Source organism: Streptomyces sp. NPDC058576, assembly GCF_042718715.1.
Lineage (GTDB): Bacteria > Actinomycetota > Actinomycetes > Streptomycetales > Streptomycetaceae > Streptomyces.
The window spans coordinates 38,162-95,511 of record NZ_JBHXPF010000008.1 but is presented as its reverse complement, the minus strand read 5'-3'; the positions used below and the strand labels follow the sequence as shown (position 1 = coordinate 95,511).

The 57,350-nt window shown below is 72.4% G+C and carries 46 protein-coding genes and 1 pseudogene; 31 read left to right on the top strand and 16 right to left on the bottom strand.

Annotation, left to right across the window (positions count from 1 at the left end):
* The first annotated feature begins 89 nt into the window (after nt 1-89).
* From ACFWRV_RS09255 to ACFWRV_RS09240, 4 genes are all read left to right on the top strand, one after another.
* Nucleotides 90-380 (top strand): hypothetical protein, encoded by a 291-nt coding sequence (locus tag ACFWRV_RS09255; protein ID WP_384330862.1) that lies wholly within the window; start codon nt 90-92, stop codon nt 378-380.
* A gap of 70 nt (nt 381-450) precedes the next feature.
* Nucleotides 451-861, top strand: coding sequence for a rodlin (locus tag ACFWRV_RS09250; RefSeq protein WP_384330577.1), 411 nt, complete (start codon nt 451-453; stop codon nt 859-861).
* A gap of 188 nt (nt 862-1,049) precedes the next feature.
* Entirely contained in the window at nt 1,050-1,268 is a 219-nt protein-coding gene (locus ACFWRV_RS09245; RefSeq protein ID WP_384330575.1) for a hypothetical protein, read from the top strand.
* Between the two features lie 118 nt (nt 1,269-1,386).
* Nucleotides 1,387-1,794 (top strand): rodlin, encoded by a 408-nt coding sequence (locus ACFWRV_RS09240; protein ID WP_097887184.1) that lies wholly within the window; start codon nt 1,387-1,389, stop codon nt 1,792-1,794.
* 150 nt (nt 1,795-1,944) lie between these two features.
* Here ACFWRV_RS09240 and ACFWRV_RS09235 read toward each other — a convergent pair whose 3' ends face one another.
* Nucleotides 1,945-2,445: a DUF5949 family protein gene (locus ACFWRV_RS09235; protein ID WP_384330571.1), complete on the bottom strand. Its 501-nt coding sequence runs from the start codon at nt 2,443-2,445 to the stop codon at nt 1,945-1,947.
* 402 nt (nt 2,446-2,847) lie between these two features.
* Here ACFWRV_RS09235 and rsgA point away from each other — a divergent pair, with 402 nt between their 5' ends.
* Both rsgA and ACFWRV_RS09225 read left to right on the top strand, forming a co-directional pair.
* Nucleotides 2,848-4,014, top strand: coding sequence for a ribosome small subunit-dependent GTPase A (rsgA, locus tag ACFWRV_RS09230; protein WP_384330569.1), 1,167 nt, complete (start codon nt 2,848-2,850; stop codon nt 4,012-4,014).
* Nucleotides 4,015-4,086: 72 nt separating this feature from the next.
* On the top strand, nt 4,087-5,454 hold the full coding sequence (locus ACFWRV_RS09225; protein WP_384330859.1) for a DNA-3-methyladenine glycosylase 2 family protein: 1,368 nt from the start codon (nt 4,087-4,089) through the stop codon (nt 5,452-5,454).
* A gap of 44 nt (nt 5,455-5,498) precedes the next feature.
* Here ACFWRV_RS09225 and ACFWRV_RS09220 read toward each other — a convergent pair whose 3' ends face one another.
* Nucleotides 5,499-5,981 (bottom strand): DUF456 domain-containing protein, encoded by a 483-nt coding sequence (locus ACFWRV_RS09220; protein WP_384330566.1) that lies wholly within the window; start codon nt 5,979-5,981, stop codon nt 5,499-5,501.
* Nucleotides 5,982-6,075: 94 nt separating this feature from the next.
* Entirely contained in the window at nt 6,076-7,089 is a 1,014-nt protein-coding gene (locus ACFWRV_RS09215) for a helix-turn-helix domain-containing protein (protein ID WP_384330563.1), read from the bottom strand.
* A gap of 209 nt (nt 7,090-7,298) precedes the next feature.
* On the opposite strand from ACFWRV_RS09215, the gene ACFWRV_RS09210 reads away from it, so the two are divergent.
* From ACFWRV_RS09210 to ACFWRV_RS09200, 3 genes are all read left to right on the top strand, one after another.
* Entirely contained in the window at nt 7,299-11,069 is a 3,771-nt protein-coding gene (locus tag ACFWRV_RS09210) for a S8 family serine peptidase (RefSeq protein ID WP_384330560.1), read from the top strand.
* A gap of 197 nt (nt 11,070-11,266) precedes the next feature.
* The gene (locus ACFWRV_RS09205) at nt 11,267-13,087 is read left to right on the top strand and encodes a protein phosphatase 2C domain-containing protein (protein ID WP_384330557.1); all 1,821 of its coding nucleotides are present in this window, start codon (nt 11,267-11,269) and stop codon (nt 13,085-13,087) included.
* A 112-nt stretch (nt 13,088-13,199) separates the two neighbouring features.
* Nucleotides 13,200-14,942, top strand: coding sequence for a pyruvate dehydrogenase (locus ACFWRV_RS09200; protein ID WP_384330555.1), 1,743 nt, complete (start codon nt 13,200-13,202; stop codon nt 14,940-14,942).
* Between the two features lie 26 nt (nt 14,943-14,968).
* On the opposite strand, the gene ACFWRV_RS09195 is transcribed toward ACFWRV_RS09200, so the two are convergent.
* Nucleotides 14,969-18,085, bottom strand: a complete 3,117-nt coding sequence (locus ACFWRV_RS09195; RefSeq protein WP_384330552.1) for an alpha-mannosidase — start codon at nt 18,083-18,085, stop codon at nt 14,969-14,971.
* 106 nt (nt 18,086-18,191) lie between these two features.
* Nucleotides 18,192-18,626, bottom strand: coding sequence for a ribonuclease domain-containing protein (locus ACFWRV_RS09190; RefSeq protein ID WP_384330548.1), 435 nt, complete (start codon nt 18,624-18,626; stop codon nt 18,192-18,194).
* 356 nt (nt 18,627-18,982) lie between these two features.
* Between ACFWRV_RS09190 and ACFWRV_RS09185 the strand changes: the two genes are divergently transcribed.
* Entirely contained in the window at nt 18,983-19,348 is a 366-nt protein-coding gene (locus tag ACFWRV_RS09185; protein WP_384330856.1) for an ATP-binding protein, read from the top strand.
* A gap of 21 nt (nt 19,349-19,369) precedes the next feature.
* Here ACFWRV_RS09185 and ACFWRV_RS09180 read toward each other — a convergent pair whose 3' ends face one another.
* Both ACFWRV_RS09180 and ACFWRV_RS09175 read right to left on the bottom strand, forming a co-directional pair.
* A complete protein-coding gene (locus ACFWRV_RS09180) occupies nt 19,370-20,473 on the bottom strand; it encodes a DUF2637 domain-containing protein (RefSeq protein ID WP_384330545.1) in 1,104 nt (367 codons plus the stop codon).
* 192 nt (nt 20,474-20,665) lie between these two features.
* Nucleotides 20,666-21,514: a (2Fe-2S)-binding protein gene (locus ACFWRV_RS09175; RefSeq protein ID WP_384330542.1), complete on the bottom strand. Its 849-nt coding sequence runs from the start codon at nt 21,512-21,514 to the stop codon at nt 20,666-20,668.
* A 146-nt stretch (nt 21,515-21,660) separates the two neighbouring features.
* On the opposite strand from ACFWRV_RS09175, the gene ACFWRV_RS09170 reads away from it, so the two are divergent.
* Nucleotides 21,661-22,419: a GntR family transcriptional regulator gene (locus tag ACFWRV_RS09170; RefSeq protein ID WP_384330539.1), complete on the top strand. Its 759-nt coding sequence runs from the start codon at nt 21,661-21,663 to the stop codon at nt 22,417-22,419.
* A gap of 48 nt (nt 22,420-22,467) precedes the next feature.
* Here ACFWRV_RS09170 and ACFWRV_RS09165 read toward each other — a convergent pair whose 3' ends face one another.
* Entirely contained in the window at nt 22,468-23,250 is a 783-nt protein-coding gene (locus ACFWRV_RS09165) for a hypothetical protein (protein WP_384330536.1), read from the bottom strand.
* Between the two features lie 172 nt (nt 23,251-23,422).
* Entirely contained in the window at nt 23,423-25,165 is a 1,743-nt protein-coding gene (locus ACFWRV_RS09160) for a PucR family transcriptional regulator (RefSeq protein WP_384330853.1), read from the bottom strand.
* Between the two features lie 346 nt (nt 25,166-25,511).
* On the opposite strand from ACFWRV_RS09160, the gene ACFWRV_RS09155 reads away from it, so the two are divergent.
* From ACFWRV_RS09155 to ACFWRV_RS09130, 6 genes and pseudogenes are all read left to right on the top strand, one after another.
* Entirely contained in the window at nt 25,512-26,402 is an 891-nt protein-coding gene (locus tag ACFWRV_RS09155) for an FAD binding domain-containing protein (protein WP_384330533.1), read from the top strand.
* Nucleotides 26,403-26,404: 2 nt separating this feature from the next.
* On the top strand, nt 26,405-27,004 hold the full coding sequence (locus tag ACFWRV_RS09150) for a (2Fe-2S)-binding protein (protein WP_384330531.1): 600 nt from the start codon (nt 26,405-26,407) through the stop codon (nt 27,002-27,004).
* On the top strand, nt 27,001-29,418 hold the full coding sequence (locus ACFWRV_RS09145) for a xanthine dehydrogenase family protein molybdopterin-binding subunit (protein WP_384330528.1): 2,418 nt from the start codon (nt 27,001-27,003) through the stop codon (nt 29,416-29,418). The genes ACFWRV_RS09150 and ACFWRV_RS09145 overlap by 4 nt, the downstream gene beginning before the upstream one ends.
* 328 nt (nt 29,419-29,746) lie before the next feature.
* A complete protein-coding gene (locus tag ACFWRV_RS09140; RefSeq protein ID WP_384330525.1) occupies nt 29,747-31,204 on the top strand; it encodes an NCS2 family permease in 1,458 nt (485 codons plus the stop codon).
* 35 nt (nt 31,205-31,239) lie between these two features.
* On the top strand, nt 31,240-32,382 hold the full coding sequence (locus ACFWRV_RS09135; protein ID WP_384330522.1) for an XdhC family protein: 1,143 nt from the start codon (nt 31,240-31,242) through the stop codon (nt 32,380-32,382).
* 204 nt (nt 32,383-32,586) lie between these two features.
* A pseudogene (locus tag ACFWRV_RS09130) lies at nt 32,587-36,251 on the top strand (S8 family serine peptidase).
* A 51-nt stretch (nt 36,252-36,302) separates the two neighbouring features.
* Here the strand turns inward: ACFWRV_RS09130 and ACFWRV_RS09125 are convergent.
* Entirely contained in the window at nt 36,303-37,169 is an 867-nt protein-coding gene (locus ACFWRV_RS09125; protein ID WP_384330519.1) for a DUF3626 domain-containing protein, read from the bottom strand.
* Between the two features lie 73 nt (nt 37,170-37,242).
* Between ACFWRV_RS09125 and ACFWRV_RS09120 the strand changes: the two genes are divergently transcribed.
* Nucleotides 37,243-37,914: a hypothetical protein gene (locus tag ACFWRV_RS09120; RefSeq protein ID WP_384330516.1), complete on the top strand. Its 672-nt coding sequence runs from the start codon at nt 37,243-37,245 to the stop codon at nt 37,912-37,914.
* Nucleotides 37,915-37,956: 42 nt separating this feature from the next.
* Here ACFWRV_RS09120 and ACFWRV_RS09115 read toward each other — a convergent pair whose 3' ends face one another.
* From ACFWRV_RS09115 to ACFWRV_RS09105, 3 genes are all read right to left on the bottom strand, one after another.
* Nucleotides 37,957-38,331, bottom strand: coding sequence for a hypothetical protein (locus tag ACFWRV_RS09115; RefSeq protein WP_384330513.1), 375 nt, complete (start codon nt 38,329-38,331; stop codon nt 37,957-37,959).
* Nucleotides 38,332-38,423: 92 nt separating this feature from the next.
* Nucleotides 38,424-39,977 (bottom strand): N-acetylmuramoyl-L-alanine amidase, encoded by a 1,554-nt coding sequence (locus ACFWRV_RS09110; protein WP_384330510.1) that lies wholly within the window; start codon nt 39,975-39,977, stop codon nt 38,424-38,426.
* A gap of 233 nt (nt 39,978-40,210) precedes the next feature.
* Nucleotides 40,211-40,942: a nitroreductase family protein gene (locus ACFWRV_RS09105; RefSeq protein ID WP_384330507.1), complete on the bottom strand. Its 732-nt coding sequence runs from the start codon at nt 40,940-40,942 to the stop codon at nt 40,211-40,213.
* Nucleotides 40,943-41,089: 147 nt separating this feature from the next.
* Between ACFWRV_RS09105 and ACFWRV_RS09100 the strand changes: the two genes are divergently transcribed.
* Nucleotides 41,090-41,692 (top strand): TetR/AcrR family transcriptional regulator, encoded by a 603-nt coding sequence (locus ACFWRV_RS09100; RefSeq protein WP_384330504.1) that lies wholly within the window; start codon nt 41,090-41,092, stop codon nt 41,690-41,692.
* Nucleotides 41,689-42,246 (top strand): hypothetical protein, encoded by a 558-nt coding sequence (locus ACFWRV_RS09095; protein ID WP_384330501.1) that lies wholly within the window; start codon nt 41,689-41,691, stop codon nt 42,244-42,246. The genes ACFWRV_RS09100 and ACFWRV_RS09095 overlap by 4 nt, the downstream gene beginning before the upstream one ends.
* A gap of 30 nt (nt 42,247-42,276) precedes the next feature.
* Here ACFWRV_RS09095 and ACFWRV_RS09090 read toward each other — a convergent pair whose 3' ends face one another.
* Nucleotides 42,277-42,723 (bottom strand): nitroreductase family deazaflavin-dependent oxidoreductase, encoded by a 447-nt coding sequence (locus tag ACFWRV_RS09090; RefSeq protein ID WP_384330498.1) that lies wholly within the window; start codon nt 42,721-42,723, stop codon nt 42,277-42,279.
* Nucleotides 42,724-42,973: 250 nt separating this feature from the next.
* On the opposite strand from ACFWRV_RS09090, the gene ACFWRV_RS09085 reads away from it, so the two are divergent.
* From ACFWRV_RS09085 to ACFWRV_RS09075, 3 genes are read left to right on the top strand one after another with little or no spacing between them, the layout of a single operon-like run.
* The gene (locus ACFWRV_RS09085; RefSeq protein WP_384330496.1) at nt 42,974-43,207 is read left to right on the top strand and encodes an acyl carrier protein; all 234 of its coding nucleotides are present in this window, start codon (nt 42,974-42,976) and stop codon (nt 43,205-43,207) included.
* A complete protein-coding gene (locus tag ACFWRV_RS09080; RefSeq protein WP_384330492.1) occupies nt 43,204-44,469 on the top strand; it encodes a beta-ketoacyl-[acyl-carrier-protein] synthase family protein in 1,266 nt (421 codons plus the stop codon). The genes ACFWRV_RS09085 and ACFWRV_RS09080 overlap by 4 nt, the downstream gene beginning before the upstream one ends.
* Before the next feature lie 22 nt (nt 44,470-44,491).
* Nucleotides 44,492-45,418 (top strand): alpha/beta fold hydrolase, encoded by a 927-nt coding sequence (locus ACFWRV_RS09075; RefSeq protein WP_384330489.1) that lies wholly within the window; start codon nt 44,492-44,494, stop codon nt 45,416-45,418.
* Between the two features lie 52 nt (nt 45,419-45,470).
* On the opposite strand, the gene ACFWRV_RS09070 is transcribed toward ACFWRV_RS09075, so the two are convergent.
* Nucleotides 45,471-47,882, bottom strand: coding sequence for an endonuclease/exonuclease/phosphatase family protein (locus ACFWRV_RS09070; RefSeq protein ID WP_384330486.1), 2,412 nt, complete (start codon nt 47,880-47,882; stop codon nt 45,471-45,473).
* 531 nt (nt 47,883-48,413) lie between these two features.
* Between ACFWRV_RS09070 and ACFWRV_RS09065 the strand changes: the two genes are divergently transcribed.
* The 8 genes from ACFWRV_RS09065 to ACFWRV_RS09030 all read left to right on the top strand — a co-directional run bounded on the left by ACFWRV_RS09065 (nt 48,414) and on the right by ACFWRV_RS09030 (nt 56,013).
* On the top strand, nt 48,414-49,718 hold the full coding sequence (locus ACFWRV_RS09065; RefSeq protein ID WP_384330484.1) for an ROK family protein: 1,305 nt from the start codon (nt 48,414-48,416) through the stop codon (nt 49,716-49,718).
* Nucleotides 49,719-50,098: 380 nt separating this feature from the next.
* Nucleotides 50,099-50,599: a flavin reductase family protein gene (locus ACFWRV_RS09060; protein ID WP_384330481.1), complete on the top strand. Its 501-nt coding sequence runs from the start codon at nt 50,099-50,101 to the stop codon at nt 50,597-50,599.
* An 18-nt stretch (nt 50,600-50,617) separates the two neighbouring features.
* Entirely contained in the window at nt 50,618-51,700 is a 1,083-nt protein-coding gene (locus ACFWRV_RS09055) for an ABC transporter substrate-binding protein (RefSeq protein WP_384330478.1), read from the top strand.
* Nucleotides 51,697-52,587: an ABC transporter permease gene (locus ACFWRV_RS09050; protein ID WP_384330475.1), complete on the top strand. Its 891-nt coding sequence runs from the start codon at nt 51,697-51,699 to the stop codon at nt 52,585-52,587. The genes ACFWRV_RS09055 and ACFWRV_RS09050 overlap by 4 nt, the downstream gene beginning before the upstream one ends.
* Entirely contained in the window at nt 52,563-53,312 is a 750-nt protein-coding gene (locus ACFWRV_RS09045; RefSeq protein WP_384330472.1) for an ABC transporter ATP-binding protein, read from the top strand. Before ACFWRV_RS09050 ends, ACFWRV_RS09045 begins: the two co-directional genes overlap by 25 nt.
* Nucleotides 53,313-53,423: 111 nt before the next feature.
* Nucleotides 53,424-54,815 carry an LLM class flavin-dependent oxidoreductase gene (locus ACFWRV_RS09040; RefSeq protein ID WP_384330469.1) on the top strand — a complete coding sequence of 464 codons (1,392 nt, stop codon included), beginning with the start codon at nt 53,424-53,426 and terminating at the stop codon, nt 54,813-54,815.
* Nucleotides 54,812-54,982 carry a hypothetical protein gene (locus ACFWRV_RS09035; RefSeq protein ID WP_384330466.1) on the top strand — a complete coding sequence of 57 codons (171 nt, stop codon included), beginning with the start codon at nt 54,812-54,814 and terminating at the stop codon, nt 54,980-54,982. Before ACFWRV_RS09040 ends, ACFWRV_RS09035 begins: the two co-directional genes overlap by 4 nt.
* Nucleotides 54,979-56,013, top strand: a complete 1,035-nt coding sequence (locus ACFWRV_RS09030; protein WP_384330463.1) for an aldo/keto reductase — start codon at nt 54,979-54,981, stop codon at nt 56,011-56,013. Before ACFWRV_RS09035 ends, ACFWRV_RS09030 begins: the two co-directional genes overlap by 4 nt.
* A gap of 21 nt (nt 56,014-56,034) precedes the next feature.
* Here the strand turns inward: ACFWRV_RS09030 and ACFWRV_RS09025 are convergent, their stop codons facing one another.
* Nucleotides 56,035-57,114 carry a glycoside hydrolase family 5 protein gene (locus ACFWRV_RS09025; protein WP_384330460.1) on the bottom strand — a complete coding sequence of 360 codons (1,080 nt, stop codon included), beginning with the start codon at nt 57,112-57,114 and terminating at the stop codon, nt 56,035-56,037.
* Nucleotides 57,115-57,350 lie beyond the last annotated feature (236 nt).

Below are 57,350 nucleotides of genomic sequence, written 5' to 3'. Positions count from 1 at the left end.
GAAAGCGGCAGAAGTCACAGGTAAAGAAAGCTTGTGTGCGGCACGGAGACGTGACCGAAGCAGACGCCGCGCAGAAGGGAACCAGAAAAGTGAAGTACGCGAAGACCGCCGCCCTCGTTGTCGGTTCCGTGGCTGCCCTCGGAACGGCCGCACCCGCCTTCGCCGCTACTACGCCCACGGCCCCCAACTTCAGCCTCGACAGCGGCCTCAACCAGGTGGTGGCCAGCGCCCCGCAGGTCGTGGAGCCGGTGGTGGACACGGCCGCCGAGACCACCGAGACGCTCGCGGAGGACGGCACGGTCGGCAAGCTGGCGGGCCAGGCGACCGGCGCGGTCGAGGGCGCCGCTCCGCTGCTCGGCGGCGTTCCCCTCGGCGGCTGACCGCCGCATCACGACCTTTCCCCCCGGGCTTCTCCGCCTGAACAGCACCACTTTCCAGAAGGGCTCTCCCATGTTCAAGAAGATCATGTCCTCGGCGGCCGTCGCCGTCTCCATCGTCGGCGTCTCCGCCGCGGCCGCCCCGTCCGCCATGGCCATCGCCAACGACGGCGGCACGACCTCGGTCAACGGCAACGGCGCCTCCCAGGCGTACGGCAACTCCGAGACCCACGGCGACTGGAGCCCGCAGTTCGCGCTCATCCAGGGCTCGCTGAACAAGCCCTGCATCGCCCTCCCGGCCAAGGCGAACGTCGGCTCGCTGCTCGGTGTCGTGCCGATCTCCGTCCAGGACATCAACGTCCTGTCCTCCCCGCAGAACCAGCAGTGCACCGAGAACTCCACCCAGGCCAAGGGTGACGAGGCCCTGTCGCACCTGCTGAACGACATCCCGATCCTCTCCGGCAACGGCGCCGGCAACAACTGAGCCCGAGCGGCTCCGGTCCGCTCCCTTTGACCCACCGGGGGCCAGTTCACCGGTACGGCGACCGCTCCTCGCCGGACCGGACGGACTGGCCCCTCGTCATGTGCCGCTGTCTCCGGTCGGGTCAACCGGTTGGGCCGGATGCCGTAACCCCGGCTGACAGTCCCTGCCGGGCCGGGTAAGGCCTCGGCATGGATCCGTACGACAGTCAGACCCCGCACAGCGCCGAGCGGTGGCCCGCGCCGGGCGGCACGCCGATCTTCGACCGGCTCCTCGCCGAGTGGCAGGCGGCCGGAGGCGAGCACCCCCTCGCGGAACCGCACCAGGGCCCGCCCTCCCGCCGCGGTGGCTTCGTCCCGGCAGCGCGCACCTCGGAACAGGTTCCCGGGCCCGAGACGCCCAGGAATTGACGAGAAGCGTCGACCTTGCGCCGGAACGAACCCATTTGAGTGGTACTGCGCAACCGATCAGGGACAGCGGCAGTTGATCAGTACGTTCCACAACGGGACGCTCCGAAAGGTGAAGTTGATGAAGAAGATGATGGCCGGCGCTGCAGTGGCCGTGTCCCTGCTCGGTCTGTCCGCAGTCGCGGCTCCCACGGCCATGGCGATCGGCAACGACGGCGGCACCACCACGGTCAACGGCAATGGTGCCGAGTCGGAGATCGGCAACGCCGAGACCGAGGGCGACTGGAGCCCGCAGAACCAGCTCGTTCAGGGCACCCTGAACAAGCTGTGCGTCGGCCTGCCCCTCAAGGCCAACGTCGGCTCGCTCGTCGGCATCGTGCCGATCGCGGTCCAGGACGTCAACGTCCTGTCCAACCCGCAGAACCAGCAGTGCGCCGACAACTCCACCCAGGCCAAGGGCGACGAGCCGCTGTCGCACATCCTGGACGACATCCCGGTCCTCTCGGGCAACGGCGTCGGCAACAACTGACGTACCCCAGCCTGACGGTGTGAGCGCGGGCGGTCCGAGGGTCACTCCTCGGGCCGCCCGCCCTCGTTGGCACGGCACCGGGCGCATGACGAGGCCCACCACTCCACGGGGGGTGGTGGGCCTCGTCATGCGCCGGGGCGGCGGAGCGCCTCAGCCCAGGGAACGGACCGGGAGCAGGCAGTGGGCGGCGGTGCGGACGACCTCCTCGTCGGCGGCGAAGGCCCGCAACTGGTCCTCGCTGACCGGCTGCCCGGGAACGGCCTCCGGCCACGGGCTCGTGGCGAACATCCCGTACACCTGGCCCTGCGCCTGGGCGGCGGCCAGCCACTCGGCGGGGGCGGGGTACTGCGCGCTGAGGTGAGGCAGGGTCAGGACGGCCCGGCCCGCCTGGACGAGGAGCTTCGCCTGGATGTTCGGACTCTCGGCGGCGTCCTGGATGGAGCCGCCGACGTGGAGGCCCGCGCGCTCCAGGGCGGCACGCATGGCCTCGCGGCCGACCAGCGGCCCGTCCTGCCCGTCGCCCAACGAGTAGGCGAGGAGGAAGGCGGTGTCCTGGTCCGCGTCGGGCTGGCGGCCGCTCCAGCCGATCAGGATCTGGGTGCCCAACTGGGCCGGGGTGAACATGCCGGTGGAGGCCTGGGGTGTGGTCATGCTCGGCACCCTAACGGCCATGAACCGGGCTCCATGCATGCGTATCACCCGATCGAGGGAGATTAAGGGTATCTCTCGCGAATGCGCCCGCTCGAACGTCCCCCGACCGTGGGCCGGGATAAATCGGTTGACGGTGCTCCCGGGGGCCGGGCTAGGGTGATCACCGTTCCGCCGGAGAGCCGGAGAGCCGGAGAGCCGGAGAAGTCCGAGGGACCGGAAGAACCGAAGCACCCAGAAGAACCAGAGGAATCAGGAGGTGAGGACATTGATGGCTGTCGTCGCGATGGGCACTGCCCACAACCGGAAGAGCATCGTTCTCATCTCCGTGGCCACCGGCTGACTTCACCTCTCTCCTTCCCGCGCCGAGCGCGCCCGCCGGGGCCACCCTGTGAAGGGTTTCCCTTGTCTTTCTCGTTTTCTTCCTCCTCTTCCTCCGCTGTCTCCTCCTCGTACCCGCTGACTCCGTACGGCTGGGACGAGGACTGGGCGGCAGCCTTCTCCCCGTACGCCGAGCAGGGGCTCGTGCCGGGACGGGTCGTGCGGGTGGACCGCGGTCAGTGCGACGTGATCACCGCCGACGGCACGGTCCGCGCCGACACCGCGTTCGTGGTGCCCCGTGACCCGATGCGGATCGTCTGCACCGGCGACTGGGTGGCGCTCGACGCGGCGGGCGGCGACCCGCGCTTCGTCCGTACGCTGCTGCCGCGCCGCACCGCCTTCGTCCGCTCGACCTCGTCGCAGCGGTCCGACGGCCAAGTGCTCGCCACCAACGTCGACCACATCGCCATCTGCGTCTCGCTCGCCGTCGAGCTGGACCTCGGGCGGGTCGAGCGGTTCCTCGCGCTCGCCCTGTCCAGCTCCGAGGGCGCCGCACTGCTGGGCGACGGTTCCGGCGGGGAGCACCGGCCCCAGCCGATCGTGGTCCTGACCAAGGCCGACCTGGTGCCCGACGCGGTCACCCTGTCCCACCTCGTCCAGGACATCGAGGCCATCGCGCCCGGCGTCCAGGTGCTGCCCGTCAGCTCCACCACCGGCGAAGGGCTCGACGTCTTCGGCGCCGTCGTCTCCGGCGGCACGAGCGTGCTGCTCGGCATCTCCGGCGCGGGCAAGTCCACCCTCGCCAACACCCTGCTCGGCAGGGAAGCGATGGAGGTCCAGGCCGCCCGCGACGTGGACGGCAAGGGCCGGCACACCACCACGACCCGCAATCTCCTGCTCCTGCCGCACGGGGGCGTCCTCATCGACACCCCCGGGCTCCGCGGGGTCGGCCTGTTCGACGCCGGGACCGGGGTCGGCGAGGTCTTCTCCGAGATCGAGGAGCTGGCCGCGCACTGCCGGTTCCACGACTGCGCCCACGAGGCCGAGCCGGGGTGTGCCGTCCTCGGCGCGCTGGATGACGGGAGCCTGCCCGAGCGGCGGCTGGAGAGCTACCGCAAGCTGATCCGCGAGAACCAGCGGATCGTCGCCAAGACCGACGCCCGGGTGCGCGCCGAGATCCTGCGGGACTGGAAGCGCAAGGGCGCGGAGGGGCGCGCGGCCATGCAGGCCAAGCGCGGCCGGGTCCGGTAGTCCGGCGGGCCCGCCTCGACGTCCGAAAACCGCGAGTGCGGCGGCCCCGGCTGCCGCACACTGGACGGTGTGATGGACGAACGGACCCGGTACGAGGCGGTGAGCAGCCGCGACGCACGGTTCGACGGCGCGTTCTTCTTCGCCGTCGTGACCACCGGCATCTACTGCCGGCCGAGCTGCCCCGCCGTCACGCCCCGACGCGCCAACGTGCGCTTCTACCCCACCGCGGCGGCGGCCCAGGCGGGCGGCTTCCGGGCCTGCCGCCGCTGCCGCCCGGACGCCGTGCCCGGCTCCGCCGAGTGGAACGTCCGCGCGGACGTCGTCGGCCGGGCCATGCGCCTGATCGGCGACGGAGTGGTGGACCGCGAAGGCGTTCCCGGACTCGCCGGGCGGCTCGGCTACAGCGCCCGGCAGGTCCAGCGCCAGCTCAACGCGGAGCTGGGCGCGGGGCCCGTCGCGCTCGCCCGCGCCCAGCGCTCCCACACCGCCCGGGTGCTCCTCCAGACCACCGGGCTGCCGGTCACCGAGATCGCCTTCGCCGCCGGGTTCGCCAGCGTGCGGCAGTTCAACGACACCATCCGGCAGATCTACGCCCGCACGCCCAGCGCCCTGCGCGCCGAAGCGGGTACGGGGCTCGGCGGCGGGCACCGCGAGGGGTTGCGGGCCGGGGTCCCGCTGCGGCTCGCCCATCGGGGCCCGTACGCCACCGCCGCCCTGTTCGACCTGCTGGCCAGCGAGGCGGTCGACCGGGTCGAGGAGATGGTGGGGCCGCCCGGCTCCCGCACGTATCGGCGCACGCTGCGGCTGCCGTACGGCTCCGGGCTCGTCGCGGTCGACGAGGCGTCACCGGGCGGCCCCTGGCTGGAGGCCCGGATCCACCTCACCGACCTGCGCGACCTGACCACCGCCGTCCAGCGGGTGCGCCGCCTGTTCGACCTGGACGCCGACCCGTACGCCGTGGACGAGGCGCTGGCCGCCGACCCCCGGCTCGCCCCGCTGGTCGCCGCCCGTCCCGGGCTGCGCTCGCCGGGCGCGGCCGCCCCGGAGGAGGCCGCGGTGCGGGCCCTGGTGGGGCGCGCGGACGCCGGGGAGCTGGTCGAGCGGTACGGGAAGGCGCTGGACGTGCCGTGCGGCGGGCTCACCCATGTGTTCCCGGAGCCGGACGTGCTCGCGGGTTCGGCCGAGGACCCGGCGCTCTCGGCGCTGGCCACCGCGCTCGCCGACGGCCGGCTGCGGCTGGACGCCGGGGCCGACCGGGACGAGGCGGAGCGGACGCTGCTGACGCTGCCCGGGATCGGCCGGTCCACCGCCGCCCTGATCCGGATGCGGGCGCTCGGCGACCCCGACGTCGACCCGTACGGAACACCGGGCGCGGACCGGTGGCGGCCCTGGCGCTCCTACGCCGTACACCACCTGGAAGCGGCGGGGCAGCGGGCCTGAGCCGCAGCTGGCCTGAGCCGCATCGGGCCGGCGGAGGCCCCCGGTCAGCCCCAGAGCACCGCGCCCAGCCAGGCTCCCGCCACCAACAGACAGCAGAACAGCTCCACCAGCACCGCGTAGCCCGTCGCCCGCATCACCGAGCGCACCGACGCCCAGCCTGCGCCCCGACTGCCCAGCCGCAGCCGTTCCGCGCCGAAGATGGCTCCCACGTACCCCAGGATCCCGCCCACCACGGGCACCACGAAGAACCCCACGATGCCCGCGACCCCGCCGATCATCAACGTTCGGCGGGGCGCCCCCGACTCACCCGGGCGGCGCGGCGGCAGCAGCGGTTTGAGGGCCTGGTTCAGCAGCATCAGCCCCGTCGCGCCGATCAGGACGCCCCAGGCGGCCGGCGTCATGTCCGTGAGCGCCCACCACAGCAGCGCCGCCCAGACGATCGCCTGACCCGGCACGCCCGGCACCAGCACCCCGACCAGGCCCAGCAGCATGACCAGGCCGACGGCGACGAGCTGCCACACACTCATCTGACCAGCCTGCCGGAGAGTGCCCCGATCCGCCCGTCAGCACACCCCGCCCACCTGGGGCGACCTGCGCCGATGCCGCCTCGGGCCGCGAATCTCAGGCCTCGTGCCGCAGGCCTCGGCCCGGTTCGGTACGGGCCACCCAGCCCCGCTCGTAGGCATGCCAGCCCAGCTGGAGCCGCGTCGAGACCCCGGTCAGCTCCATCAGGCCCTTGACCCGGCGCTGCACCGTCCGCAGCCCCAGATCCAGCTGCTTGGCCACACTGGCGTCCGTCAGTCCCGCCAGCAGCAGCGACAGGATCTCCAGGTCCGTCGGATCCGGCCCGACCCCGTCCTCGCGCACCCCGCCGCCGCCCTCGCCCAGCCGCAGCGGCATCGCCTCCCGCCACACCGCCTCGAACAGGCCCATCAGCGACTCCAGCAGACCGCTGGCGTGCACGACCAGGGCCGCGGGCTCCTCGCCGCGCCCGGTCAGCGGGACCATCGCGAGGCTCCCGTCGGCGACCACCAGCTTCGTCGGCACCCGGTCCACCACGCGGCACTGCTCGTCCCGGCTCAGCGCCGCCGACAGCTCCAGGATCCCGTACGGCGTCGACAGCACCTCCCGCTCGACCACCACCCGGTAGCTCACCCCGCGCGAGGCGGCCCGCTCCTCTGACTCGTTCTCCATCCCGGTCACCGCGATCGGCTTGCCGGTCACCAGGGCGCACACCTCGGACACCGCTCCCAGCTGCAACTGGTGGAAACGCTGCGCGACGGCGCTCGCCCCGGTCACCACCTCCACCAGGTCGTGCACCGCCGGTTCGCTCGCCTCCGCCCGGTACTCCTCGGCCAGCAGCGCGGACGCCAGCTCCGCCTGCTCCAGCTCGTGCCGCTGCTGGATCAGCAGCGCGCCGAGCGCCACCCCGGGCGGCGCCGCCACCCAGCGGCCCGGCCGGGCCGAGGACTGGGCGGCCAGCCCCTGTTGCTCCAGCCGTCGCAGCACGCGTTCGGCGTCCGCCTCGGGAAGCGCCAGCCGGTGTGCGAGATCGGTCAGCTCAGCGGCTCCCGCGGCGACGAGCGCGCGGTACGCGGTCTCCTGTCTCTCGTCGAGACCTATGGCCCCCAGCATTCTCCGACCTCCCCGGACGTGGTGATCGCGCATCGCGGCGCCCCTGCGGCGGGTCCCGCGTGGCGGGAAAGGGCCACGGCGTAAACCCGCCGCCCACATCATCCCCCGTACCCCTGGCCCCTCTGCCACTGTGGCGCCACCGCAGCACCAACAACTTCCGGAATAAGGCCCGTTGGGCTGCTTCGTTCCGGATTGACCTGGGGAGAGCGATGCGCCCGATATCGCGTACGGCACTCGGAGCGGCGACCGCCGCCGTGCTCGCCGTCACCGTGATCGCGCCATCGGTGGCCGCGCCACCGGACGGGCGAGACGCGAAGAGACCCATCACCGGGAGCGCGGCGGCCGCCGCCACCGATCCGAAGCCCCGCACCCTGACCCTCGTCACCGGTGACCGGGTGCTGGTGACCACGGACGCCTCGGGCGCGCCCGCCGCCACCGCTCTGCCCCGGGCGGACGGCAGTGTTCCCCTCGTCCAGACCCGGCAGTCCGGCTCGGACCTGTACGTCTACCCCGAGTCCGCCGTCCCCGCGCTCGCCGCGGGCACCGTGGACGAGGAGCTGTTCAACGTCACCGGGCTCATCCGCCAGGGCTACGACGACAGTCGCGCCGACTCCGTCCCGCTGATCGCCACCTACACCGGCGACACCTCCCGCCGCACCCTCGTCATCCCGCGCGGGGCCGAACGCGGGGCGGCTCTCGACGTCATCGGCGGGCTCGCGCTCACGGCCGACAAGAAGCGCGCCGCCGACTTCTGGGCCGACCTCACCGCACCCCGCTCCCGGTCGGGCTCCGGCCTCAAGAAGCTCTGGCTCGACCGCAAGGTTCAGGCCAGTCTCGACAAGTCGACGAAGCAGGTCGGCGCGGACCGCGCCTGGGCCGCCGGCTACGACGGCACGGGCGCCAAGGTCGCCGTCCTGGACACCGGGGCGGACGCCGGACACCCCGATCTCCAGGACCGGATCAGCGCATCGGAGAACTTCACCGACTCCGCCGACACCGACGACCGCCAGGGCCACGGCACCCATGTCGCGTCCACCGTCGGCGGCTCCGGCGCGGCGAGCGACGGCAGGAACAAGGGCGTCGCACCCGGCGCCGACCTGATGGTCGGCAAGGTCCTCGACGACAGCGGCTCCGGCGCCGCGTCGTGGATCATCGCGGGCATGCAGTGGGCCGTCGACAACAAGGCCGACGTCGTCGCGATGAGCCTCGGCAGCGCCGAACCCACCGACTGCACCGACCCGATGAGTGTGGCCGCCGAGGAACTCGGCAAGAACAAGGACACGTTGTTCGTGGTCGCCGCCGGAAACCTCGGCCCCTCCCTGAACACCGTCTCATCGCCCGGGTGCGCCCCCGGCGTCCTGACCGTGGGCGCCGTGGACCGCGACGACTCCACCGCGGACTTCTCCAGCCGCGGCCCCGCGATCGGCTCGCACACCCTCAAGCCCGAGATCGCCGCGCCCGGCGTCGCCATCTCCGCCGCCTCTGCGGGCGGCCGGGGCGCACAGGCGTACCGCTCCATGTCCGGTACGTCGATGGCCACCCCGCATGTCGCTGGCGCCGCAGCCGTGGTGAAGCAGCGTCACCCCGATTGGACCGCCCAGCAGATCAAGGCGGCCCTCGTCTCCTCGGCCCGCAGTGCCGTCCCCGGTGACGTACGTGAGACCGGAGGTGGCCGTCTCGACGTCGACCGCGCCGTCGGCACGCCCGTGACCGGCGCTCCCGCCGTGCAGGGCGGCACCTTCAACTGGCCGCAGGACAAAAGCGATCGCACCACCGTCGCCGTGCCGTACACCAACACGAGCGGCAAGGCGGTCAAGCTCTCGCTGAAGATCGCGGGCGTCACCGGCAACGACGGGTCGACGGTCCGCTCGAAGATCGCCTCACTCGGCCGCACATCCGTCACCGTGCCCGCCGGCGCGTCCGTCGAGGTGCCTCTCGCCCTCGCCCCCGACGCCCGGCTGACCGCCGCCCAGTACGGCGACGTCACCGGCCGGGTCCTCGCCACGGCCACCGGGGGAGTGCAGGTCTCCACCCCGTTCTCCCTGTACGTGGCACCGGAGACCGTCACCCTGCGCGTCAAGCTCGTCGACCGCAGCGGAAAGCCCGCCGACGGCGTGTCCTCCCTCGACCTCATCGGCACCGACACCGCCTCCGGCGAACGCCGCTTCAACGAGGGCGCCACCGACCAGACCTACCAGGTCCGGCCCGGCGCGTACTTCGTCTCCAGCTTCATCGCCTCGCCCGACGCCGCTGACCCGACCGGTCGACTCGTGGGCTCCGTCGGATACCTGGCGCGTCCTCAGCTGAACGTCACGAAGGACACCACCCTGGTGCTCGACGCGCGCAAGGCCCACCGGCTGACGGTGCGGACCGAGGACCGGGTCGCCGAGACCCGTGGCGCGACCCTCGCGTTCGGGCGCTCCTGGGACGACACCTGGCTGCACTCCGGATCCATCTCCGGCACCGGGATCGTCAAGGACTACCTGGTCGACGTCCAGGGCAGAGCCCGTGACGGGGACTTCGAGTTCACCTCCTTCTGGCGCGCCTACGCCCCGCAGATCCAGAAGTTCTCCCTGGTCGGAGGAGCACCCCTGCACCCCCGGCCCGCCACCACGGGCTCGGTCAACCTGGACGGCACCGGCCGCGCCGAGGTCGTCGACGCCGGTGCGGGCAGCGCCGCCGAGCTGGAGGCCGCCGGAGCGAAGGACCGGATCGCCCTGGTGAAGGTCGGCGACGACGCCTCGGGCGTCCTGGCCCAGGCCCGGGCCGCCCGGGCCGCCGGGGCGAAGGCGCTCCTGGTGCACCGCCCCTCGGCCGGCGACTGGCAGCCGGGCCTCGGCTACGGGGCCGCGCCCCTGCCGGTCCTCGGCCTGCGTGCCGAGGAGGCCGCCGTGCTGAGGACGGCCCTCGGCCAGGGGAAGGCGGAGGTCTCCTGGACCGCCACGGCCGTCAGCCCGTTCGTCTACAACCTGTCGTTCCCGGAGACGGGGCAGATCACCTCGGACCGCACCTACCGGGTCCGGGACCGGAAGCTCGGCTCGGTCGTCTCCACCCATGAATCCATGGGCGTGGCCACCGACTTCATCGACACGCTTCTCGTCTCCCGTCCCTACGGCGCGACCTACAGCGCGTCCACGCTCGCCCTGGTCGCCGCCCCCGGAAAGCGCACCGAGTACTACACGGCGGGGGACACCGTGTGGCAGAGGATGCTCTCCTCCAGCTTCCCCTGGGGCGAGCTGATGACGGGCGACGCCCGTACGCACGAAGCCGGCCGGGCCACGACCGAGGAGTGGTACCGGGGCCTCCTGGTCCCCGGCGCCCCGCGCGACTCCCAGGGCGCGGAAGCACTCGCCGGTGAACGGCAGGGCGATCTGATCGGCGTCGCCCCCGCCTTCATGACCGACTCCGAACACGTGGGCCAACAGGGCTCGTTCGGGGACATCGGCGGGATGCGGCTCACGCGTGAGGGCGAAGTCGTCGGCGAGAGCGGCTACCCGTTCGGCGTCTTCACCGTGCCCGCCGAGGACGCCGCGTACGAACTCACCCTGATGACCACGAAGATCGGCTCACCCGCGGCGGTCTGGAAGCGGTCCACCCAGACGGAGACCACCTGGGGATTCCGTTCCGAGCGGAAGCCGGACGTGGAGTCGCAGGGGCTCCCGCTGCTCTTCCCGCGCTACGACGTGCCGTCCGACGGAATGAAGACGGTCCCCGCGAAGAACGGTCAGCGGATCGGACTCGACGTGACCGGGCACGCCGGGTACACCCCGGGCGAACTCACCGGCGCGAAGGTCTCGTTCAGCTACGACGGCGGCGAGACCTGGCACGCGGCCACCACCGCTCACCAGGGCGGCCGCTGGACCGCGACCGTCGACCACGCGGACGCGACCGGAAAGTCCGTCACCCTGCGGACGGAGCTGAGCGACGCGAACGGCAACTCCGTCGTCCAGACCGTCGACGACGCGTACGTCGTGCGCTGAGGGGCCGGCACGGAAAGCCGCTGAACCGGTGATCGGCTGAGCATACGAACGGCTGGAACGTCGAGATGCCGATCACTCCGACCGGTCCGCCGGGCGTCCCTCCCGTGGGGGGTGGGGCCGCCCGGCGGACCCTATTTACGGGCCACTTTTTCCCGTTGCCCCGTTTTCGGGCCGCCTTCGCGGTGGACAATAAGGGCATGAGTCAGCAGGGGGAGAAGCCCGCCGCCCATGAGGACGACTGGTGGCGCAAGCTGTACGACGAGTCCACGCCGGACACCGGCCCCAGCCGCGCGGCCGACAGCCTCGACGACCGCTTCGACTCCGTGTCGGACACGGTGGGCGGGTCGGTGGACGACCACCGGGACGCCGTGCGCGAGACCGTCCGGGATCCGTACGCGGAGCCGTACGAGGACCCGTTCGCGGACCGCTACGAGGAACCGGACGCCGACCGCTACGCGGCCCCGTACACGGATACCTATCGGCTGCCGGAACAGGGCCGGTCCGTGGCGGCGCGGCGGGAGCCGGCCCGGGATGCGCCCCTGGACCCGTCTGCGGTGGTGCCGGGCCCGGACCCGGCAGCGGCTCTGGTGCCGGACCCGGCCGTTGCTCCGGTCCTGGCTCCGGCGGTGGTCCCGGACCCGTCGGTGGCCCCGGCCGCCGCTCCCGTGCCGCCGTCGCCGGCCGCTACGCCCGCACCGCCGTCCTCGGCCGCCACTCCCGCACCGCCGTCCCCGGCCTCCACTCCCGTGCCGCCGCCCCCGAGCGCCACTCCCGCACCGCCGTCGCTCTCGGCCTCCACCCCCGTACCTCCGCCGCCCGTGCCGCCGCCTCCGGCCGCCGCTCCCGTACCGCCTCCGCCGCCGGCCTCCCCTCCGGCCGCGCCCCGCACCACCGTCTTCCCCGCGCCCTGGGAAGCGCCCGCCGGGCAGCCGGGGCCCCGGACCTTCGCCGCGCCGCGCGTGCCGGAGCAGCCCGAGCCGGACGCGGTGGTCCTCGCACCCGACCCCAGCGCCCTGCACGAACTGCCGCCGGACCCCCCGGCCGCCGCCGACGCACGGCCCGCCGTCCGGCATCTCGGGGACCGGCCGCCCACCTACGACGCCGAACCCGCCGCCCTGCCCTCCGCCACCTCGGAGAATCTGGACGGGCTTGTCCCCGACACCGTCCTGGACGGCGCGCGCTACGGGACGTACACCCTGCGCGCCGCCTCCGTGCGCGGCGACTCCGCCCGCTTCCGCGGTGAACCCCGGCGCGACGGGCTGCTCACCGCCCGCTTCGGGGCCGCCGAGAGCGCCCTCGTCCTCGTCGCCGTCGCCGGGGCCCGACGGGACGGCGAGGCGGCGCACCTCGCCGCGGCCGACGCCTGCCGCTGGATCGGCGGGGCCGTCGCCCGCAGCCACCTCAGGCTCTCCGAGGACATAAGGGCCGGCCGCCGGGGCGACCTGAAGTCCGGGCTGCACCGGCTCACCGACCGTACGTACGGCAAGCTGCGCGCCCGTGCCGCCGAACTCGGCGTCGAACCGGACGCGTACACCGCCAGCCTCCGCTGCCTCCTGCTGTCCGCCGACCCCGACTGCCGCACCCGGGTCTTCTTCGGCGTCGGCAGCGGCGGCCTCTTCCGTCTCCGCGACGGACTCTGGCAGGACCTGGAGCCCTTCCTCCCGGAGGGCGCCGCCCCGCTGCCGGGCGACGCGCAGGAGGAGAGCCCGGACGGAGACCGGCTCACCATGGACCTCCAGATCACCGGGCCCCCGTCCCCGAACGCCGGGGGACCCCCGCAGCCGCCCGCCGAGCCCTTCCGGTTCCGGGCCTCCGTGGCGCGCCCCGGCGACACCCTGATGCTGTGCAGCAACGGACTCGCCGAGCCGATGCGCGGCGAGGCGGCGCTCCCCGGCGAGCTGGCCGGGCGCTGGGGGAGCGCCGGGCCGCCCGGACTGCCCGCCTTCCTCGCCGACACCCAGCTCCGTATCAAGGGGTACGCCGACGACCGCACCTGCGCCGCCGTCTGGGAGGCGTAACCGCGCGCCCCGTGGGTTGATGGATTCCGGAGCCCGGCGGAACGGTGTTTCGCCGCTCCGGTCCCCGGACAACCGAAGTGCACGGAGCACGGGCAAGGAAGGGCGCGCACCCATGGCCAAGCAGAACGTGGCGGAGCAGTTCGTCGACATCCTCGCCAGGGCGGGCGTCAAGCGCCTGTACGGCGTCGTCGGCGACAGCCTGAACCCCGTCGTGGACGCCATCCGGCGTAACTCGGCCATCGACTGGATCCACGTCCGCCACGAGGAGACCGCCGCCTTCGCGGCCGGGGCCGAAGCGCAGGTCACCGGCTCGCTCGCGGCCTGCGCCGGCTCCTGCGGACCGGGCAACCTGCACCTGATCAACGGCCTGTACGACGCGCACCGCTCCATGGCCCCGGTGCTGGCCCTCGCCTCGCACATCCCCTCCGGCGAGATCGGCCTCGGCTACTTCCAGGAGACCCATCCGGAGCTGCTGTTCCAGGAGTGCAGCCACTACAACGAGATGATCTCCAACCCGGAGCAGATGCCGAGGCTGCTCCAGACGGCGATCCAGCACGCCATCGGGCGGGGCGGCGTCAGCGTCGTCACCATGCCGGGCGACATCGCCTCCAAGCCCGCCCCCGAGAAGTCCATCGAGCACGCCCTCGTCACCGCGCGGCCGACCGTACGGCCCGGCGACGAGGAGATCGACAAGCTCTGCCGCATGGTGGACGAGGCCAAACGGGTGACGCTGTTCTGCGGCAGCGGCACGGCCGGGGCGCACGCCGAGGTCATGGAGTTCGCCGAGAAGGTCAAGTCCCCGGTCGGGCACGCCCTGCGCGGCAAGGAGTGGATCCAGTACGACAATCCGTACGACGTCGGGATGAGCGGGCTGCTCGGTTACGGCGCCGCGTACGAGGCGACGCACGAGTGCGACCTCCTCATCCTGCTCGGCACGGACTTCCCGTACAACGCCTTCCTCCCGGACGATGTGAAGATCGTCCAGGTCGATGTGCGCCCCGAACACCTCGGCCGCCGCTCCAAGCTCGACCTCGGGGTCTGGGGCGATGTGCGCGAGACGCTGCGCTGTCTGACGCCCCGGGTGAAGCCCAAGTCCGACCGCAAGTTCCTCGACCGGATGCTGAAGAAGCACGCGAACGCCCTGGAGGGCGTGGTCAAGGCCTACACCCGCAAGGTCGAGAAGCACGTCCCGATCCACCCCGAGTACGTGGCCTCCGTGCTGGACGAGATGGCCGACGAGGACGCCGTGTTCACCGTCGACACCGGCATGAACAACGTGTGGGCCGCCCGCTATCTGACGCCCAACGGCAAGCGCAGGGTGATCGGTTCGTTCAGCCACGGCTCGATGGCCAACGCCCTGCCGCAGGCGATCGGCGCCCAGTTCACCGACCTGGACCGGCAGGTCGTCGCGATGTCCGGGGACGGCGGATTCTCCATGCTGATGGGCGACTTCCTCACCCTGGTCCAGTACGACCTGCCGGTGAAGGTCGTCCTGTTCAACAACTCCTCGCTCGGCATGGTCGAGTTGGAGATGCTGGTGGCGGGCCTGCCGTCGTACGGGACGACCAACGCGGACACCGACTACGCCGCCATCGCCCGCGCGGCCGGCGCCTACGGCGTTCGCGTGGAGAAGCCCAAGCAGTTGCAGGGTGCGCTCAAGGACGCGTTCAAGCACAAGGGGCCCGCGCTCGTCGACGTCGTCACCGACCCGAACGCGCTCTCCATCCCGCCGAAGATCAGCGCCGACATGGTCACCGGCTTCGCGCTCTCCGCCAGCAAGATCGTGCTGGACGGCGGAGTGGGCCGGATGCTCCAGATGGCCCGCTCCAACCTCCGTAACGTGCCGCGTCCTTGAGTCCGCCCCGCGCCTGCCCTGGCACGTCACGCCGGGGTCAGGCGCAGGGTCAGGATCTGGAACGGCCGCAGGTCGAGGATCAGTCCGTCCTCGTCGGTCACCGCCGGGCGCAGTGGCCGCTCCAGCAGATCCGTGATCCGGGCGTCCGCGACCGGGAAGGACGCCGCCAGCCGGGTCCGCGCCCGGCCGCCCGCCGACTCGTAGAGCCGTACGATCACATCCCCGCCCCGGTCCTCGGCGAGCTTCACCGACTCGACCGTCACCGCCGGATGTCCCGTCGCCACCAGCGCGGGCACCACCGGGGCGACCGCCGCCCGCAGCGGGAGGTTCAGTGCCAGGCCCTCCCGTACGGCGTCCGTCACCTCCGCGCCGGGCGCGAGCGCGTAGCGGAAGCGGTGCACGCCGAGGTCGGTGTGCGGGTCCGGGCTGTGCGGAGCGCGCAGCAGCGTCAGCCGGACCGTGGTGCCGAGACCGTCCGGGTGCGGGGTGCGGGTCACATCGTGGCCGTACGTCGAGTCGTTGAGCAGCGCGATGCCGTATGCCGGCTCGGCCACCCGCAGCCAGCGGTGCGCGCAGATCTCGAAACGGGCCGCGTCCCAGGACGTGTTGTCGTGGGTCGCGCGGTGGACGTGGCCGAACTGGATCTCGGCGGTGGAGCGTTCGGCGTGGACGTCGAGCGGAAAGGCCGCCTTGAGGACCTTCTCCGACTCCTGCCAGTCCACCTCGGTGTCGACGTCGAGCTGCCGGGCCCCGGCCGCGAGCCGCAGCTCCTGCACGACGGTCGACCGCCCGAAGGAACGGACCACCCGCACGGCCGCCCGCAGCGGCCCGTCCTCCACCAGCGACACGGAGTCGGCGGCGGTGAGATCGGTGCGGGTGCGCCGGTAGTGCCGGTCGATGTCCCAGGCGTCCCAGTGGTTGGGGTGGTCCGGGTGCAGCTGGAGGAGGTTGGCGCGGGCGCCCGGGATCAGCACCTCCCGGTCGGCGATCAGATCGTGGACCGACGAGACCAGCCCGTCCCCGTCCACCACTACCCGCAACAGCCCGTTCTCCAGGACGATGTCGCCGCCTGCCCCCGACGCCTCGGCCGTTACCGGGTGCTCCGGGACCGCCGCCCCGTCCAGGAGGCCCGCCCCGAGCCCCGGACTCCGCGCCACCACCGCAGCCCGGCCCTCGCCCAGCTCCTGGACATGCGCCCCGGACGGCAGCACCCCGGCCGCCTCCGCGTCCAGCTCGATCACCTGAACCCGGTCGTACGGGGAGGAGTTGAGCGCCACCAAGCCCTCGGCCGCGCCCAGCGAGGTCACCGCCTCGGCCACCACGTCCGCCAGCTCGGCGCGCACCTCCTCATAGGTGTCCCGCGCCTCTCGGTGCACCCAGGCGATCGACGAGCCGGGCAGGATGTCGTGGAACTGATGCAGCAGCACGGTCTTCCACACCCGGTCCAGGCGCTCGTACGGATAGCGGTGGGAGGGGGAGCGCAGAGCGGCCGCCGTCGCCCACAACTCCGCCTCGCGCAGCAGATGTTCGCTCCGCCGGTTACCCTGCTTGGTCTTCGCCTGCGTGGTGTACGTCGCCCGGTGCAGCTCCAGATACAGCTCGCCCGACCAGACGGGCGCCTGCTGTCCGTACTCCTCCTCGGCTGCCGTGAAGAACGCCGCCGGCGTTTCGACGGACACGCGAGGCGAGCCCTCCAGGTCCCGCAGTCGGCGGGCCCGCTCCAGCATCTCGCGGGTCGGGCCGCCCCCGCCGTCACCCCAGCCGAACGGCACCAGCGAACGCGTGGCCCGGCCCTTTTCGGCGAAGTTCTCCTCCGCATGGGCCAGTTCGCGGGCGTGGAGCTGGGCGTTGTACGTGTCGACCGGCGGGAAATGGGTGAAGACCCGGGTGCCGTCGATGCCCTCCCACCAGAAGGTGTGGTGCGGCATCCTGTTGTGCTGGTTCCACGACAGCTTCTGGGTGAGGAACCACTTCACCCCGGCCAGCCGGGCCAGTTGGGGGAAGGCGGCGGTGTAACCGAAGGAGTCCGGCAGCCAGATCTCCTCCGTGTCCACGCCCAGCTCCTCGGTGAAGAAGCGCTTCCCGTGCACCAGTTGGCGGGCCAGCGCCTCACCGCCGGGCATGTTGGCGTCCGACTCCACCCACATCGAGCCGACCGGAGCCCACTGCCCCGCCGCCACCGCCTCCTTGATCCGCTCCCAGATGTGCGGCTGGTGCTCCTTCACCCAGGCGTACTGCTGGGCCTGCGAGCAGGCGAAGACCAGCTCCGGGTAGTCCCGCGCGAGGGCGGTGACATTGGCGAACGTCCGGGAAGCCTTGCGGACGGTCTCGCGCAGCGGCCACAGCCACGCCGAGTCGATGTGCGCGTGCCCGGCCGCCGAGATCCGGTGCACGCTCGCGGAGGCGGGCCGCGCCAGCACCCCGGCCAGGGCGGCGCGGCCCGCCGCCGCGGTGCCGGAGACGTCGTGCAGGTCCAGCGCGTCGAGCATCGACTCCAGTGCCCGGAGGATCTCGTGCCGCCGCGACCGGTCGGCGGGCAGCTCGTGCATCAGCTCGGACAGCACCTCGATGTCCAGGACGAGATGCCAGACCTCCTCGTCGAGGACCGCGAGGTCGGCGGAGGCGAAGCGGTACAGGGGGCGGTCGCCGGAGGTAGTCACGTCGCCGAGCGGGGTCGGTGCGAAACCGTGCTCCAGGACCGCCGGATTGGCCGCCGCCTCCAGCAGCAGATCGACCGGCTCCCCGCCCGCCGCCGGGTGTGCGAGCGGCAGGTGCCGGTTGCGCGGATGAACACCCTTGAGAGGGACGCCCAGATGGTCGTACAGCATCCCTTCCGCCTGGAATCCCGGCCCCTGGCCGGTGAACCCGGGGTCGACGACCACTTCCACCCGGCGCCCCGACCACTCCTCGGGCACCGCTCCCCGTAGCCGGAACCAGCTGGTGGACCAGGGCTTCCCCCACTCCGTACCGGCCGTGAACGGCGCGAAGTCCGCCCCGAGGGCCTCGGCCACCGGCACCGGCTCGCCCGGAACGTGCCACACGGACACGGCGAGCGGGGTGCGGGCGGCGTACTGGGCCGGGCGGACGAACTGGTGGAGGGCCCGCTCCAGGCGGCCCTCCACCAGGGTGCGGTCGTCGTGCATCACAGCTCCTCGGGAAGGTGCGGGGTCCCAGGAGGCGTCTCGCCGAACAGGGACGACTCAGGTTTCCCTTCCCGCGGAGCGTGCGGAACACCCCTCGGAGGCGGGGTCAGCAGTCGTGGTCGACCAGGTCGAAGGAGGCGTAGTGGTCGGCGGTGTAGTAGTCCTCCTCCGTCTGCTCACCGGTGACGATCCGGCGGGCGCCGCGGGTGTCGGAGCCGGGCGTGATGACCGTGTACTCGTGGTAGTAGCCGGTGGACCGGTCGGGGAGCAGGCCCTCGCGGTTCTGGAAGACGGTGCCGTCCTGCTCGTACGGATACGGCCCGCCCTGCTCGATCAGATCCAGGGTGTCGTGCGCCTGGGACGGCAGGGCGGAGTAGCAGACGCTGCCCACCGCCGCCGCCCGGAAGGCGGTCGCGGAGTAGGCGGTGGTGGAGCCCGTCGCCGGGGTGGCGGCCTGGGCCGTGACCGGGCCCGAGGCGAGGAGGAGGGACAGGAGGGCGGCCGAGCCGCCGAGCCGGGTGATGCGTGGGGGGATGCGCATGCCAACATGATGACGCGCGTAGAAGTCGGGTCGTCAACGTCAACTCGGTTCTGTTCGCGGGACGTTAACCGGAGCTGCGCCTATGTGGTGATGGCGTGCGCGGGTGGGATGTTCCGTGCGCCCCTCGCCGCTCCCGCCCCTTTACTTCTTGACGGGCCCGCAAGCGTGACCGTGTGCGTACAGGGGCATGCATCCCGTGAGGCTGTTCGACGGACAGCCGGATCGAAGGAGGTCGGTTCACTGTGCGGGCGGGGGAAATGGCGAAGCGTCAGAAGAGGACCACGGTCGTCGAAGGGCGCGGCCCCCGGGGCCGGAGACCGGGTGAGGCGTCGCCGCCGGCCCGGATGCGCCGAAGAGTGGGGCACGCGGAGCGGTCGGCGGTGGGGGAAGTCCGGCGGGAGCTGCGCGAGTTCCTGCGAGATCGCTCCGGTCAGGAGCAGACCGAGGCGGCGGAGCTGCTGGTGAGCGAGCTGGTGACCAACGCGCTCATCCACACCCGGCACGGGGCCGTGGTCACGGCCACGGCGACAGCCGCCCGACTGCGCGTGGAGGTACAGGACTTCGCATCCGAGAACCTGCCCGCGCCGTACGTACCGAACGCCGACGACGGTACGCACGGCAGGGGCCTGATCCTGGTCCGGAGCCTGGCCGACGCCTGGGGCGTGGAGGCACAGGCCCTGGGCAAGGTCGTCTGGTTCGAGCTGCACGGCGGAAGGCCCTGAGCCCTCCGCCGCGCGACGGGATCAGCCGAACTGCTGCTCCAGATCCTTGAGTTTCTGTTCCAGCGAGTCGAGCCGGGGGAGTGTCTGGGTGTCGTCCTCAGCGGTGAGGTCGACGGTCCGCGGGTCACTTCCCTGGGTCGGCGCTTCCAGGCTCTTCGAGCTCGAACCATCGGCCGTCTGCTTCGGGCCGACGGCTTGCAGGGATGGCCGGGGTCGCAGGGGCAGCTGACCCGGCTCTGTTATGGCGGGCTCCGCGACGGCCGGTGGGCCGCCGCCCGAAGTCGGGGCGAGGGCGGGCACGTCCACCTGCTGCCCGCCCCGGCCGCCGCGTCCCCAGACCCGGTTCTGCCGGTTCAGGGCCTTGATGCGGGCCCTGTCCAGCTTCTCCTGGTCGCGTCGGCGCAGCCGGTCCTGTTCGCGCTCCCTGCGGTCCTCGCGCACCTCGTCCACCGCCTCGTCCAGGGTGCGGACGCCCTCCAGGAGCATCAGCGACCAGGCGCCGAAGGTCTCCCGGGGGGCCCGCAGCCAGCGGACGATCCGGATCTGCGGCAACGGACGGGGCACCAGGCCCTGTTCGCGCAGCGCCGCGCGGCGGGTCTGCTTCAGCGCGCGGTCGAAGAGCACCGCGGCCGAGAGGGACATCCCCGCGAAGAAGTGCGGAGCGCCCGCGTGGTCCATGCCCCGGGGGGCGTGCACCCAGTTGAACCAGGCGGCGGCCCCGGCGAACGTCCACACCAGCAGCCGGGAGCCGAGTGCCGCGTCTCCGTGGCTCGCCTCCCGTACGGCCAGCACGGAACAGAACATCGCGGCGCCGTCCAGTCCGAACGGGACCAGATACTCCCATCCCCCGCTGAGGCTCAGGTTCTGCCGGCCGAAGCCGACGAGCCCGTGGAAGGAGAGCGCGGCTGCGACCGCCGCGCAGCAGAACAGCAGGACGTAACTGGCGGTGGCGTAGAGCGCTTCCTTGCGTCTGCGGCGTTCCTCGCTGCGTTCCCAGGAGTCGTCGGCCGCGGCCTTGCCGGCGGCACGCTTGCCGCGTGCGACCACCGTCACCGCCGCCATGACTCCCACGAGCAGTACGGCGCCCGGAAGCAGCCAGTCAAGCGATATGTCGGTCAGTCTCATGCGCGGTCCCTTGCGTCACGTAGGGCGTTTCGTACGCCATCGTGACGGAATTCCCGTCCAGCTCCGGTGGTTTCGGGACAAGAGCACGCCATGGGGGAAGGAGAGGCTATCGATGGGTGGAATCTTCTCGAACTCCCGCCCGGTTGAACCGAGTTGTGTTCGAGTCCGCGTCATCCGGACGGGCGGTGTGGATCAGGAAGCCGCGGCGAGCTTGCGCACCCGGTCCGCGTCACAGGTACGCGGGCAGGTCACACAGGTGTCCTCGGGGCGCAGGGTGTAGAAGAGGCAGCAGCTCGCCCGGTCCCGGGTCGGCAGCGACTGCCCGTCGGGGCCGGTCAGCTCGCGGAAGCCCGCGGTGCCGACGTACGGCTTCGTGGTGCCGGGGAGCAGCAGCTCCAGCTCGGCCATCGCGCGACGCTCCTCGCCCAGCAGATGGGCGACGTACCAGAGGCCCTCGACGATCTCGTCCGTCGCCATCCCCCACAGGGCCCGCTTCCCGCGTCGCATGCGCGGCCCGAAGCCTTCCAGCACCGGCCCGAGGTGCTCGGTCAGGGAGGCCAGGACCTCGGCCCGCAGCGCCGCCTCGTCCGGGACGACCCGGGCCCCGGGCAGGGTGGCCGCCGGATCGTCCGGCAGGCAGGCGAATTCCCTCACCCGCACGGTCAGGTGGCCCAGCGCCCGCTGGAAGGCCACGTCCTCGACCGGGATACGCGGCACACGGCGCTGCAGGAACCACGGCACGGTCACCAGCAGGCAGGCGGGCCAGGCGTACCGGTGCAGACCGAAGCTCGCCACCACGTCCGGGCGGGCCTGCTGGCCGTAGTCGCGCAGCACCTGGGCGTTGTCCCAGGCGAGGAAGGCGTCCACGGAGCTGCCGCCGGCCGCCAGCTCCGCCGCGCCGACCCAGCCCGCGCCGGACGGGGCGACGGCGTCGCCGTCGAGCACGTCGGCCCGCAGGCCGGGGAAGACCTCGGCCAGGCGGGCGTACGCGGCGGTCACGGGGGGCGTCGCGGCACCGGTGAACGGCGGGGAGAGGGTCATGCAGGGGACCACCGAATCGGGATCGTTTGCAGGTAAGGCTTACCTTACCCGACGCCATCGATGTTTGAACCGCGGCCTCCTCCCTCTATCGTGCACAGGAGGTCCGGCGCACGCGAGTCGGCCCGCGGCAGGTGGAGGAGGTCCGGGTGGAGCAGGGCAGCGCGCGCGAGGGGGTACGTCCGGCGTACGCCCCCGGAGCGTTCCCGCGCACTCCGGCGGAGGGCCGGGTGCCGGAACAGGCCCGGGGCGAGCACACCCACAGTGAGCCGCCCGCGCCGCGCGCCGTGCGGCGTCACTCCGTGCGCGGCCAGATCCTGGACGCCCTGCGCGCCGCCCTCGTCGACGGCGAGCTGGTGCCCGGACAGGTGTACTCCGCCCCCGCGCTCGGCGCCCGCTTCGGGGTCTCCGCGACGCCGGTGCGCGAGGCCATGCAGCGGCTGGCCGTCGAGGGCGCGGTCGAGGTCGTGCCGAACCGCGGCTTCCGGGTCAGCGAGCGCGGCCCCCGCGAGCTGGCCGAGCTGGCCGAGGTGCGGGCCCTGATCGAGGTCCCGGTGATGCTGAGGCTGGCGCGTACGGTCCCGGCGCACCGCTGGAGCGTCCTGCGCCCGCTGGCGGACGCCACGGTCGCGGCGGCGGCCGTGGGCGACCGGGCCGCCTACGCCGATTCGGACCGGGCCTTCCACCGGGCGGTCCTCACGCTGTCGGGCAACGGGCAGCTCGTGACCGTCGCCGACGAGCTGCACCGGCGCTCCCAGTGGCCACTGGTCGCGGGCCCCGCCACCCGCCGGGCCGAACTGCTGGCCGACGCCGCCGAGCACACCGCCCTGCTCGACGCCCTCATCGCCCAGGACCTCACCGTCGTCCAGGCCCTGGTCCGCGAACACTTCACCGGCGCCGACGGCTGACCCGGGCGGGGCCGCGGCCCCGCCGCGGGCCGGTCCCCACGCCTCCGTTCAGCTCGCCTCGGCGGTGCGCTGGGCCGGGGGGCCCAGATACGGGGCCAGCCAGGTGGGCACACCGCCCAGAAGCCGGAACAGCCGGCCGGCCTCGGCCCGCAGCCGGGCCGCCTCCGGTTCGTCCTCCGCCTGCGCGAGGGAGATCAGCGCCGGGGCCGTACCGACCAGGAACCCCAGCTCCTCCCGGATCCGCAGCGACTCCGCGAAGCCGTGCCGGGCCTCGGCCAGCTCCCCCTCGCGCAGCGCGAGCGCCGCCAGATGCCGCCAGGTGGACGACAGCAGTAGCTCGTCGCCCCGGGCCGCCGCGCCGGCGTGCGCCCGGCGGAAGGCGGCGCGCGCCGACTGCGGCGACTCCGCGATGTTCTGGGCGATCAGCCCGCGCCGGTAGTCCAGCAGCGGCCGGGCGGGTGACGCGGGAGCCAGCAGGGCCGCCGACCGGCTCAGCGCCACGCTCGCCTCGTCGGCCCGGTCCCGTACCGCCAGGAGGGTCGAGGCGTAGGCCAGATGGCCCCGCTCGGAGGCGGCCGAGCCCCGCTCGTCGTCGCTGCGGGCGATGGCCTCCGCCGCGCGCAGGGCGTCCTCGGCGTCGGTCCAGCCCTGCCCGGTGTACAGGCACCGCTCGGTCAGCAGGGCGATGCGCTGGAGCGCGGATGCCGCATCGGTGCGCGCGTGGTGCTCCAGCAGGGCGGCCGCGTCCGTCCAGCAGGCCCGTGACCGCAACCGCCATATCGCTGTCTGGAGCGGCGGATCGTCATCTGCTGTCGTTCCGGAACCAGACATGGCGGTATGCGCCACATTGCCCTCCCCGAGCGCGCCATTGTGCTGTTGGGTACGGCGCATCTCAGCACGGATCGGCACTCCGGGCCAAGGGGTCCGGACAATGTCAGGTGAAAGATTTCACAATCGGCCGGAGCGCGACGGGCCCCGGCGGACCCCGTGCGCGCCCGGAAGATCAGCTCATACGCAGTGCGAGGAAGAAGTCGAGCTTGTCCTCCAGGCGCGAAAGGTCACGCCCCGTCAACTGCTCGATTCGTCCGACGCGGTAGCGCAGTGTGTTGACGTGCAGGTGCAGCCGGGCCGCGCAGCGGGTCCAGGACCCGTCGCAGTCCAGGAAGGCCTCCAGCGTCTCGATCAGCTCCGCCCGGTGGCGCCGGTCGTAGTCGCGCAGCGGGTCCAGCAGCCGGGCGGTGAAGGCGCGCCGGACGTCGTCGGGGACGAACGGCAGCAGCAGCACGTGCGAGGCCAGCTCGTGGTGACCGGCCGCGCAGACCCGGCCCGGACGTGCCGCGGCCACCCGGCGGGCGTGCCGGGCCTCCTCCAGCGCGCCGCGCAGTCCTTCGGCGGAATGCACGGCCGCGCTGACACCCAGTGTCAGCCGGCCGTCGTCGGCGAGTCCCGCCGTCAGCGGTTCGCGCACGGAGGCGAGCAGCGCGTCGGCGTGCAGCCCGGGATCCCCGTCGAGCGCGTCGGCGTCCTTCCCGTCCGCTTCGCCCCCCACGCTGTCGCCGGAATCCACCGGCGCGGTGACGATCGCGGGCAGCGGGACCAGGGCGATGGCCTCGTCGCCCGTGTGGGCGACGGCGATCCGGTCGGCGGAGTCGGGGCCGCTGACCGCCGGGTCGACGAGGATCTCCTCCAGCAGCGCCTGGGCCACCGGACCGCTCGCGATCTCGCCCGCGGCGGCGGCCTGGCCCGAGGCGCTCCAGTCGACCCGGGCCACCACGACCTGCCACTGCGGGGCCGCGCCGAGGCCGGGCAGCAGGACCGGTGCGGCGACCCGCAGCCTGGCCGCGATCTCGGCGGGGGCGGCGCCCGCCTGGACCAGCTCCAGCACCTCCTGGGCGAGCCTGCGGCGTACCGTACGGGCCGCGTCGCGGCGGTCGCGTTCGACCGCGATCAGCTGGGTGACGCCCTGGAGCAGGTCGAGCCGGGCGGCGGGCCAGTCCGAGGCGTCCGCCTCGACCGCCAGCAGCCAGTCGGAGAGCACCGACTCCCGTACGTCGCGGGCGGCCTGTACCGCGCCCCGGCCGGTGTTCCGGATCGGGAAGAGGGAGTACGTCGTACCGGCGACCGCCGCCCGGTACGGACCCCGGCGGCCGGTCCGGGTCGCGGCCAGGTGGTGCCCGGCCAGCGCCGCGCCCAGCGGTCCGGGCAGCGGGGCGCCGGCCCCGGCGATCTGGCGGCCGGTGGGGGAGAGGACCCAGGCCCGCAGGTCCAGGTCGGAGGTGAGGAGGTCCAGCACCACCTCGGGGCCGCCGCCCGCCGGGCCCGAGGTCATCAGCCGCCGGTGCCGGTCCACCACGGCCGCCAGATCGCCCGCCCGCTCGCCGGAGACCTGGCGTACGACGTACTCGGTGATCGTCGCGAACGCAACGGTCTCGTGCACGGCGAAGAGAGGGAGGCGGTGGCGCAGGCACGCCTCGACCAGATCGGCGGGGATGTCGCCGAGCTCCGCCTCGCCGGCCGCGAGACCGGCCACCCCGGCGCCCGCCAGGATCCGGACGAACGGCTCGGAGTCCGCCGCGTCCCGGCGCCAGGCCAGGCCCGTGAGCACCAGTTCGCCGCCGGAGAGGTAGCGGCTCGGGTCGCGCAGGTCGGTCGTCATGACGCCCCGGACCGTGCGGTCCAGCTCGTCCTCGCCGCCGAGCAGCCGCAGGCCCAGCGCGTCGGTCTCCAGCAGTGCGCGCAGCCGCATCTCGTCGCCGCCGATCTTTTCGTAGAGGGAGCAGGTGAAGGTGGTGGAGGGGGAGCAGGTGGAGGAGGTCGTGGTGCGGGGGATGAAGCAGGTCGTGGGGTGGGGGAGCGGAGGGGCGAACGGGTATCTGTGAATTACGGAGAGGTTACTGATCTCCGCCATTCGTTCGAATCTACAAGACGAGGACGGAGACCAGCCAACTCCTTCAGTGTTTCGGTGACTGCACCGGCCGGGGCTGGGCTTGTGTACTGGGCCACACACCACGTGAACACCACATGAACGAGCCAGTCGAGGCAGGCCGTCCCCGGCCCCGGCGAACGACCGATTGAGAAGAAGAGAGCCACTCATGGACTTCCTTCGCCCCGCCAGCTGGGAGGAGGCGCTCGCCGCCAAGGCCGAGCACCCCACGGCTGTGCCCATCGCGGGCGGCACCGATGTGATGGTCGAGATCAACTTCGACCACCGGCGGCCCGAGTACCTCCTGGACCTGAACCGTATCGGTGAGCTGTCCGAGTGGGAGGTGGGCCAGGAGAGCGTGCGGCTCGGCGCCTCCGTGCCGTACAGCAGCATCATGGAGCACCTGCGCACCGAGCTGCCCGGTCTGGCGCTCGCCTCGCACACCGTCGCCTCCCCGCAGATCCGCAACCGCGGCGGCGTCGGCGGCAACCTCGGCACCGCATCGCCCGCCGGCGACGCGCACCCTGCCCTGCTCGCGGCCGACTGCGAGGTCGAGGCCGAATCCGTACGCGGCACGCGACTGATTCCTATCGACGCTTTCTACACAGGCGTCAAGCGCAACGCCCTGGAGCCGGACGAGCTGATCCGCGCCGTGCACATCAAGAAGGCCGACGGACCGCAGCAGTACTCCAAGGTCGGCACGCGTAACGCCATGGTCATCGCGGTCTGCGCGTTCGGCATCGCGCTGCACCCCGAGACCCGCACCGTGCGCACCGGCATCGGATCCGCCGCCCCGACCCCGGTCCGGGCCAAGGCGGCGGAGGACTTCCTGAACGCCGCGCTCGAAGAGGGCGGGTTCTGGGAGAACGGAAAGATCATCACCCCCGCGATCGCCAAGCAGTTCGCCGCCCTCGCGTCCGGCGCCTGCAACCCGATCGACGACGTGCGCGGCACGGCGAAGTACCGCAGGCACGCGGTCGGCATCATGGCCCGCCGCACGCTCGGCTGGACCTGGGAGCAGTACCGCGGCGCGGGCCGCACGCTGGAAGGAGCTGCGTAACCATGCGAGTCAATTTCACGGTCAACGGCCGTCAGCAGGAAGCCGACGACGTCTGGGAGGGCGAATCCCTCCTGTACGTCCTGCGTGAGCGCATGGGCCTGCCCGGCTCCAAGAACGCCTGCGAGCAGGGCGAGTGCGGTTCCTGCACGGTCCGCCTGGACGGCGTCCCGGTCTGTTCCTGCCTGGTCGCCGCCGGCCAGGTCGAGGGCCGCGAAGTCGTCACGGTCGAGGGCCTGGCCGACTACTCCAGGCACCGCGAGGACGCCCACCCCGGCAGCGGCTGCGCCTCCGGCGCCTGCGGCACCACGCTGGACGCCGCCAAGCGCTGGCAGGCCCGGCCCACCGACGGCCAGACCGGCGAGGCCGTCGAACTGTCCCCGATCCAGCAGGCGTTCATCGACGCCGGAGCCGTCCAGTGCGGCTTCTGCACCCCCGGCCTGCTGGTCGCCGCCGACGAGCTGCTGGAGAACACCCCCTCGCCGTCCGACCAGGACATCCGCGAGGCGCTCTCCGGGAACCTGTGCCGCTGCACCGGTTACGAGAAGATCCTCGACGCGGTCCGCCTCGCGGCCGCCCGTCAGGAAGAGGCGGTCCAGTCATGACGACCACCCCGAAGGCCCAGACCGCACCGGCCGGCACACCCACCAAGATCACCCAGGGTTCGCCCACCAAGGGCGGCATCGGCGAGTCCACACTCCGCCCCGACGGCACCCTCAAGGTCACCGGCGAGTTCGCGTACTCCTCCGACATGTGGCACGAGGACATGCTGTGGGGCCAGACGCTGCGCTCCACCGTGGCGCACGCCGAGATCGTCTCCATCGACACCTCCGAGGCGCTCGCCACCTCCGGCGTCTACGCCGTGCTGACCTACGACGACCTGCCCGCCGAGATGAAGAACTACGGCCTGGAGATCCAGGACACGCCGGTTCTCGCGAACGGCAGGGTCCGCCACCACGGTGAGCCGGTCGCCATCGTGGCCGCCGACCACCCGGAGACGGCGCGCCGCGCCGCCGCCAAGATCAAGATCGAGTACCGCGAGCTGCCGCTCATCACCGACGAGGCGTCGGCGACCGCTCCGGACGCCGTGCTCGTGCACGAGGGCCGCGACGACCACCACATCGGCCACGTCCCGCACCCCAACATCGTGCACCGCCAGCCGATCATCCGCGGCGACGCCGACGAGGCCGCCAAGCGCGCCGACGTCATCGTCAAGGGCGAGTACACCTTCGGCATGCAGGACCAGGCCTTCCTCGGCCCCGAGTCCGGTCTCGCGGTGCCCTCCGAGGACGGCGGGGTCGAGCTGTACGTCGCCACCCAGTGGCTGCACTCGGACCTCGGCCAGATCGCCCCCGTCCTCGGCCTGCCCGAGGACAAGGTCCGCATGACGCTCTCCGGCGTCGGCGGGGCCTTCGGCGGCCGCGAGGACATCTCGATGCAGATCCACGCCTGCCTGCTGGCGCTCCGCACCGGCAAGCCCGTCAAGATCGTCTACAACCGGTTCGAGTCCTTCTTCGGCCACGTCCACCGGCACCCGGCGAAGCTCTACTACGAGCACGGCGCCACCAAGGACGGCAAGCTCACGCACATGAAGTGCAAGATCGTCCTGGACGGCGGCGCCTACGCGTCCGCCTCCCCGGCGGTCGTCGGCAACGCCTCCTCGCTCTCGGTCGGCCCGTACGTCATCGAGGACGTCGACATCGAGGCCATCGCCCTTTACACCAACAACCCGCCCTGCGGCGCGATGCGCGGCTTCGGCGCGGTCCAGGCGTGCTTCGCCTACGAGGCGCAGATGGACAAGCTCGCCGCGAAGCTCGACATGGACCCGGTCGAGTTCCGGCAGCTCAACGCCATGGAGCAGGGCACCCTGCTGCCCACCGGCCAGCCCTGTGACTCGCCGGCCCCGGTCGCCGAGCTGCTGCGCCGGGTCAAGTCCCGGCCGCTGCCGCCCGAGCAGGAGTGGCTCACGGCGGGCAGCGAAGGCACCTCCGTCGACGTCCGGGCGCTGCCCGGCGGGCTCTCCAACACCACCCACGGCGAAGGCGTCGTCCGCGGCGTCGGCTACGCCGTCGGCCTGAAGAACGTCGGCTTCTCCGAGGGCTTCGACGACTACTCCACCGCCCGCGTGCGGATGGAGGTCATCAACGGGGAGCCGGTCGCCACCGTGCACACCGCGATGGCCGAGGTCGGCCAGGGCGGCGTCACCGTCCACGCCCAGATCGCCCGTACCGAACTCGGTGTCAACCAGGTCACCATCCACCCCGCCGACACCCGCGTCGGCTCCGCCGGATCCACCTCCGCCTCCCGCCAGACCTACGTCACCGGCGGCGCGGTCAAGAACTCCTGCGAAGCCGTACGGGAGAAGGTCCTGGAGCTGGGCCGCACCAAGTTCGGCACCTACCACCCGGCCTGGGCCACCGCCGAACTCCTCCTGGAGGGCGGCAAGGTCGTCACCGACGGCGGCGAAGTGCTCGCCGACGTGGCCGACGTGCTGGAGGACGAGGCGATCGACATCGAGCTGGAGTGGCGCCACCGGCCCACCGAGGCGTTCGACCTGCGCACCGGACAGGGCAACGGCCACGTCCAGTACTCCTTCGCCGCGCACCGCGCGGTCGTCGAGGTCGACACCGAGCTGGGCCTGGTCAAGGTCATCGAACTGGCCTGCGCCCAGGACGTCGGCAAGGCGCTCAACCCGCTCTCCGTCCTCGGCCAGATCCAGGGCGGCACCCTCCAGGGCATGGGGGTCGCCGTGATGGAGGAGATCATCGTCGACCCGAAGACCGCGAAGGTACGCAACCCGTCCTTCACGGACTACCTGCTGCCCACCATCCTCGACACGCCGACCATCCCGGTCGACGTGCTCGAACTCGCCGACGAGAACGCCCCGTACGGGCTGCGCGGCATCGGCGAGGCCCCCACCCTCTCGTCCACCCCGGCCGTCCTCGCGGCGATCCGGAACGCGACGGGTCTGGAGCTCAACAGGACGCCGGTGCGGCCCGAACACCTCACCAGCACCTGAGAGCCTGCCGGGTGACCTCCTCCCCGTAGTCACCCGGCAGCTCCGAGCGGTCCCCCCCGAACTCTCCGGGCGGCGCGCAGAGCCGAGAACGTCACACTTTTCCGCACCCCGCGCCGCCCGGAGGCCCAAGTACCGCACCGCTCGCGGTTCTTCGCCGTGCCGACAGCACGGCAGCGCCTCACGGATCATCCGTGCCGCCGGCACATCCGTTCTGCTTCAACAGTTCGTCCCGGCCGTCCCCGGGTCGTGCAGCCGACGCAGTCATCCCAAATCCCGCAATCAGGAATCTCCAAGCGGGTGCCCCTGTGAACCTTGGGAGTCAGGCATCATGACCCAGCAGTCAGTGGAACCGAAGACCAGTCCGGAAGGTGCGGGCCCCGGCTCGCGCGTCCCCGCCGGAAGATCATGGCTCGACCGGTACTTCCACATATCCGAACGAGGATCCACGGTCGCGCGCGAGCTGCGCGGCGGCGTCACGACCTTCATGGCCATGGCGTACATCCTCCTGCTCAACCCGATCATCCTCGGCGGGGAGGACGTCAACGGCAACCTCCTCAGCCAGCCCGGCCTGATCACCGCGACCGCCTTCGCGGCGGCCGCGACGACCCTGCTCATGGGCTTCGTCGGCAAGGTGCCCCTGGCGCTCGCCGCCGGGCTCAGCGTCTCCGGGGTGCTCGCCTCGCAGGTCGCTCCCACCATGACCTGGCCGCAGGCCATGGGCATGTGCGTGATCTACGGCGTGGTGATCTGCCTCCTGGTGGTCACCGGCCTCCGCGAGATGATCATGAACGCGATCCCGCTCGCGCTCAAGCACGGCATCACGATGGGCATCGGGCTCTTCATCGCCCTCATCGGCCTCTTCAAGGCCGGTTTCGTCCACCAGGGCGTGGCGACCCCGGTCTCGCTCGGCCCGGCCGGTGAACTCGCCGGCTGGCCCGTCCTGATCTTCTGCGTGACCCTGCTGCTCATCTTCATGCTCCAGGCGCGCAACATCCCCGGCGCGATCCTGATCGGCATCGTCGTCGGCACGCTGGTCGCGATCGTCATCAACGCGATCGTCGACATCGACCCCAAGAAGTGGAGCAGCGGTCCGCCGGAGCTGGAGGGCAGCGCGGTCTCCACCCCGGACTTCTCGCTCTTCGGGAACGTCGAGTTCGGCGGCTGGGGCGATGTCGGCGTCATCACCGTCGGCATGATCGTCTTCACCCTGGTGCTGGCCGGCTTCTTCGACGCGATGGCCACCATCATCGGCGTCGGCACCGAGGCCAAGCTCGCCGACGACAAGGGCCGCATGCCTGGCCTGTCCAAGGCGCTCTTCGTCGACGGCGCCGGCGGCGTCATCGGCGGTGTCGCCTCGGGCTCCGGTCAGACGGTCTTCGTCGAATCGGCCACCGGAGTCGGCGAAGGAGCCCGGACCGGGTTCGCCTCCGTCATCACCGGCCTGTTCTTCGCCGCCTGCCTCTTCTTCACCCCGCTCACCGCGATCGTGCCGACCGAGGTGGCCTCCGCCGCCCTCGTCGTCATCGGCGCGATGATGATGCAGAACGCCCGGCACGTGGACTGGAGCGACCGTTCCGTCGCCATCCCGGTCTTCCTGACCGTGGTCCTCATGCCCTTCACGTACACCATCACCACCGGTGTCGCCGCGGGTGTCATCGCGTACAGCGCCATCAAGCTCGCCCAGGGCCGGGCCCGCGAGGTCGGGGCCTTCATGTGGGGGCTGACGGTGATCTTCATCGTCTTCTTCGCCCTCAACCCGATCGAGAGCTGGCTGGGCGTCCACTGACGCCCGGGCCCCCTTCACCCTTGAGGAGAAACGCCATGCTGGACATCGCCGAAGAGCTGCACCGGTGGGTCTCGCAGGGACGCGAGTTCGCCGTCGCCACGGTGGTGGCGGTCGGCGGCAGCGCGCCCCGGCAGCCCGGGGCGGCCCTCGCCGTCGACCGCGACGGCACGGCCATCGGGTCGGTGTCCGGCGGATGCGTGGAGGGGGCGGTCTACGAGCTGTGCCAACAGGCTCTGGAAGACGGGCGATCCGTCCGTGAGCGGTTCGGCTACAGCGACGAGGACGCCTTCGCGGTCGGCCTGACCTGCGGCGGCATCATCGACATCCTGGTGACACCGGTACGGGCGGACGATCCCGGCCGACCGGTGTTCGCCGCGGCGCTCGCGGCCGCCGCGGAAGGGGCGGCGGCCGCGCTGGCGCGGGTCACGGACGGACCCGATGAGCTGCTCGGCCTCCCCCTCCTGGTCCGCGCCGACGGGAGTCACGAGGGCGGGCTCGGCGGCCACCCGGCGCTCGACCGGACCGCCGCCGCCGAGGCCCGGGCCCTGCTGGACGCGGGCCGCACCGGGCCGCTCGCCATCGGCGCGGAGGGCTCCCGCTGCGGCCGGCCCATCGAACTCCTGGTCGAGTCCAGCGTGCCGCCGCCGCGCATGATCGTCTTCGGCGCCATCGACTTCGCGGCCGCGCTGGTCCGGGCCGGGAAGTTCCTCGGCTACCGGGTCACCGTCTGCGACGCCCGGCCGGTCTTCGCCACCGCGGCCCGCTTCCCCGAGGCCGACGAGATCGTCGTCGAATGGCCCCACCGCTACCTCGCCGGCACGGAGACCGACGCCCGCACCGTGCTCTGCGTCCTCACCCACGACGCCAAGTTCGACGTACCGCTGCTGGAGGCCGCTCTGCGCCTCCCGGTCGCCTACGTCGGGGCGATGGGCTCGCGCCGCACCCACCTGGAGCGCAACGACCGGCTGCGCGAGATCGGCCTCACCGACCGTGAACTGGCCCGGCTGCACTCGCCGATCGGCCTCGACCTCGGCGCCCGTACGCCGGAGGAGACGGCCCTGTCCATCGCCGCCGAGATCGTCGCGGTCCGGCGCGGCGGCAGCGGCGTACCGCTCACCGGGGCCCACACCCCCATCCACCACGACAGCAGCGGACAGCTGCTCGCATCGGTGGCCTGAAACGCCCGTCAACACCCCGTCCAGCCCGGGCGGGTTACCGCCACGGCGGTTTCCCGCCCGCCCGGAACGCAGCGGACACCCCGGATCTACCGGTAGATCAGCTGCATGACTTCTTCCCCCTCCTCCGTTCCCGGCCGGGCGAGATCCGCCCGCCCAGGACGCAGAGCCCTGCTCCTGGCGACCTCGGCGGCCCTGCTGGGCGGCATGCTGGTCCCCTTCGCCGGTGCGGGCACCGCCGGCGCCGCCCCCGCACCGGGCGCCGACGCCCCACGTTCCGCCCCGCGCACCGAGAGCCACACCGTCACCCTGATCACCGGTGACGTCGTGCGTACGTGGACGGCCCGGGCGGCCAGGACACCGTCACCGTGGACCGCCCCGACGGCGCGAGCGGCGGCGTCCGCATCCAGCAGGCGGGCGAGGACGTGTACGTCCTGCCCGACGAGGCGACCACGCTGATCGCGGCAGGCACCCTGGACCGGCGGCTGTTCAACGTCTCGGCCCTGGTCCGGATGGGATACGACGACGAGGGCACCGGCTCCGTCCCGCTCATCGCCACCTACCCGCCCGCGCGTTCCGAGGCCCTGCCCGCCGCCCCGCGCGGCGCGAAGAAGGTCCGCACCCTCGCCTCCATCCACGGGGCCGCGCTCAGCGCCGACAAGGACGGTGCGCGCACGTTCTGGGACGCCATCACCCGTACCCCGAAGGCCCGTTCACTCGACGGCCAGATCGCCAAGCTCTGGCTGGACGGCCGCTCCGAGGCGCTGCTCGCCGAGTCCGTACCGCAGGTGAAGGCCCCCGAGGCGTGGGCCGCGGGCTTCGACGGGAAAGGCACCAAGGTCGCCGTCCTGGACACCGGCGTCGACGCCGACCACCCGGACGTCAAGGACCGCCTCGTCGGCACCCGCAGCTTCGTCCCGGGCGAGGAGGTCGACGACAAGAACGGCCACGGCACCCACGTCGCCTCCACCATCGCCGGATCCGGCGCGGCGTCCGACGGCGCGAACAAGGGCGTCGCCCCGGCGGCCGACCTGCTCGTCGGCAAGGTCCTCGGCGACGAGGGCTCCGGCGCGGACTCCGGGATCATCGAGGCCATGGAGTGGGCGAAGGCCGAAGGGGCCGACGTCGTCTCGATGAGCCTCGGCTCCCCGGTGCCCGACGACGGCACCGACCCGATGTCCCAGGCGGTGAACTCCCTCTCGGCGGACGGCGGTCCGCTGTTCGTCATCGCGGCCGGCAACGCGTACGGAGCGGGCACGATCGGCGCGCCCGGATCGGCGGAGCAGGCGCTCACCATCGCCGCCGTCGACAAGCGGGACGGCCGCGCCGCCTTCTCCTCCATGGGCCCGCTCGTCCGCTCCCACGGACTGAAGCCCGACCTGTCGGCCCCTGGCGTCGACATCAACGCCGCCGCCTCGCAGTCCGTCCCCGGCATCGCGGGCATGTACCAGTCGATGTCCGGTACGTCGATGGCCACCCCCCATGTCGCGGGCGCGGCAGCAATTCTGAAGCAGCGTCACCCTGACTGGACCGGTCAGCGCATCAAGGACGCGCTGATGACCTCGTCCAAGAAGCTGGACGCCTACACCCCGTACGAGCAGGGCACCGGTCGCCTCGACGTGAAGGCGGCCATCGACACGACGATCGAGGCCACCGGATCGGTCCCCGTCGCCTCCTACGCCTGGCCGCACAGTCCGTCCGACGAGATCGCCGAGCGCACCGTCACGTACCGCAACTCCGGTGACGCGGACGTCACGCTGAACCTCGCCACCGACACGGAGGAGGCGGCCTACACGCTCTCCACCGACACGCTGACCGTCCCGGCGGGCGGCTCCGCCGAGGCGGTGCTGTCGCTGGACCCGGCGAAGGTCGCCAACGACACCACCTTCTCCGGCCAGGTCGTCGCCACCGACGCGGCGGGTGCGACGGTCGCGCACACCGGCTTCGCGCTCACCAAGGAGAAGGAGCTGCACGACCTGACGCTCAAGCTCCGCGACCGGTCGGGCAAGCCGATGGACGGCACGGTCGTCCTCGCCGTGCTGGGCGACCCGCAGCTCGGCCTCGTCCAGATCAGCGGCGGCGAGACCACCCTGCGCCTGCCGCCGGGCAACTACACCGCCTGGGCCTCCGTGGACGTCGACGGCGACCGCCCCGACTCCCGGGCCGTCGCGTTCCTCGCGGCCCCCGAGACGATCCTCACCGGGTCCACCACCGTCACCCTCGACGCCTCCAAGGCCCGCAAGGTCAGTGTGCGCACCCCGAAGGAGACCGAGACCCGCCAGCTCCGGTACGACATGGCGCGCACCGCACCGGACGGCACCGTCCAGCGTGACGCGTACCAAATACCCCTGACCTATGACCAGTTGTGGGCGAGCCCAACCAAGAAGGTGAAGGAGGGCGGCTTCAGCTTCCTGACCCGCTGGCGTCAGGGCGAGGAGCTGCTCGACGTCGAGGCCGACGGCCGTGACGTGCCCGTCCGCGTCCAGGGCGGTGCGGCGATCGCCGAGGACCGCGGGCAGCAGCTGAAGGCGGTGTACGCGGGCCAGGGCGCACCGGCCGACTACCGGGGCGTGAACGCACGCGGCAAGGCCGTCGTCGTCACCCGCAGCGCCGGTGTCGCGCCCGCCGAACGCCTCGCGGCCGCGCTGGCCGCCGGGGCCGAGGCCCTGTTCGTCGTCAACGACGAGCGCGGTGTGGCGATGGAGAGCTACACCCCCTACGGCGAGGAGACCACGATCCCGGTCGCCTCGGTCCAGAAGTCCGCGGGCGAGGACCTGATCAGGGCCGCGCAGCGCGGCAAGAAGATCGAGATCGACCAGAAGAGGTTCGCGGACTACCTGTACGACCTGGTGGACCGCCACGACGGCACGATCCCGGACCGCTCGCTGGCCTTCGCCCCCTCGACGCGTCAGCTCGCGGAGGTGGAGAACACCTTCTACGGCCACCGGAAGACGCTCGGCGGCGGCTACCGCTACGACATCCCCGACTACGGTCCCGGCCTCGGCTTCGAGGAGTACGAGCAGTTCCCGGACGTCCGCACCGAATGGGTCAACCCGCTGCCGGGCGACTCGTTCTGGTACGAGAACCACTCGGTGCTCAACGCCGAGCAGTCCGACCGGGCGCACGAGATGCGCAGCGCCGAGCTGGACTACCGGGCGGGCAAGGACTACCGCGCCGAGTGGTTCGCCCCGGTGACCCGCCCTCGCCTCGGCACCGGCTAATGGGGTCCGTTCCGCACGGTCGACAACGACCTCCAGTTCAACATCACGCCGTGGACGGACGCGGGCGCGGGCCACTCCGGCTCGATGCCCGAGAACGAGTACGACACCACCTCGTACGCCTTCTACCAGGGGGACACGGAGCTGAAGAAGGGCGCGGGCAGGGCCGGTTACCTCGGTGACCTGCCGGCCGAGCGGCAGCCCTACCGCCTGGTCATCGACTCCCGGCGCGACGCGCAGACCTGGAAGACGTCGACCCGTACGCACTCCGAGTGGGGCTTCGTCTCCGGCGCGTTGGACGAGGCCGGTCCCCACCAGGCCGACATCCCGATGCTCCAGCTGGACTACGCCGTCGACACCGACCTCGCCGGCGACGTCCGGGCCGGGCGCACGACGGAGATCGGCCTCACCTCCGGCACCCAGGAATGGCTGCCGGGCGCGGTGAAGGCGGACAAGGCTTCGCTGTCGGTCAGTTACGACGACGGCAAGCACTGGTCCACAGTGGACCTCCGCAAGAAGAGCACCGGCGAGTGGACCGCGAAGTTCCGCACCCCGTCGAAGGGAGCGGCCTCGGTCTCGCTCAAGGCACACGCGGAGGGCCCCGGCGGGCTCGTCGTCGACCAGGAGATCATCCGGGCGTTCGGCCTGAAGTGACCTTCTGAAACCGGGTCCCGCACTTCCGGGGGGAGTGCGGGACCCGGTGCGTCAGCCCCCGGCCGGGATGACCGCGGGCGCCCGTCCGAAACGGGCCAGCAGATGCCAGACCCGCTTCAGGTCCTGCGCGTCGTGCAGGCCGGCCCGTACCGCGTCGCCGATGATCCGGGCGTCCAGCCACCCGTCGACCGCCAGCATCGAGCCGAGGGCCACGAACTCCGGCCCCCGGTAGCCGGGATGGCGCCGCAGCTCCTCCACGGAGAGCCGGAACCCGGGGTGCCACTCGACGGGGCACGGCAGCCGGTGGGCGGCCGCCTCCACCTCCGTACCCCGGAACACCGGATCCAGGACCAGCGCCGCCACGTCTCCGCCGAGCCGGACCGGGGCGTGGATCTGCGCCTCGATGTAGTCGTCCAGGGCGTCACGGTGGTCCGCCGCCGCCAGCTCGACCAGTCCCGACATCCGGGCGGCGACCCCGAAGTGGACGGGCTCCGTGGCGCTGTCCGGATAGCAGAACGTGGCCGCGGCGAGGACGTCCGCCGCCAGCCTGAAGTGCGCGGACCCGAACCGGGGCGCGCCGCCGAACGGGTTCTGCCGGACGTCCAGTGCCCCGTAGACGGGCCGCTCGCCCGCCCCGGCCCGGTCGTAGGCGCCGCCGAAGATCCGGCTCTCCCAGCGCCACCGCTCCCCGCCGGGGTACGCGGTGAGCCCGCCGTTGCCGGTGCCGGTCACGAACTGGGAGACGTACAGACCGTCCTCGCCCAGCCGCTCCAGGATCGGCCGCCCCGCCACCGTGCGGTCGGGGTGGAAGTTCAGGGTGACGGCTGTCCCGGCCCTCAGCGGAGCGCCCGAGGACAGCGACGCGACGTGCGCCAGCGCCCGCCTGCGGAACGGGGAGAGCGGAGGATCGGAGGTCATCGCGCCAGTGTGCCCGGCGGCGTCCGGGGGTGCACGTGAATACCCGCGCCGGCCGGTGCGGTTGGATGAGCCCATGAGCGTTCACGACGTGGCCCGCACGCTGCCGGGCATATCCGCCCTTACCGACCTCTGCCGTTCCCTGGCGATGCTCGACGCGATCCTGTGCCCCGAGTGGGACCACCGCTGGCACGGCTTCGACGCCCAGTGGTCGCCGACCGAGGCGATGGCCTCCATGCAGGACGGGGCGGGCGGGGAGTACTCCATCGTCTTCTCCGCCGACGGCGCCTACGCGCGCGGCTTCGACCACGAGTCGCCGATGAGCCCGTACGTGGACGACGTCCCCTGGCCCGGGGTGCTCGACGAGGTGCCCGCCGTGTTCCGGCGCTACGTGGAGGAGCCGTCGTTCAGCGACGAGTCCGGGATGCCCGTCGTCACCGCCTGCCTCTGGCGGGAGAGGGGGGCCGACCGCTGGCGGGCGGGGGCCGTGGAGTTCCCGGAGGACGGGGAGGACTCCGACGGTGCGGACGGGCTCTTCCAGCTGCTCGTCATCGGGACGCCCGAGTCGTACCAGGAGTGGGCCGAGGACTACTTCGAGAGGGCCGTCGACCTCGAAGCCGTACGCCATGTCTACGCGCTGCGACCGCTGACGGACGAGGTCGTCGCCGCGATCAATCCGGAGCGCGTGCCCGCCGAACTGGCCGAGGACATCAAGGAGATCGGGTACCCGGTCGGCGCGGGGGAGTGAGCCGGTGAGCCCTTCGGGGCGGGCCCGCCGCCGGCCCCGGGGTCAGTCGTCCTCCTCCGCGACCGCCGGATCGCGCCGGGCCAGTGCCTCGGCCACCGGCACCCCGGTCCGGGCCGCCACTGCCAGGCGGGCCCGGACCTCCGCGCCGGTGCGCGGGCGGAACCGCGGCCGCTTGCCGCAGCCGCAGGGCTCCAGGCCCTCGTAGCGCAGGCCCGCCCCCAGCACGGCCGCGACCGCGCTCCAGGCGTCGGTGTCACGGCGCGGCGGAGGCGCGAAGTCGTGGCCCGCGCAGACGAGCGCACGGCCGCAGTTCGGGCAGGGCGAGGCCCCGCCGTCCAGGGGGAACCGCTTGAAGCTGACGCGGCAGGGGACGCAGGCGTAGTGCAGCTTGTAGTGGACCATCGCGTAGAAGCACACACGATGACGCTACCGGGCCGGGCCCGGGCACAGCCCGGCAGGACCGGGCGGTTCCCCCTCCGCGTTGGGGAGAGCCCCGCCCGGGCCCGTGCTCACCTTCCGCTCTGCAGGGCCTTCCACGTGGCCGGGCCCACCTGGCCGTCGACGCCCAGCTCGCGGGTCGTCTGGTAGGTGCGTACCGCCGTCTGCGTGGTCGGGCCGAAGCTGCCGTCCACGCCCACCGTGGTGCCGAGCGCCGCCGTCAGGGACCGCTGGAGCCGCTTGACCGCGTCGCCCGAGCTGCCCTGCTTCAGCAGCGGGGTCGTGCCGGCCGACAGCAGGGCCGTCCAGGTCTTCGGGCCGACCGTCCCGTCGGCGCCGAGGGCGCGGGCCCGCTGGAAGGCCTCCACCGCGCTCTTCGTGGTGGGGCCGAACCGGCCGTCCGCCGTGCCCGGCTGGTACTTCTGCTCGGTCAGCAGCTTCTGTACGGCGGTCACCTGCGGGCCCGACGAGCCCGACTGCTGGGTGGTGTAGAGGGGGAACGTCAGACCGTCGCCGCCCGTGCCCGGATCACCGCCGATCAGCTCCAGGTAGTAGTTCCAGTCCCAGTTGGGGCCGGGGTCCGTGTGGTCGTTGCCGGGCACCTCGCTGTGGCCGACGATGTGCGCCCGGTCCTTCGGGATGCCGAACTTCGCGCTGAGGTGCGAGGTCAGCGCGGCCGACGAGCGGTACATCGCGTCGGTGAACCACGCCGGTTCGTCGACCCACCCCTCGTGTTCGATCCCGACGGACGAGGCGTTGGCGCTGCGCGCGTGCCACGCCGTGTCCTTGTCCCGGACCGTCTGGGTGACCTCACCGTCCGAGGATCGGATCACATAGTGGGCGCTGACCTGGGACGCCGGGTTCTGGAACCAGCTGATGGAACCCGCGTACGAGCCCTGGGTGACGTGCACGACCACCTTGTCCACGGTCGCCGTTCGGTTGACGGCGAAGTTCTCGGAGTCGGCGGGCACCCAGCGTGCCGAGGGATAGTCCTCGCTCTGCGCGTAGACGTCGGCCGCCGACAGCGCGTCCTTGTCCGGGTCGACCGGCCGGGAGGGCACGAGCACCTCCTCGCCGCCGGCCACCGTCGCGGACACGCCCTCGGCGAGGAACGTGAACACCGCGTCCGCGTACAGCGCGGCGGCCGGCTCCTCGGCGGCGCTGTAGCGGGCCACCGCCGGATACCAGGCGTTCACGTCCCGGCGCTCGGCGGCGTCGAGGCCCAGCGCGTCGGCGTGGTCGCGCAGGACGGCCGCGCCCCCGAGGATGTTGGCCGTCGTGTCCCGGCGCAGCCGGGCGGCGCTCTCGCCGGTCAGTTCGGCGGCCTTCTCCAGGGACCGGTTGGCGGGGTTGCTCGCCAGGTGCATCACGCCGTAGCCGTTCGCCTGACTGGGCTCTCCGCCGTGGCCGTTCAGCCGGGACTCGCCGTAGCCGACGGCGGCCAGCAGATCGCGGGGTACGCCGTACTCCTGGGACGCCTCGGCGAAGGCGCGGTTCACCGGGTCGGCCGTGTCCGCCCGTGGGGCGGCCGTCGCCGGGTGCCCCGTGGTGAGGAGGGCCGTGGCGGTGAAGGCGGCCACGGCACAGGCACGGGCCCGGGTTCGGGCGGCGGTGCGGAGGGGCATGAGGGCTCCTGCTCTGTCGGTGGACGAAAAAAGCCCTCGGGCCCGGGTGGGCCAGAGGGATGCCGATCCCGGCCAGGCTATCGATCTGAGCGGAGCATGACAAAGAGGCGGGTCGCCGATGCCGGTGGCAACATCCTGCAAATCCAAGGGAGTTGTCTGGACGCTGGGCCTGTCGGGTGACGTCGAGCGTCACCCGACAGGGGTGTCGGCACCGGTTGACGCCGGGCCGGCCGCTACCAGCGGTCGCGGTGGATGACGTCCGCCACCGGGCGCCGCCGGACGGGACCGAAGTTGCCGGCGGGCCACCCCACCGGAACGGCGGCGAACGTCGCCATGTCCTCCGGGATGCCCAGCTCCTTCTTCCACTCCTGCTCCAGCATCAGATGCCAGATGGTGATGTTCGCCGCGAGCCCCAGCCCCCGGGCCGCGAGCAGCAGGTTCTGCACCCCCGGGTAGACGCAGGAGCCCTCGGCCAGCGCCTGGAAGCGTGTCTGCGTGTCCATCATGTGCTGGGTGCCCGCCGGGCCGAGGGCCTGGGCCGAGGCCGCCAGACCCTCCTCGTCCAGGCGCGGCTCGGGGAACCGGTAGCACGGGATGATCAGCACCGGGGTGTCGGCGAAGTGGTCGCGCTGATGCTCGATCGCCGCGACCATCCGGCTGTACGCCGCCTCGTCCATGCCCTCGGGGGCGTGCTTCCCGGTCGTCGCCAGATACGCGTCCACGCACCGCTTCCACAGCGGGGCGAGCCGCGCCATCACCTGGCGGTCGGTCACCACCACGTACTCGTAACACTGCATGTTGCCGCCGCTGGGTCCCCAGACGGCGGCCTGTATCAGCTGCTCGACCGTCTCCTCCGGCACCGGGTCCGGCTTGAGGCGGCGCATGGCGCGCATCGTGGACATGGTGTCGAAGAGGGCGGGGCCGCCGGGGGCGGACGGGTCGGCCTGAACTGTTTCCATGGTCATGATCGCGGAGTTTACGGTCCGGACCGGTGCGTCGTAAGGGTCGGTCCGGAGTCCTCTCGCCGTCGCCGCCGCGCGACGACCCGTGGCAGCGAGTGCGTCTGGCGTATAATGACTGACCAGTCAGTCATTCGATGGAGGGCTCACGACATGGCCAAGAGAGTCGACTCGGTGGCGCGCCGGGAGATGATCCTGAGGGCCGCCGTGCGGGTGTTCGCCCGGCAGGGGTTCGCCGCGACGCGGGTGGACGACGTAGCCGCGGAAGCCGGCGTCGCCAAGGGCAGCGTCTACCTGTACTTCGACAGCCGGGACGCCTTGCTCGTGGCCGCCTTCGAGGAGTACGCGGCGCATGCGCAGGCGGTGATCCAGCAGGCCCGCGGCGGTGCGGGGGACGGGCTGGAGCGGCTCGCCTCGCTGGTGCGGTCGGTGGTGGACATGGTCGCGGCCGAACCCGAGCTCGCCCGTATCCTCGTCGACCTGTGGGCCGCCCGGCGGCAGGGGGAGGCCTCCGGGGTGGACGTCCCGGCCGTGTACCGCGAGTACCGCGCGGTGATCGCCGAGTTGCTCGCGGACGCCGAGGCCGAGGGGATCTCCCGCGCGGGAGCGGGCGAAGATCATGCGGCCGTCGTCGTCGGGGCGATCGAGGGCTGCGTGCTGCAGTGGATCGTCGACCCCGCGCTGCCGATCGCGGAGCTGGCGGCGCCGATCGTCGACGTATGCGTCGAGGGCCTGCGCCGCAGGGGTGCGGCGTGAGGGCCGCGGGGGTCACGACGGCCCGGTGGCTCGACGCGCAGCTGGTGGCTCCGGAGGCCGAGCGGGGTGAGCGGGTCCTCTGCTACGCGGGTGCGCTCGCCGGTGCCCTGTTCGCGACGGTCCTCGCTCTGCGCGCCCACCACACGTGGTTACCGCTGACCGTGATCGCCGTGGTGGCCTTCGATCTGTTCGGTGGCACCGTCGTCAACGCCACGCGGTCCGCCAAGCGCCGGTTCCACCGCCCGGGACGCTCCGGTCGGCACCACCTCAGGTTCGTGGCCGCCCATGTCCAGCCGTTCGTCCTGGCTCTGCTCGTCCCGGGGTTCGGCCTGCTCTCCGCCTCGATCGTCTACGCGCTCACGCTCGGCGGGGCCGCGATGATCCTGCTCGCTCCCCGGGATCTGCGGCGCCCGGTCGCTTTCGCTGTCTCCGCCCTGGCGATCACGGTCGCGTCGACGTCGGTGGCCGTCCCCGGCGAGCTGGCCTGGTTCGCCCCCGTGCTGGTGATCAAGCTGCTGCTGGCCCACCTGCTCCCGGAGGACGCGGGGCGGTGACCTTTCGCCGCCGCCCCGCCGCCCGCCGTCTCAGCTCCGCGTCAGCCGCACGACCGGGATGTCCCGCTCGGTGCCCGCCTGGTACTCCCCGTAGCGCGGGAACAGCTCCACCAGACCCGGCCAGACCCGCGCCTTCTCCTCGGCCGGCAGCGTCGCCGCGACGGCCCCGAACCGCTCGGTCTTGACCCGGAGTTCCACCTCGGGATTCGCCTGGAGGTTCAGATACCACAGCGGCGGCCGGTCCGAGCCGCCGTTGGACGCGACGATCAGATAGTCCTCGCCGTCCCGCCCGTACATCAGCACCGTGCGCCGCACCGTCCCGCTGCGCCGGCCGACGTAGTCCATCAGCAGGCAGGGCACCCCCAGCTGGGTCGTGCCCTTCGTGCCGCCGGAGGACTCGTACAGCTCGGCCTGCCGGGCCACCCAGTCGGCGGGGCTCAGCGCGACCTCCGCATCGCCGTCCTGCTCGGCCGTCATGGGTTTCTCCTTCGCTCGTGCCGTCCCGTACGGGACGGGTTCCCCCCATCCTGGCATCCGCCCGGCGCCGCACCCGTATTCGTACACCTGGACAGCCCTCCCACCGCACGGGGGAACGCGGACCGGGAACCCGGCGGGGAAGGCGTATAAAGGGTCCTTCCGGAGCAGCCGGCGTCCCCCGATGGCCCCTCCCTCCACCTCCCCTCACACGCGGCCGGCGTCACCGCGTCACCGAGCCCAGGAGAGCCGAATGAGCACTTCGGAAGAGATCAGCACGCTGCTGGTGACGAAGTTCGGAACCGACCCCGAGGCCATCCGCCCCGATGTTCCGCTGCACCGGCTGCGGCTGGACTCCCTCGCACTGGAGGAGCTGCGGCTGCACATCGAGGACCGGCTGGACGTGGACCTGGAGGACGTCGCGCTCACCTCGCGCGACACCCTCGGCCGCCTCGTCGAGGCCGTGGACGGGAAGGTCTCCGCATGAGCGCGGCCACCGCACCGTCCTACCGCCGGGCCCCGCTCGCCCCGTTCGCCGCCGCCGTCACCGGCGTCGGCCTGGTCACCTCGGCCGGTACGGGCGTGGACGCCGCCTGGCACGGCGTCACCGAGGGCCTCGCGCCGTCCGCCGCCGCCCGGCCCGAACTGGCCGACCTGCCCTGCGACTTCTTCTACTCCGTCACCGACTGCGACCCGGGAGCCGTCCTCGGGGTGGCCGCCCAACGGCTGATGGACCGCTTCGCCCAGCTCGCCGTCATCGCCGCCCGCGAGGCCGTCGCCGACGCCGGGCTCGACCCGGCCGTCTGGGACAGGGGCCGGGTCGGCGTCGTCATCGGCTCCGCCCACGGCGGCCTGCCCTTCTACGACGAGCAGGCCGCCGCCCTCGCCGGGCGCGGCCCCCGCCGGGTCTCCCCGAAGCTCGCGCCCCTGAGCGTCGTCAACGGCGCGGCCAGCAGCGTCAGCCTGGACCTCGGCGTCCACGGCCCCAGCCAGGCCGTCTCCACCGCCTGCTCGTCCGGCACCGTCGCCATCGGCACCGCCCACCAGATGCTCCGCTCCGGGGCCTGCGACATCGTCATCACGGGCGGCGCGGAATCCACCTGCACCCGTCTCCTGATCGCCAGCGCCTGCAGCCTCAAGGCCGTCTCCACCCGCCGCGAGGACCCCGCCGCCGCCTGCCGCCCCTTCGACACCCACCGCGACGGCTTCGTCGTCGGCGAGGGCGCGGGCCTGCTCGTCCTCGAACACCCGGACCACGCCCGCGCCCGGGGCGCCACCGTCCGCGCCCACGTGAACGGTTACGGGGCCTCCAGCGACGCCCATTCCGCCGTCGCCCCGGACCCGGACGGCCTCGGCATCGAGCGCGCCCTGCGCACCGCGCTCACCGACGCGGGCCTCTCCCCGGCCGACGTCGGGCACGTCAACGCCCACGGCACCTCGACGCTCTCCAACGACCTGATCGAGGCCTCGATGCTGCGCCGGGTCCTCGGCGAGAGCCCCCTGGTGACCTCCACCAAGGCGATGACCGGGCACACCCTCGGCGCGGCGGGCGGCATCGAGACCGCGCTCACCGTGCTCGCCCTCCAGCGCCAACTGGTGCCGCCCACCGTCAACCTGGACGCCCCCGACCCGGAGATCCCGATGGAGGTGGTCGCCAAGGAGGCCCGCGCCGCCGCCTTCGACTGCGCCGTCAAGACCTCGCTCGGCTTCGGCGGCCACAACGCGGCCCTCGTCCTCACCCGGGCCTGAGCGGAAGGGAACCCACCAGCACATGCCCGAGGAGATCATCCGGACCCTGTCGGTCGACGGAGTGCGCTACGGCTACCGCGTCCTGCCGCACTCCCGCCCCGGCGGCGCCCCCGCCACCGAACCGACGCTCATTCTCGGCGGCGCGCTCCAGGGCATGTTCGGCTGGCCCCAGATGGACGACCACCTGGGCCCCGCCGCCGACGTGGTCACCGCGGACCTGCCCGGCATGGGCAGCGCCGACCCGCTCCCGCCGGGACCCAGCGCCGATCTGCTGCGCAGGGCCGTCCTCGGCATCGCCGACGACCTCGGCGCCCCCCGGCTCAACGTCTTCGGCTTCTCCTACGGCACCGCCATCGCCTTCGGCTTCGCCCGCCGCCACCGGGAGCGGGTCGCGCGCCTGGCCCTCGGCGGCGTACCGGTCCACATCGACGCGGCCCAGGTCGCTTGCTGGGAGCGGGCCCGGCAGCAGTTGGCCGCCGGGGACCGCGAGGGCTTCGCCGCGACGGCTGCCGACGCGCTGATGTGCCTGGACCCGGAACGGCCGGTGCACAGGCGGGAGTTGGCGCTCCGCTATGTGCGGCGCTCCTTCCTGCACGCGCTCACCCACTCGCCGCACGCGGCGGACTCCCTCTACCGGGCGCTGGCGGACCGGCCCGACTTCACCGGTGGGCTCACCGGCGTACCGGCGCTGGTCTTCGCCGGGGAGCACGACACGGTGACCTCGCCCGCGCGGCAGCGGGAGTTCGCCGCGACGATCGAGGGGAGCCGCTTCCTGACGATCGAGGAGTCGGACCACTGGGTGGTCCTGGAGCGGGCCGACGAGGTGGCCTCGCTGGTCTCCCGGTTCTTCACCGGGCGGGAGCCGGCGGCGGGCGCGACCGATGCGCCCGGCCCGGCCGACGCCGTCACGCTGCCGCGCCAGGCCGGCGCCCCGGCCGGGCGGACCTGAGCGCGGCCCGGTGGGCGGCCCCGAGCGTCGGTCCGCCCACCGGGTCAGCGCCCTACCAGGGCCAGAAGCCGCCGACCTTGATCCGCACCACCTGCGGGTCGTGGTCGCTCGCCTGCTCGGCGAACTCGGCGTTGATGTGCACCACGTCGTAGTCGAGGCGCCGGACGCCGGGGCTCGTCAGGATGTGGTCCAGCGTCTGCGAGTTGCCGTCGAAGACATAGCTGTACCGCTCGCCGACGGGCAGCGTCGTGATCAGCGGCTTCAGCGCCTTCCCCTGGGTCAGCGCCTTCATCGTCGGGGAGAACTCGAAGTCGTTGAAGTCCCCGAGCGCGACGACCTGCGCCGACCGGTCCGCCTTCAGCAGCGAGGCGACGAAGGTGTTGACCTCGACGGCCTGCTGGATCCGCTTCGTCTCCGAGGACCGCGTCGGCTCCTGGTAGCGGCCGTGCAGCGGCTGGTCGCCGCCCTTGGACGCGAAGTGGTTGCCGATGACGAAGACCGGCTTGCCCCGGAAGACGAACTCGCCCACCAGCGGCTTGCGGCTGTCCGCCCACGCCGGGCTCGCCGGGTTGATCCGGCCCGGAGACGCGGACAGCTCGACGCCCTTCCAGGTGTCGACGGCCCGCACCGGAGTGGTGGCGTCGCCGCCCGCGCGGTCGGTGAAGGAGACGCGCTCGGGGTTGTAGAGGAAGACGTTACGGATGTTGCCGCCCGGCTCGCCGCCGTCCTTGTTGTTCTCGGGGGTGATGTAGCGCCAGGCGTAGCGCGGCCCGCCCTTCGCGACGACCGCGTCCGTGAACCGCTTCAGCGTCGCCTCGGAGCCCGTCGTGCCGTCGTTCACCGCACCGTTGTCGTCCTGGATCTCCTCCAGCGAGACGATGTCGGGGGAGGACAGGTTGACCGCGACGCCCTCGGCCAGGGTGTCGAACTTGTTCTGGTCGTCGCCCGCGTCGAGGTTCTCCACGTTGTACGTGGCGACCGCCAGCTCGTCCCTCTTCTGCTTGCGGGTCACCTCGCGCCGCAGCTTATTGTCGACGACCGAGCCCAGCTCGGTGGCCTGCACGTTGTAGCCGCCGTAACTCGCGTAGTCGAGGACGCCGGTGGTGCGGCCCTTCAGCACGTCCCCGACGTTCGCCGCGGGGACCGGCCGCGCCGGGTCCAGCGACATCACCTTGAGGCGGCCGGTGTTCTGGTCCTCGTACGAGGCGTAGAGCGTGCCGCCGCGCCGGGTCGGGTTCTCCCGGGGCTTGACCGTCACCCAGATCTCGTCGTACGCGGTCGTCGCCCCGGTCACCCGGGTGTCGGCGAACGTGACGCGGGAGCCCTCCAGCGCCTCGTACAGGTCCAGCGCGTACCGGGCCGGGTTCAGCGGCAGCGCGTCGATCGCTCCGCCGTCCGCCGAGGGCACGTAACGGCCGGGCACCGTACGGGCGTCGAGGACGACCGGGGCGGGCAGCGCGTTGCCGGAGGAGACCACGGTGGTGCGGGGCGCGGTGATCTGGGTGAGCGACTGGGTGCCGGTGCCCGGGTAGTACTCCGCGACCTTGCCGCTGACCAGGACCGCGTCGCCGGCCTTGACGGTCGGGGCGGTGGAGCCGGTGTAGACGAACAGGCCCTCGCCGGTGCGCGGGTCGCTGTCGGGCGCGGTGTCCTGGATCCAGAAGCCCCGCGAGCCGCTCGTCCGGACGCCGGTGACGATGCCCGGGACGCCGGTCACCGCGGTGCCCTCCAGCGGGGAGACGCGGGTGGTGCCCTGGATGTCGTGGATCCGTACGTCGCCGGGCTCGGTGGGGCCGGGCTCCTCGGGCGGCTGACCGCCGCCGGACGTCTCCCCCTTGGTGTTGACCGGGGTGGGCGCGCCCGCGGTGAGGTCGGCGGCGTTGTCGTCGGTGTCGGCGAGGGAGGCGGCCCGCGCGACGGCGGCGGTGGCCGAGGCGCCGGGGACCGGGCCGCTGCCCTCCCGGACGACCGCGGAGCCGTAACCGACCAGATCCACGATCCGGGTGTCCGCCGCGCAGTCCGCCGCCGACTTGCAGGTGAGGGGGGCCGTGCCGGAGACCAGGGCGACAGTGCCGCTGCCCGCCGCCATGGCGACGGCGCCGGTGGCGTCAGCGGTGGGCAGGGCGACCGTTCCGCCGGTGCCCGCGGCCTGCGCGACCAGGTAGCGGCCGCCGGGCGCGATCGACCCGGACAGCTCCGAGACCTGCCACTGCGATCCGGCCGAGGGGCTGCCCGGCAGGTACTGGACGCTGAGGCCGCCGACCTCGAAGGGCGCGGAGCCGGCGTTGGCCAGCTCGACGAAGTCCCGGGTCAGCGTCGCGCCGGAGTTGCCCCCGCCGCCGTACACCTCGGAGATGACGGCGGTGGCGGACGGCGCCGCCTGGGCGGCGGGCAGGGCGGTCACCGCGAGCGCGACGGCGACGGCGCCGGTCAGCAGGACGGAACCGGATCTGTATATCTGCACGGGAGGTGCCCCCAACTGAACTGAGTAGTAGGGGCAAAAGCTATGCGCGTAGAACGGGGCATGACAAGGCATCATCGGTTAATTCCCGGCATCGGCCCGATGGCGGGCGGCCCTTCCCGGTCCCGCGGAGGCCGCCGTGCGCCCGCTTCGTACGCCCGCCATGCGCCTGTCACGTGCGGCAACAGTGGGGCAACGCCCCCTGCTGGGACGGCCGTCCACCATGCGGTCAGTGGTTTGACCGGGTTACGCCGTTCCGGCTACGTTGCGCGCCATGCAGCGATCCGCACACCTGACGACGCGAGGTCATGTCGACCTGAAGCGCGTGTGCTCCGCGGCGTGTCATCGGGCCTGAACGTCACCCGCCCCGCCGCGACCGCCACCGGAACCCTTCCGGTGCGCGCACCCGGGGCAACCGTTCCACGGGAGAAGCCGAACCCTCGCCGGCCCTGCGCCGGCGGGTCCTCGGCACGAGGCTCCGTCCGGACGCCTTCCCGCACGGCCCGCTGCCATCGAGGACCTGTGAAGACACCTGTGAAGCGTCCGCCCGTGCCCGCCCGCAGCCCCGCCCCGCTGCGCCGCTCGGACATCCCGGCCGCCCTGCCCGCCCGCCGGACCCCCGGCACCGGCTCCGTGCTGAGCGCGATCCTCGACCACGGGCCCGTCGCCCGGTCCACCGTCGCCCGGCTCACCGGTCTCTCCCCGGCGGCGGTGACCGGCCACGTCGGGCAGTTGCTGGCGCGCGGGCTCGTCCGGGAGGGCGCCGAGACCGCCGGACCCAAGGGGCTCGGCCGCCCCCACATCCCCGTCGAGATCGACACCGGCCGCTATCTCGTCGCCGGGGCCCATGTCGCCGTCGCGCACTCCACCGTCTCGCTGATGGACCTGCGCGGCCGGATCGTCGCGGAGGACCGGCAACCGCACGCCATCGGCGCGAGGGGTCCGTACGCCACCGTCCCGGACGGCTCCCCGCGCGGCCTGGCCACCGGGCCCGCCCTGTTGCGCGACCTCGCCGACCGGCTGCCCCGGCTCGTCGAGGCGCACGCGGCCGGCCGTACCGTCCTCGCCCTCGGCTTCGCCACCGGGCACCGGGTGGACCCGGCAGCCGGAGTCGTCGTCGAGCATCCGCACCTGGGCTGGCGGGACGTCCCGGTGCGCGAGATCCTCGAAACCGCCACCGGCCTCCCGGTCCATGTGGACAGCCACTCCCGGGCGCTGGCCCGCGCCGAGCAGCTGTTCGGCGAGACGTCGACCCGGGTGAGCACGGTCCTGCTCTTCGTCGGGGCTGTGGTGGACGCGGCGTTCGCCAGCTCCGGGAGCCTGCACCTGGGCCCCCGCTCCGGCGCGGGCAGCGTGGCTCATCTGCCCCTGGGATCAGGCGGATCGGGTGGGGCCGAGCCCTGTTCGTGCGGTCGCGCCGGCTGCCTCCAGTCGGAGGTCTCGGAGCGGGCCATGGTGCGCCGGGCCGCCGAACAGGGCCTGTACGTCGACTCGTTCACCGAACTGCTCGACGGAGCCCTGGCCGGGGACGAGCGTGCCCTCGGGCTCTTCCGCCGCCGGGCCCTGCTCGTCGGCCGGGCGGCGGCCCTGCTGCTGGACATGTTCGACCCGGAGGTCCTCGTGGTCGTCGAGCCGGGAGCCGGCCGCATGCCGGAGTGCCTGGCGGACCTGCGGGCCGAGGTGGCCCGCCGCTCCTGGGTCTGCGACGACCCCGAACGGGCCGTGGTGCCGAGCAGCTTCACCGGATCGGTCCTGGCCACCGCGGGCGGCGCGGTGGCGCTCGGCGCTCTGTACACCGACCCGCTGGGCCCCTGGCCCGCGCTGCCCGCCGTGTCCTGAACCCCACCGCACGCCCGCTCCCCGGACCGCACGGAACCCGACTTAATTCAGAACGTTGCATTGTTGACCGGCCGGAAGGCCCGACGGGACAATGAATTCATGACCAGCCGACAGCGTATGCAGCAGAGCGTGCCCCGCGCGGCACGCCGCTGTCGCGCGGCTGCGCCGGTGAGGATTTCCTCCCGGCCCTGTCGTCGTCGCTCCTGTCCGGGTTCTCGATAACACCCCGCTGAATTCCGGGCGGATCGCGTAACAGGTCGATTACCGCAGGGTATTCCCTTTCCTGTCGCGCGCTCTGTTCTGCCCGGCCGCGCCCGCGTACCCCCGTACCTCCGCGCGCCCATTCTCCGCGTTCCCCTCCTTCCATTCCGGGAGAGAAGTTGACCGTCACCGTGCCCTCCTACGCCCCCGCCTACGCCCCCGACCGTTTCAAGCAGGTGTTCCGCCGCTACCCGGCGGGCGTGGTCGTCGTCACCGCCGACTCCGGCCGCGGCCCCGTCGGATTCACCGCCACCTCGCTCACCTCGCTGTCCCTGGATCCGCCGCTGGTCTCGTACGGCATCGGCACCACCAGCTCCTCCTGGCCGCATGTCGAGGAGGCGTTCTCCACCGTCGTCAACTTCCTCGGCGCCGACCAGGAGTCCCTCGCCCGGACCTTCGCCACCAGCGGCATCGACCGGTTCGCCGCCCCGACCGCCTGGCGGCGGCTGCCGGAGGGCGAGCCGGTGCTCGACGGAGTGGCCGGCTGGCTGCGCCTGGAGACCGAGCGGATCGTGCCCGCCGGCGACCACCGGATCGTCATCGCCCGGGTCACCGACTCCTGGCTCGACGAGGACCGCAGCCCGCTGCTGTTCCACGACGGCGCCTATCACTCCCTCTGAGACCCAGGAACACACCCCATGCCTCGTCACCAGACCAATACTTCTTCCGCGACCACCCGAACCGTCGGCCGTCGGTCCTTTCTCGCGCTCGCCACCGGAACGGTTCTCGGCCTCGCCGCCTGCTCTCCGCAGGCCAAGACCGTGGCCAGTTCCGAGCCCACCGGAAAACTCCCCTCGGGAGCCCCGCCGCCCGGAACGAAACTGACCGTCGCGGTCCGTCAGACCAGGCTCCAGCTGGAGCCGGCGGGCCTTCAGAAGGACCTCGCCTTCACCGTTTCCGAGTGGCCGAACCTGAGCGCGGGCCCCGATATCATCCAGGGTTTCCGGGCCCAGTCCATCGACCTGGCCTCCAACGCGGGAATTCCGCCGATCCAGGCCAAGGCCATCGGCGTCGATACGAAGATCGTCGCCGTCCAGGTGCGTCCCCGGCCCATTTACACCTTCGCCACCGCCCCGGGCTCGGACATCGCGTCGGTGGAGGAATTCCGCGGCAGGAAGATCGGCTTCTCCCAGGGCCAGGCCCAGGGCGTCGTCGTCCTGCGTGCCCTGAAGGCGGCCGGGCTGAAGAACAGCGACGTCGAACTCGTCGCGCTGCCCAGCACCCAGTTCCTCACCGCGCTGCAGTCCAAGCAGGTCGACGTGGCCCCGCTGGGCGAGCCGACCCTCACCAAGTACCTCGACCAGTACGGCAAGGACGGCGCCACCGGCCTCAAGACCGACGTGGTCGACCTGCTCACCGTGCTGTGGGCCCCGGTGGAGGTCCTGAACGACCCCGCCAAGGCCGCCGCCGTCCGCAGCTTCATCCCGCTGTGGGCCAAGGGCCTGGTGTGGGCGTGGGAGAACACGGACGAGTGGATCGACACGTACTACGTGAAGAGCGAGGGCGTCTCCGTGGCCGACGGGCGGCGCATCGTCGCCTCCCTCCACAAGCCGCAGTTCCCCGTCAGCTGGGACCAGGCCGTCGCCTGGGAGCAGGAGACCGCCGACCTGATGGCCGAAGGCGGCTTCGTACCGGAGCAGGACGTCGCCGACCTGTTCGACCGCCGCTTCGAGGGGCTGGCGGCCCAGTCCGTTCCCGCCGAGTACCGGGAGACGTCATGACCGACCTGCTGCCCACCGCCCGCCCCGGCGGCCTTGCCCTCCTCACCGAGGACGCGCCGCCCGCCGAGGACACCGCGGGCCGGGCGGGACCCGCCGCCGCGCGCGGCACCCGCAGACGGCTCGGCCCCGGACGGCCGATCCCCTTCGGCCGGCTTCTCGGGCCGGTCCTGCTCGTCGCCCTGTGGTGGGCGGCATCGGCCTCCGGCCACCTGGACCCGCGCATCCTGTCCGGGCCGGGCAGCGTCATCTCCACCGCCGCCGACCTCGTCGCCACCGGACGCCTCCAGGACAACGTCCTCATCTCCCTCCAACGCGCCGGACTCGGCCTCCTCTTCGGTGTCACCGCCGGGGTGGTCCTCGCGGTCACGGCCGGGCTCAGCCGCAGCGGGGAGTACCTGCTCGACGGGCCCCTCCAGATCAAGCGCGCCATCCCCTCGCTCGCCATGCTGCCGCTGCTGATCCTCTGGCTCGGCATCGGCGAACAGATGAAGGTCACGGTGATCGCGCTCGGCGTCGCGGTCAACATGTACATCAACACCTACGCCTCGCTGACCTCCATCGACAGCCGGTACGTGGAGCTCGCCGAGGGCCTCGATCTCAGCCGGTCCCAGTTCCTGCGCAAGGTCGTCGTCCCCGGCTCGCTGCCCGGCTTCTTCGTCGGCCTGCGGCTCGGCGTCACGTCGTCGTGGCTCGGACTGATCGTCGTCGAGCAGATCAACTCCACGAGCGGCATCGGCTACATGATGTTCCAGGCCCAGCAGTACGCCCAGTCCGACGTGATCATCGTGGGCCTGGTCGCCTACGGGATCTTCGGCTTCGCCTCCGACGCGGGAGTACGCGCGATCGAAAGGAAGGTCCTGTCATGGCGACGCACCCTGGCGGGCTGATCACGAAGGCCCCGCCCGCCGTCCGCACCACCCGGCTGGTACGGAGGTTCGGCGACCGGATCGTCCTGAAGGAGCTGGACCTGACGGTGGCGCCGGGGGAGTTCACGGCCCTCCTCGGCCGCAGCGGCTCGGGCAAGTCCACCCTGCTGCGGGCCGTGGCCCGGCTCGACCACACGGTCGAGGGCTCCGGTGAACTCCTCGTCCCCGAAAGGGTGTCGCTCTCCTTCCAGGACTCCCGGCTGCTGCCCTGGCTCCGCGTCCTGGACAACGTGACCCTCGGTCTGCGCGGCCCCGGCGCCCGCGAGCGCGGCCTGACCGCCCTGGAGGAAGTGGGCCTGGCCGGCCGGGACCGCTCCTGGCCGCACGAGCTCTCCGGCGGCGAACAGCAGCGCGCCGCACTCGCCCGCGCTCTGGTCCGCGAACCCGAACTGCTGCTTGCCGACGAGCCGTTCGGGGCGCTGGACGCCCTGACCCGGATCAAGATGCACGGCCTGCTGCGCGAACTGTACGAGCGCCACCGCCCCGCGGTGCTCCTGGTCACCCATGACGTGGACGAGGCCGTGGAGCTCGCCGACCGGGTCCTGGTGCTGGAGGACGGTCTGATCTCCGTCGACCTCGCCATCGATCTGCCGACCCCGCGCTCCCGCCGGGACGCCCGCTTCCAGGAGTACCGCGACACCCTGCTCACCGCCCTCGGGGTCGCCCAGCCGCCCGCGGCCGTCTGAGGAGCACCGACGCCACCCCGGGACCGGCTCTGCCCGAGACGGCCGCCGCCCGGCCTCACGCACCTCCCGTACCCGCCCGGGACCCACTCCCGTACCTGCCTGGAGACACCCATGCCTTCCGCCGGACCCCGCAAGCAGCTCCACCTCAACGCCTTCCTCATGTCCACCGGACACCACGAGGCGTCCTGGCGGCTCCCCGAGAGCCCCGCCGAGGCCAACTCCGACATCGCGCACTACAAGAACCTCGCCCGGATCGCCGAACGCGGCCGCCTGGACTCCCTGTTCCTCGCCGACAGCCCGGTCCTCATGGGCGACCCCGGCCGCCGCCCCGCCGCCAAGCTGGAACCCACCGTCCTGCTCACCGCGCTCGCCGGGGCCACCGAGCACATCGGGCTCATCGCCACCGCGTCCACCAGCTACAACGAGCCCTACAACCTGGCCCGCAGGTTCGCCTCCCTGGACCATGTCTCCGGCGGCCGGGCCGGCTGGAACATCGTGACCACCGCCGGGGCCGACGCCGCCCGCAACTTCGGCCTGGACGACACCCCGCTCCACCGCGAGCGCTACCGCCGCGCCGCCGAGTTCGTCGAGGTCTCCACCAAGCTCTGGGACAGCTGGGCGGATGACGCCGTCGTCGCCGACAAGGAGCAGGGCGTCCACGCGCTCGCCGACCGGGTCCGCCCCATCGACCACCGGGGCGAGTTCTTCCGTGTCGACGGACCTCTCAACGTCCAGCGCCCGCCCCAGGGTTACCCGCTGCTCGTGCAGGCCGGGTCCAGCGAGGACGGCAAGGACTTCGCCGCCCGGTACGCCGAAGCGGTGTTCACCGCCCAGCAGACCCTTCAGGAGGGCATCGCCTTCTACCGGGACGTCAAGGCACGCGCCGTGGCGCTCGGCCGCGACGCGGACGCCATCAAGATCCTGCCCGGCATCGTCCCCGTCATCGGCGACACCGAGGCCCAGGCCCACGAGCTCGACGCCGAACTGGACCGCCTCATCGTCCCCGAGTACGCCAAGCGGCAGCTCGCCCTGCGTCTGAAGATCGCCCCGGACGACCTCGACCTGGACGCCGAACTCCCCGAGGACATCCCCACCGAGGACGAGATCGAGGGCGCCAAGAGCCGCTACACGCTCATCGTGGAACTGGCCCGCCGCGAACGGCTGACGGTACGTCAACTCATCGGCAGGCTGGGGGGCGGACGCGGCCACCGCACCTTCGCGGGCACCGCCGTACAGGTCGCCGACACCATCGAGCACTGGTATGACAGCGGGGCCGCCGACGGCTTCAACATCATGCCCGCCGTGCTCCCCTCGGGCCTGGAGGTCTTCGTCGACCGGGTCGTCCCGATCCTCCAGGAACGCGGCCTGTTCCGCACCGAGTACACCGGCTCCACCCTGCGCGAGCACTACGGCCTGCCGCGCCCCGCCAACCAGCTCTTCGACGCCGCCGACAGCACCGCGGACCGGCCCGACGCCGTCCCGGCCACGGCAGGGGCCCGGTGACGGACTGCGCCGGAGCGGTCGTCGAGAGCGGCACCCACACCGAACTCCTCGCGGCGCGGGGCCCGTACCACCGGCTGTGGGAGGCCTTCCGGCGGACCGGCGCACCGACTTTGCCCGCGAACCACCCCGACACCACCACACACCTCGTCAAGGAGAGTGCAGGATGACCGAATACCGCAGCCTCGGCCGCACCGGCGTCCAGGTCAGCCCCCTCGCGCTGGGCACCATGATGTTCGGTGCGCGCGGCAACACCGATCACGACGACAGCATCCGGATCATCCACCACGCCCTGGACTCCGGCATCAACTTCGTCGACACCGCCGACGTCTACTCCCAGGGCGAGTCCGAGACCATCGTCGGCAAGGCGCTGGCGGGCGGCCGCCGCGACAGCGTGGTGCTGGCCACCAAGTTCCACGGGCGGCTCGGCGACGACCCCAACGAGTTCGGCAACAGCCGCCGTTGGATCATCCGCGAGGTCGAGAACAGCCTGCGCCGGCTCGGCACCGACTGGATCGACCTCTACCAGGTCCACCGCCCCGAACCCGACACCGACTTCGACGAGACCCTCGGCGCGCTCTCCGACCTGGTCCACCAGGGCAAGATCCGCTACATCGGCACCTCCACCTTCGAGCCCTCCGCGATCGTCGAAGGCCAGTGGACCGCCGAGCGCCGGGGCCGCGAGCGCGTCGTCGCCGAGCAGCCCCCGTACTCGCTGCTGGCCCGGGGGATCGAGCGCGAGGTGCTGCCGGTGGCGCAGCGGTACGGGCTCGGGGTGCTGTCCTGGAGCCCGCTGGCGGGTGGCTGGCTGACCGGCCGCTACCGCACGGGCGCCGAGCAGCCGGCCTCCAGCCGTGCCGAGCGCCAGGCCGCCCGGTTCGACATCGCCGCACCCGAGAACGCGGCCAAGCTGGCGGCCGCCGACGCGCTCGCCGTCCTCGCCGAGGAGGCCGGGCTCACCCTGGTCCAACTCGCCCTGGCCTTCGTGCTGGAGCACCCGGCCGTCACCTCGGCGATCATCGGGCCGCGCACCTTCGAGCAGCTGGAGAGCCAGCTCGGCGCCGACAAGGTGCGGCTGAGCCGGGACGTCCTCGACAGGATCGACGAGATCGTCCCGCCCGGCGTCAACCTGTCGGCGCGCGAAGCCGGTTACACCCCGGCAGTCCTCACCGACGCCTCCCTGCGCCGCCGTTCGGCCTAGCTCTGCCGATCAGGGCCGGGGTCACTGGCGGATGCGGTCGCGGATCCAGACCCCGGCCTCCTTCAGGACCCCGGTCCCCGTCCAGTTGCTCCCGTTGCAGGTGCCGGTCTTGAAGGCGGCGCCGGACCGGTGGTCGTCGGAGTAGTTCCAGTTGGTCCAGGAGATCTTCTTCCGCTTCATCAGGTCGAGGTAGCGCTGCGACATGGTGAAGTCGTTCGCGCCCTCGCCCGCGTAGTTCTGCGTCCCGAACTCGGTGACGAAAACGGGGAGTCGGTCGGAGGCCCGGTCGAGCGCGCTCAGGTACTCCTCGCGGTGCGACGCCGCGTAGAAGTGGAAGGTGTACATGATGTTCGAGGCGTTGACGGGGTTGTTCACCACCTCCGTCTCGTCGGAGCCCTCGGACACCCCGAAGGACGACCAGGCGCGCGTCCCGACCAGGACCACCGCGTCGGGGTCCTCGGCCCGGATCACCGGGATGATCTGCTCGGAGTACGACTTGATGGCCGACCAGCTCACCCCCGAGGGCTCGTTGGCGATCTCGTAGAGCACCCCCGGGTGGTTCTTGTACTTCTTCGCCATGGCCGTGAAGAAGGTCTTGGCGCGCGCCAGGTTCGCGTTCGGATCGCCCGGGGAGAGCATGTGCCAGTCGATCACCGCGTACATGCCGCGCGCGTGCGCGGCGTCGACGAACTTCTGCGCACGGGCGGTGAATCCGGCCGGGTCCGTCTCGTACCCGCCCTCCTGTACGTAGGTGGAGACCCGCAGCACGTCGGCGCGCCAGTCCTGGGCGAGCGCGTCGAGCGAACCGTCGGTGACGCACTGGGCGTACCACTGCGTGCCGTGCGTGCTCATGCCGTTGAGCGCGACGGCCTGGCCGGAGGCGTTGCAGAGCTGACGGCCGCAGACGGACAGCTGCCCGTTGGCGGCGAGCGGGGTAGCGGCGGCGGGGACGGCGGGGGCCGGTGCGGCTCCGGCGCGGACGGGAGCCATGAGCGCGGTGACGACACCGAGCGCGGACGCGGCGAACAGAGCCTTGCGGGCCAGTTTGCGGCGGCCGGCCGTGGGGGTGGAGCCGGTGGGGGGATTGGTGCGCTGGTGCATGGTGGTGCTCCCTTCGGAGGGGGGTGGGAGGCGCCATGTCGGCAGAACTGAAAGTAAAGGTTCCTACCAATTGCCGTCAACGGTGAGGGGAGACTTTCCTGCCGATGAACACGCGTGGGTGGCAGGGCCCGTCGGGGCCCTGCCCCCCACGCGTTCGGCCTGGGTGGGCCGCTGTGCCGCTCACTGCACCCGCAGCGGGTAGAGCGCCAGCGAGTACGAGTGGCGCGCGGGGTGCC

Coding starts and splice junctions, on each gene's coding strand:
- ACFWRV_RS09250 (WP_384330577.1), top strand. CDS start 451: ATGTTCAAGAAGATCATGTCCTCGGCGGCCGTCGCCGTCTCCATCGTC.
- ACFWRV_RS09245 (WP_384330575.1), top strand. CDS start 1,050: ATGGATCCGTACGACAGTCAGACCCCGCACAGCGCCGAGCGGTGGCCC.
- ACFWRV_RS09240 (WP_097887184.1), top strand. CDS start 1,387: ATGAAGAAGATGATGGCCGGCGCTGCAGTGGCCGTGTCCCTGCTCGGT.
- ACFWRV_RS09235 (WP_384330571.1), bottom strand. CDS start 2,445: ATGACCACACCCCAGGCCTCCACCGGCATGTTCACCCCGGCCCAGTTG.
- ACFWRV_RS09225 (WP_384330859.1), top strand. CDS start 4,087: ATGGACGAACGGACCCGGTACGAGGCGGTGAGCAGCCGCGACGCACGG.
- ACFWRV_RS09220 (WP_384330566.1), bottom strand. CDS start 5,981: ATGAGTGTGTGGCAGCTCGTCGCCGTCGGCCTGGTCATGCTGCTGGGC.
- ACFWRV_RS09215 (WP_384330563.1), bottom strand. CDS start 7,089: ATGCTGGGGGCCATAGGTCTCGACGAGAGACAGGAGACCGCGTACCGC.
- ACFWRV_RS09210 (WP_384330560.1), top strand. CDS start 7,299: ATGCGCCCGATATCGCGTACGGCACTCGGAGCGGCGACCGCCGCCGTG.
- ACFWRV_RS09205 (WP_384330557.1), top strand. CDS start 11,267: ATGAGTCAGCAGGGGGAGAAGCCCGCCGCCCATGAGGACGACTGGTGG.
- ACFWRV_RS09200 (WP_384330555.1), top strand. CDS start 13,200: ATGGCCAAGCAGAACGTGGCGGAGCAGTTCGTCGACATCCTCGCCAGG.
- ACFWRV_RS09195 (WP_384330552.1), bottom strand. CDS start 18,085: ATGCACGACGACCGCACCCTGGTGGAGGGCCGCCTGGAGCGGGCCCTC.
- ACFWRV_RS09190 (WP_384330548.1), bottom strand. CDS start 18,626: ATGCGCATCCCCCCACGCATCACCCGGCTCGGCGGCTCGGCCGCCCTC.
- ACFWRV_RS09180 (WP_384330545.1), bottom strand. CDS start 20,473: ATGAGACTGACCGACATATCGCTTGACTGGCTGCTTCCGGGCGCCGTA.
- ACFWRV_RS09175 (WP_384330542.1), bottom strand. CDS start 21,514: ATGACCCTCTCCCCGCCGTTCACCGGTGCCGCGACGCCCCCCGTGACC.
- ACFWRV_RS09165 (WP_384330536.1), bottom strand. CDS start 23,250: ATGTCTGGTTCCGGAACGACAGCAGATGACGATCCGCCGCTCCAGACA.
- ACFWRV_RS09160 (WP_384330853.1), bottom strand. CDS start 25,165: ATGCGGCTGCGCGCACTGCTGGAGACCGACGCGCTGGGCCTGCGGCTG.
- ACFWRV_RS09155 (WP_384330533.1), top strand. CDS start 25,512: ATGGACTTCCTTCGCCCCGCCAGCTGGGAGGAGGCGCTCGCCGCCAAG.
- ACFWRV_RS09150 (WP_384330531.1), top strand. CDS start 26,405: ATGCGAGTCAATTTCACGGTCAACGGCCGTCAGCAGGAAGCCGACGAC.
- ACFWRV_RS09145 (WP_384330528.1), top strand. CDS start 27,001: ATGACGACCACCCCGAAGGCCCAGACCGCACCGGCCGGCACACCCACC.
- ACFWRV_RS09140 (WP_384330525.1), top strand. CDS start 29,747: ATGACCCAGCAGTCAGTGGAACCGAAGACCAGTCCGGAAGGTGCGGGC.
- ACFWRV_RS09135 (WP_384330522.1), top strand. CDS start 31,240: ATGCTGGACATCGCCGAAGAGCTGCACCGGTGGGTCTCGCAGGGACGC.
- ACFWRV_RS09125 (WP_384330519.1), bottom strand. CDS start 37,169: ATGACCTCCGATCCTCCGCTCTCCCCGTTCCGCAGGCGGGCGCTGGCG.
- ACFWRV_RS09120 (WP_384330516.1), top strand. CDS start 37,243: ATGAGCGTTCACGACGTGGCCCGCACGCTGCCGGGCATATCCGCCCTT.
- ACFWRV_RS09110 (WP_384330510.1), bottom strand. CDS start 39,977: ATGCCCCTCCGCACCGCCGCCCGAACCCGGGCCCGTGCCTGTGCCGTG.
- ACFWRV_RS09105 (WP_384330507.1), bottom strand. CDS start 40,942: ATGACCATGGAAACAGTTCAGGCCGACCCGTCCGCCCCCGGCGGCCCC.
- ACFWRV_RS09100 (WP_384330504.1), top strand. CDS start 41,090: ATGGCCAAGAGAGTCGACTCGGTGGCGCGCCGGGAGATGATCCTGAGG.
- ACFWRV_RS09090 (WP_384330498.1), bottom strand. CDS start 42,723: ATGACGGCCGAGCAGGACGGCGATGCGGAGGTCGCGCTGAGCCCCGCC.
- ACFWRV_RS09085 (WP_384330496.1), top strand. CDS start 42,974: ATGAGCACTTCGGAAGAGATCAGCACGCTGCTGGTGACGAAGTTCGGA.
- ACFWRV_RS09080 (WP_384330492.1), top strand. CDS start 43,204: ATGAGCGCGGCCACCGCACCGTCCTACCGCCGGGCCCCGCTCGCCCCG.
- ACFWRV_RS09075 (WP_384330489.1), top strand. CDS start 44,492: ATGCCCGAGGAGATCATCCGGACCCTGTCGGTCGACGGAGTGCGCTAC.
- ACFWRV_RS09055 (WP_384330478.1), top strand. CDS start 50,618: ATGCCTCGTCACCAGACCAATACTTCTTCCGCGACCACCCGAACCGTC.
- ACFWRV_RS09050 (WP_384330475.1), top strand. CDS start 51,697: ATGACCGACCTGCTGCCCACCGCCCGCCCCGGCGGCCTTGCCCTCCTC.
- ACFWRV_RS09045 (WP_384330472.1), top strand. CDS start 52,563: ATGGCGACGCACCCTGGCGGGCTGATCACGAAGGCCCCGCCCGCCGTC.
- ACFWRV_RS09040 (WP_384330469.1), top strand. CDS start 53,424: ATGCCTTCCGCCGGACCCCGCAAGCAGCTCCACCTCAACGCCTTCCTC.
- ACFWRV_RS09030 (WP_384330463.1), top strand. CDS start 54,979: ATGACCGAATACCGCAGCCTCGGCCGCACCGGCGTCCAGGTCAGCCCC.
- ACFWRV_RS09025 (WP_384330460.1), bottom strand. CDS start 57,114: ATGCACCAGCGCACCAATCCCCCCACCGGCTCCACCCCCACGGCCGGC.